Genomic DNA, 47,159 nt, shown 5'->3' on the forward strand with positions numbered 1-47,159 from the left:
GGCGTCGTTGGTGCCGTCGTCGTTCCCGCCGTTGCCGCCTGGCGCCGGCCGCGCCGTTGCCGCCGGTCCCGCCGGCGCCGCCGTGGCCGAACAACCCGGCGGCCCCGCCGTTTCCGCCCTTTCCTCCGTTCGAGGTCGCGGTTGCGGCCGCGCCGGATCCGCCGTTGCCGCCGTTGCCCCAGAGGATGCCACCGTCGCCGCCGTTCTGGCCGGTCCCCGGCAGGCCGTCGGTGCCGTTGCCGATCAGCGGGCGCCCCAGCAGGAGTTGGGTGGGTGTGTTGATCGCGTTGAGGAGGTCTTGCTGCACGACCTGCCACGGGTTGGCCGTGGCCGCGGCGTTGGCCGCTTCGGCGCTGGCGTAGGCGCCCGCGCCGGCGTTCAAAGCCTGGACGAATTGCTCATGGAAGGTTGCCGCCTGGGCGCTGACGGCCTGGTAGTCCAGGGCATGCGCGCCGAAGAACGCGGCCACCGCCGCCGATACCTCGTCGTCCGCGGCCGCCAGCATCTGGGTCGTCTGGGCCGCCGCGGCCGAGTTGGCCTGATGGAGTGTGGATCCGATACCCGCCAAATCCGTGGCGGCCGTTGAAACCACGTCGGGGACGGCGAACACGAAAGACATTCCTTACCTCCGGCAACGCCCCCGTCGACTGGGCAGAATCGTAGCGTGCCCGTCAAGTGCACAGGGGCGATTTCATTGGGCTATGGCGCTTCTCACCCGTCGGCGCCGGGCACACCCAGCAGGAGCCCCCCGCCGCCGCCGATCCCGCCGTTGATGGCAAGCTGCCCAGTTCCGCCAGCGCCGCCGTTGCCGATCAACTGGGCGTCGCCGCCGTTGCCACCGACTGCTCCGGGGAGGGTGGTGCCGAACCCGGCGTCGCCACCCCGACCGCCGCCTCCGGTAATGCCCGCGTTGCCGCCGCGGCCGCCGAAACCGCCTCTGCCGAGCCCTTGGCCGCCGTCCCCGCCGTCCCCACCATGGCCGTAAAGCCCGATCGCATTGCCGCCCGCACCGCCGACTCCACCATTGCCGTACGCGGATTGTCCGCCCGCGCCGCCGTGACCGCCATGGCCGAACAGACTGCCGCCGGTGCCGCCGTTGCCGCCGATACCACCATCCGCAAACGCGGTTGTCATGGTGGCGGAACCGCCGGCGCCGCCGGCGCCGCCATTGCCGATCATCCCGGCCGAGCCGCCGTTGCCGCCGGCGTAGGAGCCCGCGCCCAACGAGGGATTGCCTTCGGTCCCGTTACCGCCGGCGCCGCCGTTGCCGCTGAACATTCCGCCTGCCCCGCCATTGCCACCACTGTTGCCGCGGGTGGCGACTCCGGCGTCGCCGCCACGGCCGCCGTCGCCGTGCAGAAGCCCGCCATGACCGCCCTGGCCGCCGGCACCGGCTATGGCGTTCGCCGCGTCGTTGACCTGACCGGAACCACCCGCGCCGCCGGCGCCTCCGCTGCCGAACAATCCGACGGCGTCGCCACCTTTACCGCCGGCGCCGCCGAGGGTCGAGGCGAGGGCGTATCCGCCCGTGCCGCCGGGTCCGCCGTTGCCCATCAACAGGCCCCCGCTGCCGCCGGCGCCGCCTGGCCCGGCGGACTGGAAGCCGACGGCGGGCCCGCCCGCGCCGCCGGCGCCGCCATTGCCGAACAACCCGGCGGGACCGCCGTTGCCGCCGGGGCCGCCCGGACCAAAGCCGGTCGCGGGTTTGCCGGACCCGCCGTTACCGCCGTTACCCAACAGCAGCCCGCCTGCGCCGCCGTTCTGCCCGGTACCCGCCGCCCCATTGGCGCCGTTGCCGATCAGCGGGCGGCCCATCAGCAGCTCGGTGGGCGTGTTGATCGCATTGAGCAGGTCCTGCTGCAGAACCTGCCAGGGGTTGGCCGCAGCGGCGGCGTTGGCCGCCTCCGCGCCGGCATAGGCGCCCGCTCCCGCGTTCAGCGCCTGGACGAATTGGTCGTGAAACGCCGTCACCTGTGCGCTGAGCGTCTGATAGCCCCGGCCGTGAGCAGCAAAGAATTCCGCCACCGCCGCCGACACCTCGTCGGCGCCGGCCGCGGCCAGCTCGGTGGTCTGGGCCGCCGCGGCCGAGTTGGCCTGGCTAAGCGTGGAACCGATGCTCGCCAAATCCGTTGCGGCGGCTGATACCACGTCCGGCGCGGCGAACACAAACGACATCGAATACCTCCCGACGAGCGCTCCGACAGGGCGCCGTCCGGCGCGGGTATTGGTGGAGCCGTGTAGTTAGCAACCAGATGCTACGTGGTGCGGACAGCAAATGTCGCGTTATGGCCGGCGAAGCCGGCGCCCTACTCGGCGATCTTGTTGCGGATGACGAACTCCCGTGCCTTGATGAGGAATTCGAGCTGCTCGCCCACCTGGTGCAGGGGGTCGGTGCTGCGCGTCGAGCGGGACAGCACGACGGCACCTTCCAGGGCCGAGATCGACATCACCGCCAGGGACGAAGCGTCGGCGTCGTCGAAGCCGTCGTTGACGAACGCCCGCGTCAACGCGGTGCACCAGCGTCCCAGGATGGCGCCGGCCTCGGCGGACAGCTTGGGGTCGCCGTCGTCCGAGCCGATCGCCGCGGCGACCACGGGGCAGCCGGCGCTGAAGTCGCCCTCGGAGAGGAGCCGCTCCCAGAATTCGACGAACTCGCGCAGCAGGGCCCTGGCGCCCCAGCCCGCGGCGTCGTCGATCATCGCGGTGATGGAGTCGCCGGAGAACTGCAGCGCCTCGGTCAGGATCTGATTGCGCCCGTCGGGAAAGTGGTAGTACACCGAGCCGCGTGGTGCGCCGCTGCGGGCCAGCACCTCATCGATGGTCACCCCGGCGGCGCCACGCTCGCGCATCACCTGGGCGGCGCTGAGCAGCATCTTCTTGCGGGTGTCGCAGCGTTTGGTCGGCGTGGATTCCGCCTTGGCGTCGGTCGTAGTCGGCACTGTCGTACCTCCCATGGCAAGCGTCATGCAGCGTGCGAGTGCCGCGGCACCGGCCAGTGCATGTTACGCGGGCTGAACCGGAACGTCCGCCGCTTGAAGTCGGGCATCTCGCGCGTGAACTGGTAGCCGGCGACGTTGACTTCGATGATCCACATTGTTTTCTCCCGGCCTGAGTGCGGCCCTAGATTATGCTGAGAAGCATATAAGACATCGGTCGAGTAAGCAACTTTTATTCCCTAAGTAAATTAAACAGCTCGGTAAACGTGGAAATCGTTGTTTTCGGCGCCTCTGGCCAGCGTCAACGCCATGGGCCCGATTCTATGTTCTATTGCATAATCCTTAGCGCTGCGCTTCACTGGGCCGATGGCACTACCGAACCTCGACACCGTGTCCCTCGAGCGCGACGGGCACGTCCTGCTGATCGGCCTGAACCGGCCGGAGAAGCGCAACGCATTCGACCGGGCGATGCTGGCGGACCTGTCGCGCGCCTACGGTGTGCTGGAATCCGACGACTCGCTATGGGCCGGGGTGCTGTTCGCGCACGGCGACCACTTCACCGCCGGGCTGGATCTGGTCGACGTCGGGCCCGGCATCGCGGCGGGGGAGTTGGCGTTTCCCGACGACGGCCGCGACCCCTGGCGGCTCGACGGCGCCTGGACCACGCCGGTCGTCGCCGTCGCGCACGGCTGGTGCATGACGCTGGGCATCGAGTTGCTGCTGGCCGCCGACATCCGGGTCGCGGCGGAAGGGATCCGGTTCACCCAGCTCGAGGTGCAGCGCGGCATCTATCCCTTTGGGGGAGCGACGATCCGGCTGCCCCGCGACGCCGGGTGGGGCAACGCGATGCGCTGGTTGCTGACAGGCGACGAGTTCGACGCCGCCGAGGCGCACCGCATCGGGCTGGTCCAGGAGGTTGCCGACGACGCGGCCGCGGCACTGGCCCGCGGGCGCGAGATCGCGCGCACCATCGCCGAGCGGGCCGCGCCGCTGGGGGTGCGCGCCACGCTGGCGTCGGCGCACCTTGCGCGCGCCGAAGGTGAGGCGGCCGCCGTCGAGCGGCTGCGGCCCGCGGTGGCCGCGCTGTTCGCCAGCGCGGACGCCGCCGAGGGCGTGCAGTCGTTCATCGAGCGACGGCAGGCGCGGTTCTCGGGGCGGTAGCGCGGGCCCGAGCGCGTCGCGAAACCGCCGGGGCAGGCGTGTCTACGCTGAGAAGATGCCCAGCGAGCCGACGGTCGGCGTCCCCGAGAACGCGGGCGAGCCGTCACGCGTGGAGCGGATCCTCAACGCCGCCCTGAAGACGTTTGCCGCCCGCGGCACCGAAGCCACCTCGCTGCGCACGATCGCCGCGGCCGCGGGCGTTTCACTCGGGCTGGTCCAGCATCACTTCACCACCAAAGCCAACCTCATCCAGGCCGTCGACGACCACGTGACGACCGTGCTGACGGCCTCGCTGACCACCCCGGCGGCCGCGCCGGCCGACGACCCCGTCGCCGACATCGCCGACCGGGTGACCTCGCTACTCGTCGACCACGCCGACCTCGTCGACTATCTGTGTCGCGCGCTCGTCGACGCCACTCCGACGGGGACGCGCGTCTTCGACACCCTGGTGACGGTCGCCGGCGGGCACTGGGAGCAGCTCCAAGCCCAAGGCCTGGCCAAGCCCGGCCTCGACCCGACCTGGATGACGCTCAACCCCCTGGTACTGGTGCTGGGCATGTTCATCCTGCGCACGCAACTGAGCCGGCACCTGCCCGAACCGCTAACCAGCCCAACCCAAATCGAGCGGTGGCGGCACGCCACCGAGCAAATCATCGCCGACGGCCAATTACAAAGGCCCCCAGCCGAACCCGCGAACGAGTAGCCACCGCCGAACGTGAAGTCACGGCGAAAAAACGGCGGAATTCTCGCCGTGAGTTCACGCTCGGCGCAAGGGCTTTACGCGTCGACGGTGTAACCCATCGGCATCAGCACGCTCTTCTGCTGGGTGAAGTGCTCGACGCCCTCCGGGCCGTTCTCGCGACCGATGCCGGAGTTCTTGTAGCCGCCGAACGGGCAGCACGGGTCGAAGGCGTACCAGTTGATCGCGTACGTGCCCGTGCGGATCTTCTCCGAGATCTCGATGCCCCGCGGCACGTTGGTGGTCCACACGCTGCCGGCCAGGCCGTACTCCGAGTCGTTGGCGATCTTGATCGCGTCCTCCTCGGTGTCGTAGGGGATGATGGCCAGCACCGGCCCGAAGATCTCCTCCTGGGCGATCGTCATCTTGTTGTCGACGTCCGCGAAAACCGTTGGCTGCACGAAGAATCCGTTGTCGAGGCCCTCGGGGCGGCCGCCCCCGCACACCAGCCGGGCGCCCTCCTCGATGCCCTTGGCGATGTAGCCCTCGACGCGGGCGCGCTGCTTCTCCGAGATCAGCGACCCGATCTGGGCGCCCGGGTCCGACGGTGGCCCCACCGGCAGCGACTGCACGAAAGTGCTTACCGCGTCGACGATCTCGTCGTAGCGCGAGCGCGGCGCCAGGATGCGGGTCTGACCGACGCAGGCCTGCCCGGTGTTCATGATCCCGGAGAACACCATCATCGGGACCGCGGCGGCCAGGTCGACGTCCTCGAGGACGATGGCCGCCGACTTCCCGCCGAGCTCGAGGGTGCACGGCTTGAGCATTTCCGCGGCGCGCCGGCCGATCTCCTTGCCGACCCCCGAGCTGCCGGTGAAGGTGAACAGGTCGACGTCGCGGTTGGACGTGAGCGCCTGGCCCGTCTCGATGCCGCCGGGCACCACCGACAGAACCCCCTCGGGCAGGCCGGCGTCGGCGAACACCTCGGCCAAAGCGTTTGCGGTCAAAGGTGTTTCGGCGGCGGGCTTGAGCACGACGGTGCAGCCGGCCAGCAGCGCCGGGCCCAGCTTGTTGACCGCCAGGAACAGCGGGACGTTCCACGCCACGATCGCGCCCACCACGCCGATGGGTTCACGGTGCACGATCGTCTGCCCGTAGGAGCCGTTGCGGATCTCGCGCCACTTGACCTGGTCGACGGCGGGGCCGGCGAAGAAGTTCATCGCCCCCATCGTGCCCATCCAGTGCATCGTCTCGATGGTCATCGGCGGCTGACCCGTCTCGTCGGCGAGCAGCTTGGCGAACTGGTCCTTGCGTTCTTCGAGCAGCTGGTTCGCCTTCGCGATGACGGCCGCGCGCTCCTTCGGGGGCGTCGTCGGCCACGGGCCGTTGTCGAACGCGGCGCGGGCCGCGGCGACCGCCGCGTCGACGTCGGCCGCCGCCGCGTGCGGCACCTTCCCGACGTACTCACCGGTGGCCGGACAGTGCACCTCGATGACTTCTGAGGTCGACGGCTCCGTCCACTTGCCGCCGATGAAAAGTTTGTCGTATTCGGTCTTCACGTCGGGCATATTCCGCGGCTCCTCCTCATCGCTCCGCTCTGCATCGTCGCAGCGGGCATGGCCGCCACCCTACCCAAGCCGACGCAAAACGAGAACATGTTTCATTAGTGGGGTGCGAGCACCAGCACGAGATTGCTGACCAGGAACTCGCGCAGCACCGGCACCGACGTCAGCCGCCACGCCCATCGCGGGTGGTAGCGCGGAAATGCGGCCACCGCGGCGCCGGTGCTGGCGGCCCAGCTCAGGCCGTCGGCGGCCGACACCGCGAACAACGACGACCCGTAGTTGTTTTTGGCCGGATGACCGTGCTTGCGGGCGTAGCGGGCGGCTGCCCGGGCGCCGCCGAGGTAGTGCCACAGGCCCGTCTCGTGGCCGCCGAACGGGCCCAGCCACACGGTGTACGACAGCACGGCCAGCCCGCCCGGCTTGGTCACCCGCAGCATCTCGGCGCCCAGCTGCCAGGGCCGCGGCACGTGTTCGGCGACGTTGGAGGAAAGGCAGATGTCGACGGAGTCGTCGGCGAAGGGCAGCGCCATGCCCGACGCCCGCACGAACGAGCCGGTCGCCGAAGCCAAAGCCGGTCCGGCCGCGTGCATCTCGCCCGGGTCGGGTTCCACACCGATGTAGCGGACGCCGGCGTCGGCGAATGCCGCCGCGAAGTAGCCCGGGCCGCCGCCGACGTCGAGCAGCGTGCGGCCGGCCGGGGGCTCGCCGTGGGTCCCGGTCCAGAGTTCGGTGATCATCGCCGCGGTATCGGCGGCCAGGGCGCGATAGAACCGGGCGGGGTCGGACCGCTCGTGGCGGAACTCCGACAGCAGACGCAGCGAGCGGGACAGGGTTGCCCGCCGCGCCAAGAGGTCGGTGACGGCCACCGGCCAACCCTACGGCGGGGCCGGCTAGACCTGCTGGTCGTGCCGTTGCAGATAGGGAGCCAAGCCGAATTTCTCGACGAGCAGCAGGAAATCCCCGCCCGAGACCGAAAACTCGGGCGGCTCGTTCACGCGTTGACGCACGTCGCGCGGCCACGAAAACCGCATGTCCAGGCCCCCGATGGTGTCGCGGCAGCCGATGGTCAGCGGCGGCGCACCGGGGACGCCGAGGACCAGGACGGGCGTCGTGGACAGCGACGAGGCCATGCCCCGCTCGAACATGCTGCCCAATATCTGGTCGGCCGATCCGAACCCCAGACCGCCGTATCGGAATTGGTAGGTCTCCGGCGTCGCCGTCACCTGCGCCACCTGCACGGAGGCGTGCAGCGCATTGGTGTTCGGGTCGACCACCCGGATCGAATCCGCGTCGACGTCGATGGCCAGGCGAGGGTGGTTGGCCGAGTTCAGGAGTTGTTGTTTCCGCCGGACGGCGAACGGCCCCATCTGCTGGATCGCCAACGGGCTGGGGAAGAGGAGGCAACGAACCGGTCCTGCCGGTGAGTTCGCACCCGACCCGGCCTGAGCAGCCTGGCGACCGGACATGGCGAGGATCTCACCGAAGTCCGAGTCCGACACCCAGGCGTCGATGTCCAGCGGCAGGCCGTAGCCGGCGTCGGGCGCTTCGAGTCGTGTTCCGGCGGCAACGCGATAATCCCGCCCGCCGAGGATGAATCGCCGTCCCCCACAGTGCAGATGCAGCGTCGTGCCCATCGTCATGCCGCCCGATATCCCCCACACGCCCAGCTGCGCGTCGGCGAACGGATAAACGTCGCCGGGCCGCTTGCTGACCGTCAGGGCATCGCGCGTGACGTCGATGAAGATCTTCCCGTGGCCCGACCGTTGCGACCACCAGTACCAGCCGCCGACGCCGCCGATGAGCAGGACGACAAAGCCGTATCGGACGACCATGTCCATGAGCCGCGCGAGATCCCGTGAACCGCCCGGCCCCTGCATGGCCCACGCCTGCGCCGCCATGTACAGGCCGCCGAGGACGGCGGTAAACGCGAGGATCCCGACAACCATGATCAGGTAAGACTTGCCGGGGCTTTTCTGCCATGCCGGCGTTGTTATCGAGGCCATCTTCGAGCCCCAAAACGGGGGATTGGCCACAAACCTGCGCGACGCACCCGATTCATTGCCGATGCTCATCCCGAAACGATCCCACCAGTGGATCCGACTGCAAAGCGGGAATTTTGCTGGGGCGCCGGTCGAAGGATTCCGACCACTGTCGTCACATCCATCGCTGCGCAACGGGTGCCCCCGGCCGGCAGAGGCCACTGTGACGGATGCGACCGGAATCGGCGCAGGGGCGGGCCACGCTACGCTGACCAGTAATGTCTGCTCTCCGTTCCGTCCTGCTGCTGTGCTGGCGCGACACCGGGCACCCGCAGGGCGGCGGCAGCGAAGCCTATTTGCAGCGCGTCGGCGCGCAGCTGGCCGCGTCGGGGATCGCCGTCACGCTGCGCACCGCCCGCTATCCGGGCGCGCCGCGCCGCGAAGTGGTCGACGGCGTGCGGATCGACCGGGCCGGCGGCCGGTACTCCGTCTACGTGTGGGCGTTGCTGGCGATGGCCGCGGCGCGCATCGGCCTCGGACCGCTGCGGCGCGTGCGCCCCGACGCGGTCGTCGACACCCAGAACGGCCTGCCCTTCCTCGCCCGGCTGGTGTACGGCCGGCGGGTGGTGGTGCTGGTGCACCACTGCCATCGCGAGCAGTGGCCGGTGGCCGGGCCGGTGCTCGGCCGGATCGGCTGGTTCGTCGAGTCGAGGCTGTCGCCCCGGCTGAACCGGCGCAATCAGTACGTGACGGTGTCGCTGCCGTCGGCCCGCGACCTGGTCGCGCTCGGCGTGGACAACGAGCGGATCGCCGTGGTGCGCAACGGCCTCGACGAGGCCCCGGCGCAATCGCTGTGCGGCCCGCGCTCGGCCGCGCCGAGGGTGGTGGTGCTGTCGCGGCTGGTGCCGCACAAGCGCATCGAAGACGCGCTCGAAGCCGTCGCGGCGCTGCGGCCCCGCATACCGGGGCTGCACCTGGACATCGTCGGCGACGGCTGGTGGCGGCGGCGGCTCGTCGACCACGTCGGCCGCCTCGGCATGTCCGGCGCGGTGACGTTCCACGGCCACGTCGACGACGTGACCAAACACCATGTCCTGCAGAGCTCCTGGGTGCACGTGCTGCCGTCGCGCAAGGAGGGGTGGGGCCTGGCGGTCGTCGAGGCGGCGCAGCACGCGGTGCCCACCGTCGGCTACCGCTCCTCGGGTGGGCTGTCCGACTCGATCGTCGACGGGGTGACCGGGCTCCTGGTGGACAGCCACGAGGAGCTGGTGGACAGCCTCGAACGGCTGCTCTGCGACCCGGTGCTGCGCGACCAACTGGGCGCCAAGGCGCAGGCCCGCAGCGGCGAATTCTCCTGGACGCAAAGCGCCGACGCGATCGCCGTCGTGCTCCGGGCCGTCCGGGCCGGCGAGTACGTCAGCGGCGTCGTCTAAGCGCGCCCAGCGCCGCGCCCACCGCGCCCCCGGCCAGCATCGCCAGCCACGCCAGGTGTGCCACCAGCGTCGCGGTGCGCCGGCCGGGGGAGACCCGGGCGGTGTCGCCGCCGATCCGGTACAGGGCGAACTCGTCGTCGCGGTAGACCGGCGTCAGCGCGTCCAGGGTGCGCGACGCGGCGCCCATGTCGCCGGCGCTGTCCGATTCGACGACCAGCCAGCCGACGCCGGCCGTCGCCAACGCGGCCGGGTCGGGCCCCGAGAGCAGCAGGTCCTGCACGGCGCGGGCGTGGTCGCCCTCCCCGGGGATGACGACGCCCGAGATGGCCAGGTCGCCGGTGCTCAACACGTCGGCGCGCAGCCAGCGGGGCAGCGGGTCGAGCACCGGCGCCGGCCCGGACCACGAGAAGCGCCGCATGGTGCCCGCGGGCAGCACCGCCACCGTCCGGGGATCGGCGTTGATCGCCGTCGCCACCGCGGCCCACCCCCGCGGGTAGCGCACCGGCGCGACCGCGCCCCACACGCCCCACGCCAGGTCCGGCAGCACCAGGATCAGCGCGAGGCAACACATCAACGCCGTCACCGACGGCCGCAACCACCGCCGCAGCGTCACCACGGCGCCCGCGCCCGCCAGCGCGTAGCCCGGCACCGCCAGCGCCACCCACTTCTGCCCGTCGCGCAGCACCCCGAACGCGGGCGCGGCGTCCACCAGCGCCCGCAACGCGTGCAGACCCGGGCCCGTCGCCAACACGGCCGGCGCCAGCACGGACAGCGCCGCCAGCGCCAGCACCGGCACCGCCGCGCGCCGTCGCGCCACCACCGGCAACCCGGCCGCCACCACCGCCAGCAGCACCACGGCGGACGAAAGCGCGAAAAGCGTTGTCCGCGAGGCCGGTACGGCCTCGCCGTTCCAGATCCCGCCGAGGCTGGCCAGGCTGGCCAGCGTGCCCAGGCCGGGCTCGGCCCGCGGCGCGAACGCGTTCACCCCGAGCGCGTTCGCCGCGGAGTGCGCCTTCAGCGACGAGCCGAGCGCGGCCGCCGTCAGCCAGGGCGCCGCCGCCACCAGCGCGGCACCCGAGGCCGCCGCGCAGCACAGCCAGCGCGGCCGGCCCGCGCCAGGGCACGCGACGCAGACCAGCGCCACCGCCGCGGCCAGCAACAGGCCCGTCGGGGTCAGCCCGGCCAGCGCCATCCAGAACGCCAGGCCGAACCAGGCAGACCAGCCGCCAGCCGCCCGCAGCCGCAGCATCGCCGTCGCCACCCACGGCAGGCAGCCGTACGCGACCAGCAGGCTCCAGTGGCCCTGCAGAAGCCGTTCGGCGACATAGGGATTCCAGATCGCCAGCGTGGCGGCGACGAACTCGCCCGGCGCCCCCGCGTCGGGCAGCACGGTCGCGGCCAGCCGCGCCGCGCCCCACCCGGCTAGCCACAGGCCCGCCACCAGCAGCGCCTTGACCACGACGCCGCCGTCGACCAGATGCGAGGCCAGCGCCACCGCGAAATCCTGTGGCGTCGCCCGCGGCGCCGCCGTCAACCCCAGGGCGGTGTCGGACACATACGACCAGGGCGTCGACACCGCGTCGCGCAACAGCAGGTACCCGGGCGCCAGCAGCGGCGCGGCCACCAGGAGCGCCAGCAACAGCGCGTACCCCGGCCGGGTCCAGCGCACGTCGGGGAACTAGGCCCGTTCGGGGGGACCCGGCGACTCCGGCGGTCCCGCGTCGGGTGGCCCCGGCTCGGGCGGCTCGTCCGAGCCCGGCGTCGGTGCGTCCGCGGCGGGGCCCGGATTCTCGCCCCCGGCGGGGCGCTGGGTGGGCAGCTTCTCGGTCTCGGCCTCGGCGCCGGGCACGGGTTCTTCCGGGCCGCGGCCGAAGAGTTCCTCGTCGGACCGGTCAAGGCCCGGGTCGGTCAGCGCGCTCTCGGTCCGCAGGCTGAAGGAGGCCAGAACGCCGCCGCCGATCAGCGCGATCAGCCCCACCGCGGTGAACGTGATGGGCAGCACCCGCGACCACAGCGCCAGCCGGTCCCGCTCGTCGCGGGCCGTGTTGACCTGGGCTTCGATGGTGTCCTCGTTCGAGGTGACCTTGTAATCGGCCAGCGTCAGCTCCGGCTTGAGCGGGTCACGGGCGAAGTAGTGGTTGGCGTGCTCGGTCTGCTTGACGATGGTCCCCGACACCGGGTCCACCCAGAAGGTCCGCTGCGCCGCGTAGAAGCGGGTCATGGTGATCTGCTCGGCGGGATCGCCGCCCTGGACGCCCCACATCGACGCCGGGGCGGTGAACTTGGAGTCCGTCGTCTGGTCGGCGTAGAGCGTCGGGTAGGCCACCGGGGCCACCAGCTTGCCCTCGGCGTTGTAGCCGACGTTCTGGGTGAACTTGTAGGTGGTCAGCCCGTTGACGTCTTCCTGGCTGTCGTAGTTGACGTCGAACGGCTTCTGCGCGATCGGATCGAAATAGGGATACGTCTTCTTCTCGGTGTGGAACGGGAACCGGTAGGACAGCCCCTCGTGGCGGAGCGGCATCGCGGTGGGCGGGCTCTCGTCGTTGACGGTGCGCGGCTTTTGCACGGAGCCGCCGGGGTGGGTGTCGTCGGAGACGGCCATCGCGGTCTTGCGGTTGAGGGTGACCGTGTCGACGATGGCCAGCAGCAGGCCGCTGTCCTTTTGCTTGTCGGTGCGCCGGACCGAGGTGCCGACCTGCAGGGTGACGACGTCGGCGTTGGCGGGGGATTCGACGCTGACCTGCTGCTGGGATGCCAGCGGCACGTTCTGGTTGACCACGAGGTGGTCGGTGGACAGCGACGCGGCGTCGAGCGCGGTCCCGTTGCCGTCGCTGATCAACGTGGCGTCGATGTTCAGCGGGATCTTGGCGATCCTGCTGCTGGTGTACGTCGAGAGCAGCAGCGCCGCGATCAGCAGCGCAGCCCCGAGTCCGATGATCGCGCATGCGGCAAAACGCAACATGACTGCGCGGTTCATGCGCGCTGCTCCTCCTAGTGGATCCTCGTGGTCCGTGCTGGCCCCAGTCAGCGTGGCAAACCCGTTCGACCCTAACAGCAGAATTTAAGGCCCCGGCTTACGTACCCGATTCGTCGGACGACAACCGACGGGCACACTTGTGGGCGTGACGGACGGCCAACAGGTGGGCGGAGTCCGCAGCTTCCTGCCCGCCGTGGAGGGGATGCGCGCCTGCGCGGCCATGGGCGTCGTCGTCACGCACGTCGCGTTCCAGACGGGGCACTCCAGCGGCGCCGCCGGCCGGCTGTTCGGCCGCTTCGACCTCGCCGTCGCGGTGTTCTTCGCGTTGTCCGGGTTCCTGTTGTGGCGCGGGCACGCGGCGGCGGCGCGGGGATTGGCGCCGCCACGCACCGGCCACTACTTGCGCTCGCGGGCCGTCCGCATCATGCCGGCGTATCTCGTGGCGGTCGTGGTGATCCTGACCCTGCTGCCCGACGCGGATCACGCCAGCCCGACGGTGTGGCTGGCCAACCTGACGCTCACCCAGATCTACGTGCCGCTCACGCTGACCGGTGGCCTGACGCAGATGTGGAGCCTTTCCGTCGAGGTCAGCTTCTATCTGGCGCTGCCCGTCCTGGCGTTGCTGGCCCGCCGCCTCCCGGTCGGCGCGCGGGTGCCCGCGATCGCCGCGCTGGCGGCCCTCAGCTGGGCGTGGGGCTGGGTGCCCATCCAGCCCGGCGCCGGCACCAATCCGCTGAACTGGCCGCCGGCCTTCTTCTCCTGGTTCGCCGCGGGCATGCTGCTGGCGGAATGGGTGCACAGCGGAATCGGTGTGCCGCACCGGTTTGCGCGGCACCGGATCGTGATGGCCGTCGTCGCGCTGCTGGCCTACCTGCTGGCGGCCTCGCCGCTGGCCGGCCCCGAGGGCCTGGTGCCCGGAACCGCCGCGCAGTTCGCGGTGAAGACGGCGGCGGGCTCCGTGGTGGCGTTCGCGTTGGTCGCGCCGTTGGTGCTGGACCGGGTCGACACGCCGCACCGGGTGCTGGGCAGCACGGCCATGGTGACGTTGGGCCGCTGGTCCTACGGCCTGTTCATCTGGCACCTGGCCGCGCTGGCGATGGTGTTCCCGGTGCTCGGGACGTTCCCGTTCACCGGCCGGATGCCCTCGGTGCTGGCGTTGACCCTGATCTTCGGTTGGGCGATCGCCGCCGTCAGCTACGCGCTGGTCGAATCCCCGTGCCGGGAAGCCTTGCGCCGCTGGGAGAAACGCCACGAGCCGGCGCCTCAGGTCACCGACGCCGAGGCCGACGCGATCGCCCCCTGACTCAGCGATCCATCCACTGTTCCAGCGCATCGGCGGACGGCAGGCAGAGGGCCCGCTCGATCTTGTCGAACAGGTCGGTCCCGTAGTCGACGGTGGATCGGACGAAGTTGCCCAGCGCCTCGAGGTGGATGCCGTCGGTCAGCAGGTAAGCGTTCTCGGCGACGATGGCCAGCCGGGTCGGCTGGGCGGTCTCGCGCACAAACGCCTTGGGCCAGTGGGTGTCGCGATTCCAGTCGTTGACCAGTTCCATCAGGCGCGGGCGTTCGGTCGCAAGGTAATACACGGCCGGGCTGATCGAGATCTCCAAAACGTCGCGCCGCAGTCCGTTGATCCGCAGGTTCACGTGCAGCTTGCCGCGCTCGTGGCTCGACAACAGCATCATGAATTCCTCGCCGTCACTGCTGCGGAAAAACCGCAGCTGACGCGATCGCAGATAACGTTCGATCAGCTCCGTGCTCAACGGCTCGATCTGCATGGCCCCTCTCCCGGACAACGGTCATCGACGCACCCATGGTGGGGCGCAGCGCTTGGAAGATTCTTGGAGCCGTCAGGCGGGCTCGGCGGCCTGCAGGCGCGCGATGACCTCGGCGCGCACCGCCGACCGGCGCGCCTTGCCGGCGTCGTCGCGCAGGGGAGCGCCGACGAACTCGACCGTATAAGGCACCTTGTACGACGAGATGCGTTCGCGCAGAAAATCTTTCACGCCGTCGGCGTCCAGCGCGGACCCGTCGGCCGCGTGCACCAGGGCGTACGGCACCTGGCCCAAGTCGTCGTGCGGCACGCCGACGACGAGGCAGGACAGCACCTCGGGGTGGGCCGACAGCGCGTTCTCGATCTCGGCGGGGTAGACGTTGCGGCCCCCGACGGTGAACATGTCGACCCGGCGATCCGACAGGTACAGGAACCCGTCGTCGTCGAAGTAGCCCAGATCGCCCAGCGAGTCCCAGCCGTCCTGGGACTTCGGCGTGACGCCGACGTAGCGGTAGGTCGGCGCGCTGCCGGGCGCGGGGCGCATGTAGATCTCGCCCACCACGCCGGGCGGGCACGGGTTGCCGTCGTCGTCGAGCACCTTCATCTCGCCGGCCACCACGACGCCGACCGAGCCGCGATGGGTCAGCCACTGGCCGCCGCTGATGAACGTGAGCGCCTGTAATTCGGTGCCGCCGTACAGTTCCCAGACGACTTCCGGGCCCAGCAGGTCGATCCAGGCCTGCTTGATGGCCGGCGGGCAGGGCGCCCCCATGTGCCAGAACCGCCGCAGCGACGACAGGTCGTAAGCGCCCGGGTCGGCGAGGTAGACCGGCAGCGCCCGCTGCATGATCGTCGGCACCGTGGTCAAAAAGGTGACCCGATGGTCGGTGATCAGCCGCAGGAATCCCTGCGGTTCGAACCGGCTCATCAGCACCAGGTGGTGGCGCATCAGCAAGGCGATCGTGGCGGTGGTGAAGCCGGTGTTGTGGGACAACGGGATCGGCACCAGGGTGGTGTCGCCCTCCTGCGCGCCGAGCGGGTAGCCGACGGCGGCCGGGATCCGGCTGTCGCCGCCGGACTCGATGAGCTTGGGCCGCCCGGTGCTGCCGCCGGAGCCCATCGCCTTCCACACCGGCGAAACGGCCTCCGGCAGCGCGGCGTCGGCCAGCGCCGCGTCGGGGACGAAACCGGCTGGCACGCTTGGTATTTCGGTGCTGTCGCGGCCCACCAGCAGCGCGGGCGGCCGCAGCTCGAGCAGGCCCTGCAGCTCGGCGTCCGGCAGCCGCGCCGAGAGCGGTTGCGGCACCGCGCCCAGCTTCCAGCAGGCCACCGCGGCCTGGATCCACTCGATCGAGTTGGGCAGCACGATCGTCACGTAGTCGCCGACGCCGACGCCGCGCTCGGCGTACGCGCGGGCCAACCGGTTCGTCGAGGCGTCGAGCTCGCCGCGGGTGATGGTCCGCCCGTCACACGTGACGGCGGGCTCGTCGGGAGCCAGCCGGGCGGCCTGCGAAATCTGGGTGCCGATCGGGGGAACCGGCTGGGTCACGAGTAGGCGCCCTGCCTCTCGAAGATGCGGCGCGGGTTGTCCACCAGCATGGTGTGCAGCTGCTCGTCGGTGACGCCGCGCTCCTTGAGGGCGGGGATGACGTCGTTGTGGATGTGCAGGTAGTGCCAATTGGGCGCGGCCACCGGCAGCAGCTCCTCGGGCAGCGCGTCGAAGTAGCAGTTGGCGTCGTGCGACAGCACCATCTTGTCGGCGTGGCCGCGCTCGCACATCCGCGCCACCGTGTTCACCCGGTCCTCGAACGGCAGGTACACGTCGATGCCGAACCGGTCCATCCCGATATAGGAGCCGTTGCCGATCAGTTCCTCGAGGTAGTCGAGGTCGGTGCTGTCGCCGGAATGCCCGATCACCACCCGGCTCAGGTCCACACCCTCCTCTTCGAAGATGCGCTGCTGCTCCAGCCCGCGCTTCGTCCCCGCGTGCGTGTGGGTGGAGATCGGCACCCCCGTGCGCTTGTGGGCCTGGGCGACCGCGCGCAGTACCCGGTCGACGCCGGGGGTCACGCCGGGCTCGTCGGTGGCGCATTTGAGGATGCCGGCCTTGATGCCGGTGTCGGCGATGCCCTCCTCGATGTCGCGGACGAACATGTCGGTCATGATCTCCGGACCGTCCATCGCGGTGCCCGGACCCAGGTAGTGGAACCGGAACGGCACGTCGTTGTAGGTGTAAAGGCCGGTCGCCACAACGATATTCAGCTCGGTGGCCGCGGCGACGCGCGCGATGCGCGGGATGTAGCGGCCCAGCCCGATCACTGTGAGGTCGACGATGGTGTCCACCCCGCGCGACTTCAGCTCGTTGAGCCGGTTGACCGCATCGGCCACCCGCTGGTCCTCGTCGCCCCACGCTTCGGGGTAGTTCAGGGCGATCTCGGTGGTCATGATGAACACGTGCTCGTGCATGAGCGTCACGCCGAGGTCGGCGGTATCGATGGCGCCGCGCGCGGTATTGAGTTCTGGCACGCGTCTGACTCTAGGTCGACTCGGCGGTAAAACGACAGGCCGTTTTGTCGGGTGCGTTCCCGCACCGGCGCCATTGCAGTACCGTCACCCTCGTCTTGATCGCGACCCGCGGGAGTAATGCCATGTTGCTCAATCCCAACCACCTGCAACGCCGCTACCCGGACCGCCGCTCGGGGGAGATCATGGCCGCGACGGTGGACTTCTTCGAGTCCCGCGGCAAGGCGCGGCTGAAGTCCGACGACCACAACCGCGTCTGGTACTCCGATTTTCTGGACCACATCGGGCGCGAGCGCATCTTCGCCTCGCTGCTCACACCCTCGGAATACGGGGCGGCCGATTGCCGGTGGGACACCTACCGGATCAGCGAATTCGCCGAGATCGTGGGCTTTTACGGGCTGAGCTACTGGTATCCCTTCCAGGTCACCGCCCTGGGCCTGGGCCCAATCTGGATGAGCGACAACGAGGACGCCAAGCGCAAGGCCGCCGCCCAGTTGGAGGCCGGCGAGGTGTTCGCGTTCGGGCTGTCCGAGCGGACCCACGGAGCCGACGTCTACCAGACCGACATGATCCTGACACCGTCCGAGCACGGCTGGACCGCCAGCGGCGAGAAGTACTACATCGGCAACGCCAACGTGGCGCGCATGGTCTCCACCTTCGGCAAGATCGCCGGGACGGACGAGTATGTGTTCTTCGCCGCCGACTCCCAGCACGACCGCTACGAGCTCATCAAGAACGTGGTGAACTCGCAGAACTTCGTCGCCAACTACGCGCTGCGCGACTACCCCGTCACCGACGCCGACCTGTTGCACCGCGGCCCCGACGCCTTCCACGCCGCCCTCAACACCGTCAACGTCTGCAAGTACAACCTGGGCTGGGGCGCCATCGGCATGTGCACCCACGCCATGTACGAGGCGGTCACCCACGCGTCCAACCGCGTCCTGTACGGGACCGTCGTCACCGACTTCACCCACGTGCGGCGGCTGCTCACCGACGCCTACCTGCGGCTGGTTGCGATGAAGCTGGTCGCCACCCGCGCCTGCGACTACATGCGCAGCGCGTCGGCGGCCGACCGCCGCTACCTGCTCTACAGCCCGCTCACCAAGGCGAAGATCACCAGCGAGGGCGAGCGCGTCATCACCGCCATGTGGGACGTCATCGCCGCCAAAGGCGTTGAGAAGGACACCTTTTTCGAGGCCGTCACCCGCGAGATCGGCCTGTTGCCGCGCCTGGAGGGCACGGTCCACATCAACATCGGCTTGCTCGCGAAGTTCATGCCCAACTTCCTGTTCGCCCCGAGCGCCGAGTTGCCCGCGATCTCCCGCCGCGACGACGCCGTCGACGACACGTTCCTGTTCGCCCAGGGGCCGACGGGGGGCCTGGGCAAGGTGCGCTTCCACGACTGGCGCACGCCGTTCGACGCGTTCCGGCATCTGCCCAACGTCGCGCTGCTGCGCGAGCAGGTCGACGTGCTCGCCGAGATGCTGGCCAGCGCCACACCGGATGCGGTGCAGCAGAAGGACATTGACTTCGCCTTCGGGGTGGGCCAACTGTTCGCCACGGTTCCCTACGCGCAGCTCATCCTCGAGGAAGCCCCGCTGTCCGGAGTCGACGAGGCCCTGATCGACGAGATCTTTGCCGTGCTGGTGCGCGACTTCAACGGCTACGCGGTGGAACTCGGCGACAAGCCCGCGACGACGGACGCGCAGGCCCGGTTCGCGATGCGGATGATCCGCCGCCCGGCGCACGACCCCGCGCGCTACGACCAGATATGGAAGGAACACGTCCTGCCGCTCAGCGGCGCGTACCAGATGCGGCCGTGACGTCCCCGGCCCCGCCGAGCGTGCGGCTGGCCGCACATTCTTGCCCGAGCGTGCGGCTGGCCGCACGGTGGACAAGGCTCGCCCCCCCTTGACTGTGAGCTAGCTCACCGTAGAATGACCAGTGGTCATCGACGCTAGGAGGCCGAAATGCCGACGGTGACATGGGCGCGCGTGGACCCCGCCCGCCGCGCGGCGGTGATCGAGGCCGCGGAGTCCGAGTTCGGCGCGCATGGCTTTTCCCGGGGCAGCCTGAACGTCATCGCCCGCCGGGCCGGCGTCGCCAAGGGCAGCCTGTTCCAGTACTTCGCGGACAAGCGTGACCTCTACGCCTACGTCGCCGACGTCGCCAGCCAACGGGTGCGCGCCTACATGGAGGACCGCATCCGCGAGCTGAACCCGAGCCGGCCGTTCTTCGAATTTTTGACCGACTGGCTCGACGCGTGGGTCGCCTACTTCGCCGACCACCCTCATGAGCGCGCGCTGCACGCCGCGGCCACTCTCGAAGTCGACACCGAGGCCCGGGTCAGCGTGCAGAACGTCATTCACCGCCACTACCTGCAAGTGATGCGGCCACTGGTCCGCGACGCGCAGCGGCGCGGTGACCTGCGCGCCGATTCGGACACCGACGCGCTGTTGTCGTTGCTGCTCTTGATCTTTCCGCACCTGGCGTTGGCGCCCTACATGCGCGGGCTGGACCCGGTTCTCGGGCTCGACGAGCCCACGCCGGAGCAGCCCGGGCTGGCCGTGCGCCGGCTGGTCGCGGTCCTGGCGGCGGCGTTCTCGGCGAGCGCGGCCGTCACACCCGAACCGAAACGATCCGAGGAGGTCACATGACACGCACGCATTCGGGCTCGATGGTCAAAGGGGGGCTCAACTGGGACAGCCTGCCGTTGCGGCTCTTTGCCGGCGGCAACGCGAAGTTCTGGAATCCCGCCGACATCGACTTCTCCCGTGACCGCGCGGACTGGGAGCGGCTGACCGACGACGAGCGCCACTACGCCACCAGGCTGTGCGCCGAGTTCATCGCCGGCGAGGAAGCGGTAACCGAGGATATTCAGCCGTTCATGGCCGCGATGCGCGCCGAGGGCCGGCTCGGCGACGAGATGTACCTGACCCAGTTCGCGTTCGAGGAAGCCAAGCACGTGCAGGTGTTCCGCATGTGGCTCGACGCCGTCGGCATCAGCGACGACCTGCACGAGTACCTCGACGACATCCCCACGTACCGAACGATTTTCTACGAGGAGTTGCCGGCCTGCCTCAATGCCCTGTCGACCGATCCGTCACCCGCGGCACAGGTCCGGGCGTCGGTCACCTACAACCACATGGTCGAGGGCATGCTGGCGCTGACCGGGTACTTCGGCTGGCACAAGATCTGCCTGGAGCGCGGCATCCTGCCCGGCATGCAGGAGTTGGTCCGGCGCATCGGCGACGACGAGCGGCGCCACATGGCATGGGGCACGTTCACCTGCCGGCGCCACGTCGCCGCCGACGACGCCAACTGGGACGTCTTCGAAACGCGCATGAACGAGCTGATGCCGCTCGGGCTGCGCCTGATCGAAGAGGGCTTCTCGCTGTACGACCCGATGCCCTTCGGCCTTTCGGTGGAGGAGTTCATGGGCTACGCCGCCGACAAGGGCATGCGGCGGTTCGGCACCATCAACAGCGCGCGCGGTCGCCCCGTCGCCGAGATCGACCTCGACTACTCACCGGTGCAGTTGGAGGACACCTTCGCCGACGAGGACGAGAGGGCGCTGGCCGGGGCATCGGCCTGAAGCCTTCGGCGGCTACCCGACCCAGACCGTCTTGGCGTTGCAGAAGGCGCGGATGCCCAGGCCCGCGAGTTCGCGCCCGTAGCCGGATCGCTTGACCCCGCCGAAGCCGAGTTCGGGGTAGGACACCGTCATCCCGTTGATGAAGACCTGTCCGGCCTCGATGTCCTCGACGAAGCGCTGTTGCTCGGCCTCGTCGTTGGTCCACGCGTTGGACCCCAGCCCAAAGGTGGTCGCGTTGGCAATCTCGATCGCTTCGTCGATATCGGCGGCCCGGTACATCGAGGCGACCGGGCCGAACACCTCTTCGGTGTAAAGGGCCATGTCCTTGGTGATGTCGGTGACCACCGTCGGCGGGTAGAACCAGCCCGGCTGGTCGGGGGTCTTGCCGCCGAGCCGGACCTTGGCACCCGCGCCGACGGCGTCGTCGACCTGCTTGGCGATCTCGTCGCGGCCGGACTCGGTGGCCAGCGGGCCCACGTCGGTGTCCGGGTCGGTCGGGTCGCCGACCTTCAGGGCCGCCATCCGCTCGACGAACTTGTCGACGAACGCGTCGTAGATGTCGGTGTGGACGATGAACCGCTTCGCGGCGATACAGGATTGGCCGTTGTTCTGCACCCGGGCGGTAACCGCGGTCTTGACCGCCGCGTCGAGGTCGACCGACGGCATCACGATGAACGGGTCGCTGCCGCCGAGCTCCATCACGGTGGGCTTGATCTCGTCGCCGGCGATGGCGGCGACGGACTGGCCGGCCGGTTCGCTGCCGGTCAGGGTGGCCGCGGCGACCCGCGGGTCACGCAGGATGCGTTCGACGGCGCTGGACGAGACGAGCAGCGTCTGGAAGCACCCGTCGGGGAAGCCGCCGCGGGCGATGACGTCGGCCAGGTACAGCGCCGATTGCGGCACGTTGGAGGCGTGCTTGAGGAGACCGACGTTGCCGGCCATCAGCGCCGGCGCGGCGAAGCGCACGGCCTGCCACAGCGGGAAGTTCCACGGCATGACGGCCAGCACCACCCCGAGCGGCTGCCACCGGGTGTAGGCCCGCTTCGCGCCCACCGCCTTTGCGTCGGCCGGCTCGTCGGCCAGCAGTTGCTCGGCGTTCTCGGCGTAGTAGCGAAAACCCTTGGCGCACTTGAGCGCTTCGGCCTTGGCCGACTTCAGGGTCTTGCCCATCTCCAGGGTCATCATGGCCCCGACCTCGTCGGCTTCCTTCTCGAGAAGATCGGCGGTGGCGTTTGCCCACTCCGCGCGCTGGGCAAAGGTGGTGTTATGGCGGTAGTCCTTGAACCGGGCGTAAGCGCGCGCGATGGCGGCGTCGACTTCCTCGTCGGTCGCGGGGGTGAAGGTTTTTACTGTCTCGCCGGTAGCCGGGTTGATCGTGGCGATGGGCACGCTGAGATCCTTCGCTTCGGAGTTGGTAAGAGGTCCAACAACCAGCCTGCCACTATCGTTCCCCTCAGGGAGGTGCCGGGATGAGTAAAGCCGCGGAGCTGATGGTGAAGTGCCTGGAGAACGAGGGCGTTTCCGTGGTCTTCGGGGTGCCCGGCGAGGAGAACATCCGCTTCGTGCAGGCGCTGGCCTCCTCGAGCATCCGGTACGTGCTCACCCGGCACGAGCAGGCGGCGTCGTTCATGGCGGAGATGTACGGGCGTGTCACCGGCCGGGCGGCGGTGGTGTCGGCGACCCTCGGCCCCGGCGCGATCAACATGCAACTCGGCGTCGCGGACGCCACCACCAACAGCACCCCGATGGTGGCGATCTCCGCCCAGGTGGGCCAGGACCGCGAGTACAAGGAGTCGCACCAGTACGTCGACCTGGTGTCGATGTTCGCCCCGATCACGCGGTGGGCCGCGGGCATCCCGACCCCGCGCGCCATCCCCGAGATGGTCCGCAAGGCGTTCAAGGTCGCCGAGGCCGAGCGCCCGGCCGCGGTCTACCTGGCCGTGCCGGAGCACATCGATGAGGACGAAACGGACTACGACCTGAACCCGTTGCCCCGCAACGTCGTTCGCCCCGACGCCCCGGCGCCCCGCCAGGTGGAACGGGCCGTGGAGATCCTGCGAAAGGCGAAGCGGCCGGTGGTGCTGGCCGGGCACGGCGCCGCGCGCGCCGACGCGACCAAGGCCCTGGTCCGGTTCTCCGAGGAGTTCGGCATCCAGGTGGCCAACACCTTCCACGGCAAGGGCGTGATGCCCGACGACCACCCCAACAGCATCGGGACGCTGGGGTTCATGCGGCACGACTACGTCAACTTCGGCTTCGACAACGCCGACGCGGTCATCGCCGTCGGCTACGAGCTGCAGGAGTTCGATCCCGTGCGGATCAACCCGAAGGCCGACAAGAGGATCATCCACGTCCATCGGTTCCCGGCCGAGGTCGATGCGCACTACTCGGTCGACGTCGGGATCATCGGCGACATCAGCGATTCGCTGAACGCGCTCACCGACGCGCTGGCCGGTCATCATTTCGAGCACGCCGCCGAGGTCCCCGGGTGTGGCCTGCTCGCCGAGGAATTTGCTCGCGGACAACAGGATTCGCGCTACCCGTTGGCGCCGGCGCGGGTGGTCGCCGACACCCGCGCGGCGCTGGGCCGCAGCGACGTGGTCCTCGTCGACACCGGCGCCACCAAGATGTGGATGGCCCGGCTCTACCCGACCTACGAGCGGAACACCTGCCTGATCTCGAACGGCCTGTCGACCATGAGCTTTGCGCTACCGGGCGCCCTCGGCGTCAAGCTGGCGCGGCCCGACTCCAAGGTGCTGGCCGTTGCCGGCGACGGCGCCTTCCTGATGAACTCCCAGGAAATCGAGACCGCGGTGCGCGAGCGGATTCCGCTCGTGGTGCTGATCTGGGAGGACGGCGGTTACGGCCTCATCGAGTGGAAGATGGATCTCGAGCTCGGCGAGCACTACTACGTCAAGTTCGGCAACCCCGACATCGTGAAGTACGCGGAAAGCTTCGGCGCCAAGGGATATCGGATCACCAGCGCCGCGGAACTGTTGCCGACCTTGAAGGCCGCGCTGGCCGACGACGGGGTGTCGCTGATCTCCTGCCCCGTCGACTACTCCGAGAACCTGCGCCTGACCGACCGGCTTGGTGAGCTGGACGAGACGCTGTAGTCGCCTGGCGCCGACAGACTCTTGTCGTCGTGTGATGTCTCAGGACGTCGGTGACAGTTCTGCATCAGGACTTCGGTGACGGTTGGTGTGTCAGGACTTTGGTGACGGTTTCTCGGGGTTGGGGCGGCGGGGGCCGCGGGGTCGGCCGTTGCCGACGTATCTGATGCCGGGTGCGGGTCGGGTGTGCTCGACGAGGACTTCGCCTTGCAGGTCGGTGACGATGATTTTTTCTGCGGCGCGGACGACGAGGACCTGTTGAAAAGCGCGCTGCACATCGACCATGTAGGTGACCTTGTCCAGTCCGATTGTCCCCGCCGTGGTTACCGTTCGAACATGGGTGTCGGTGGGCAGATCGGTGGGTGGCTGGGCTCGCGGGAACTGGTAGCGGCCGGGTAGTGGCTCACGATAGGCCGGCCGGTCGAGTTTCGGGCGGGGCGGATCCGCTTTGGGGATCGCTTCCCACGCGGCCAGCGGCGTGATGCGTCCGGGCAGGCCTTGGTGGGGGCGTTCGGTGTTGTAGATGTGGTCGAAGGCGTCGACTTGGGCTTGGAGTTCGGCCAGCGTCTCGGCGATCGGCTGCTTGTCGAGGTAGCGGAACAGGGTCTGGTGGAAGCGTTCGTTCTTGCCCTGGGTGGTCGGCTTGTAGGGCTTGCCGGTAATCGCCTCGACGCCCAGGGCCGTGACGTGGTCGACGAGTCGGCCGATGTAGCCGCGCCGCGAAGGGTTCAACGCCAGCCCGTTGTCGGACAAGAGGCGTTGGGGCACGCCGTGGGCGGCGATGGCCTTGTCCACCACCGTGATTGCGTCCTTGGCGGTCTCGCTGGAGGCGACGTGGGACGCGACCGCGTAGCGGGAGTGGTCGTCGATGAGCTGGAAGAACGGTTGTCGCGGTGTTCTGAGACCGAGGATTGGGCGATAGACACCATGGAGGCGGTTGCGGCCGAGATTACGGCGGCGTTGCGGATCAGCCAGGGGCTGGCGGCCAGCCGCCTGGTTCTGGCCCAGGGTGCCGTCGCGCTGGACACCGATACCCGCGGCGTGGATATCCAATGGTCGGAAACGCCACCGCCGATTCGTTTTCCAGAACCTGGTGTTCGCCAGGGCCGAGAGCCGGTATGCGGTTTCGGCGTTCTCGCCGTTGGGTGTGGTCAGCCTCGACTTGACCCCCTGACGCCGACTAGAACACGGATGGGCATCTCCCAGGGCTGACGGCACGGGACTGCGGAATCTGCTGGCTACAGATTGGCCGGAACCCCATGGCCCCCGCCGTCCAGCAAATCTCGGCACGGGGGTTATGTCGGGGGGCAACGGTAGACTTTCAGCAATTGCGCCCACGAGACACCAAGGAGGACCCTCCGCGCCAATGAGCAGTTTCGTTCGCTTCGGCGACGAGGAGATCGACCTTTCAGCCGTCAGCCCCGCACAGATGGCCGCTTTATGGAGGCTGTACGAGGATCGCCGGTCATATCGGAACGGCCGTCGTATGCCGTTGCGATGTGTCAAGCCGCACGGTGGTCGCATGTATTTGAAGGTCCGCGGTAATCAACTGTGGGTAGCCCATTATCCCGGCGAGGGTGATCCCTCCTGCAGCATGCGGGTTCAACCCGAGAGTGTCACCCATCAGCGGATGAGGGAGTACAGCGCCCGCGCCGTCGAAACCGCTGGGCACACTGCAACACCCGAATACGTTGCCGGTCGTACCCGCCTTGATCTTCTTGTTCAAGGGCCGCAGACCTATGGCGTTGAGATCCAGGTGTCGCCGCTGACGGTACGGGAAGCTAAGCGACGCACGACGTTATCGCATCGCGCAGGTGCGACGCCGCTGTGGCTTCCCAATACATACGCCCCATGGGAGGACAAGGTGCCGACCCTGCGACCGACCACTCGCTCCAACAGTGGCGGGATCGACTGGGAAGAAACACTTCCCAAAGCCATGACCGTCGCGACCCCTAGCATCCGGCGGATAGTCGCTGGGGCATGTACACCTACCGGCCCATTCGATCATTGCCTAAATAAGCCCGGTGGCTTCTGCTATGACTGGCATCCGGACTACGAACTCGTCATCGGCGTCACCCTCGACGATGCCCTCGTCGGGACCGCCGAAGGGTTCTATGTCTTTCACCAAACCTTGCGGGGACACCCGCTCATAGTTGAGGCTGAAGGCCTTCGCGTCTTTCGCGATCTGACCGGGCACGACGGGGCATTCAATCCCGGCATCAAGGTCAATCCGCCGCAACCGGCGGAGGAGCCGCGCGAATGCATCGCTACCCGGCCGTTAGTTGATCCGGCGTCGGAGGTAACGCCTGACCCGTGCGAATTGCCACCTGTGCGCTGGATCAATTGCCGGAAATGCAAACAACAAACAGCCGTCATCGGTGACGAAGATCGCGACATCTGCCGCCGGTGCGAAATTCACCCCCCCAAGCGCGACATGGACGTTGCTGACTCGCAGCTCATTGGTGGCGCCGGCTAACCCCAATCGGGACCATCATGCTGCCGAGCAGCAGACGCATCGACCGACGGTGGCGTGGCGTGACCCGCGCCCCAAACCCCCAGCGTTGCCCTCTACGGCACGCTGGTGCCCGCGCATGGGCTGTTGCGAGGCGGGCTCATTGGGGCCGATGACCAACGCCAAGGAGGCATACCCCAGTGACTTGCCTGGCCACCGCCGCGTGCTCACATCAGTTCCCCGCCGGACCCGGCCAAAACCTTTCGTGCGAGCGTAGCGCTGACCAAGTATGGTGCCCAAGTTGCTGTTGGGGCCGGTGTTGCATTCCATCGAGACTAGGCGGCGACACGCCGAGAATGGCGGCCGTTGCTTACCGGGCATCGTCTGCGGGCGGCGGTAGCGTTTGGTCTGTGATGTGACGAAACCCCGACCGGGGGTTCGGCCCGCCAGTCGGGGTTCACGTCAATCGCATTTGGTCGATGCAAGGTTGACGGTAGCACCAGACACTCAGGCTCCGCAGAAGGAGCCCGACGGCGAGTCGGGCGATTCGACCGCATCCGGGATCGAAGGAAATGTGTCTGTTGTTCGAAGGAATCGGTATGACGAGACCTGGCACCGATTGCGTGATTGGACCGGCGGCCAGGCGAAGTCCGAGATGCTCGCATGGCAAGTGATCGACGCCGATGGCTACACGCGCATTGATCCGGCCCATCCGCATGGAGGCCCCGACGGCGGCGGGGATGCCAAATGTGAGCGGGATGGCGAAATCTGGGTGATGGCCGCCTACTTTCCCGTGGGCCAAAAAACCCCCGCCACGATCAAGCGGAAGCTTGAGAAGGACATCAAGGGCGCGAAACAGCGTGGTGCCGTTGGCATCGCGTTCGTCACCAACCAGGAGATCACCCTGGCGGCTCGCGAGGCCTGGGAACAACTGGACCCAGAATTGAAAGTCGATATCTTCCACCTGCTACGGGTCACTGAGATGCTCAACAAGCCGGAGTACGCGCAGACCCGCGAAGAGTTCCTCGACATTGTCGCCGGCCCGCCACCGATGCTCATCGACGCGTCGGTGGTCGGCACCGCCCATGCCTTCGATGATGACGCCGAAGTGTTCGAGCGCTACGTGTCCATCGAGGAAGACCGGATCCGAAAGCGGTCCGACGCCGGGCACGCACGCGTTCGCGCAGAACGGGAGAAGCGAGAACGGGAAGCTGCCGCGAGGCCATGGGACGCTGCTCTCGGGATGCGCAACGTGCTCGCCGACAGCGGGATCTTCGATTCCATCGCAAGCCAGTACGGGCCAACGAAATTCCTGCCAAAGATCCCCGGCATGAGCGAGCCGCCGCCGCCACCGGAGCCGCTGACCGAGGAGCAGATCGCCACCGAGGTCGCGGAGTATCGGGCGGCCCTGGCAGCTCGATGGCCGTCCTGCATGGACTACCTGGCTGGCATCGCCTGGGCCGGGCTTCGGTTCCGAATTAAGAATCTGGCGAAGAGCTTCCTGAACGACGTGCAGGTCATTCTGACCTTCCACGACGCGCGAGGGGTCGCCTGGGCGGATCGCGACGACTTCGAACTGCTCAAGGTGCAGGACCCGAGCTACGAGCCGGACAGGAACCCGATGTACTACCCCTTGCCAGTGCCCCGATTGGCTCCTCCCGCCGACTACCCGATCGAGTGGCGGCACGACGACGACGGAGACCTGCAAGTCACGATCACCCTGCGTCAGTTGCGCCCACACCCTGAATGGCGCAGCGATGAATACGGCGACGAGATCGTCCTCATGGTCGACCCCGAGCGCGAGATGAGCGATGTGACGGTCACCTACACGGCGACGGCCCAGGGCTACGGGGACGTGTTCGAGGGCGCCCCGATCGTGATCCCCGTGGAGAAGGTCGAGATGCTCGATGTGCTCCGCGAGGTCATCGACGCCACCAGGGAAGCCTCGTAATGGCGCCGAACGATTCCGGTGTCCCTGAATTACTGGGCGAATCGCCGCGATGCGGACTAGCCCCGCCGGGCTTCGGCTACCGGTGGTGACCGCCCTGGCAGGCGGCACCAAAGACCCGCGGTCATCGTCAGGCCATGAAGGCGCGGATGATCTCCGCAACCATTTTGCCGATGTCCACCAGGCCCCGGGTAGAGCCGGTGCGGTGAACGACGTATCCGGCAACCATCAGTACCGCGATGACGGTAATGGCGAACCACATGGGAGCGTCCATAGTTTCTGGATGCCTTTCCCTTTGCGGCGTGGGAACCATTCACAGGTGTCGACCACACCGATGCCACGCCTTGGGGTATGCGTGTGGCTACCTATTCGCCCTGGGAAGCATGTCCGCGACAGGGTCGGACTGCCTATGAGATAACTCACAGAAGAATGGCAATGGGTTTTGAGGCCTGAGCACCCTTCTGACGTGGATGGACGAGCGAGTCTCTAGACGGCACTTTCCATAATCGGTGCCACCATTTGATCAAGACGTTTATGGGCTGGACCGAAAAGCAACTCGCCGATGGCACCCTGATCCTGACCTCCCCGGCGGGCCAAACCTACGTAACGACCCCGGGCAGCGCGCTGCTGTTCCCCAGCTTGTGTTATTCGGTGGGCGGCATGCCCACCCCGGAAGCCGACCCACCGCCCGTCGACTACTGCGCCGAGCGGACCGCGATGATGCCCAAACGCCGGCGCACCCGCGCCCAAGACCGCGCCTACCGGGTCGCCACCGAACGCCGCCACAACCGCGACGCCCGCACCGCCCGCCGGACCGAGGCCTGGAGCTACACCCTGCCCGCCCCACCCGCCGACGGCGACGACGAACCACCGCCCTTCTGAAGTCGCTAAGCTCCCCAGGGGGACTTCGCTTTTCCGAGCGTCATGGGCCGGACATAGGTGCCCACCAGCTCGCGATGCCACCACGCCCGATCTTGGCGCAGCTCGGCGAACGTCGTGAACCGGTACTCGTAGAGCCGCGCGCGCACGTACCGCGGCGGCGAGTCCGGGAAGGGGTTGCGCCGCAACAGGCGCAGCGTCGGCCGGTCGTTGCGCAGCAGCCGCTCCATGAACGGCTTCAGCCACGGCTGGGCGTAACCCGGCGAGATGGCGGCGAACCACATCAGCCAGTCCAGGCGCAGGTGGTACGGCGCCCACTGGCGGGGCAGCCGGCCCACGGCCCCAGGTTTGCCCTTGAATTCGTACTCCTTCCACGCCGTGTGCTGGGTGGGCCCCTCCTCGTCGGTGCCTTCGATCACCACCTCGCGTCGCACCCGGCCGATGCTGCCGAACGCGCCATAAGTGTTCACCAGGTGAAAGGGGTTGAAGGACATATTCATTCGCTGGCGCGAGGACAGCATGTTGCGCACCGGCCAGTAGGTCAAGAACAGCACGGCGCCGGCGAACGCGATCACCAGGCCGGCGAACCACAGCGGCGGAGCCGGCCAGGCGGGGTGCGCGGGCACGGAAAACAGCACCCTGAAAGCGGAGTCGTCAACAGCGCTGAACGCCAACATGATCGTCACCCAGTTGAGCCACGCGAAGTTGCCCGACGCCACCAGCCAAAGCTGGGTGACGAGGACGATCGCGCCGGCCACGCTGGCCACCGGCTGCGGCGCGAACAACCCGAACGGCACGATCAGCTGGGCGAAATGGTTGCCGGCGACCTCGACGCGGTGCAGCGGCCGGGGCAGGTGGTGGAAGAACCAGCTCAACGGTCCCGGCATCGGCTGGGTCTCGTGGTGGTAGTACAGGCACGTCAGGTCGCGCCAGCACGGGTCGCCGCGCATCTTGATCAGCCCGGCGCCGAACTCGACCCGAAACAGCAGCAGCCGCGCCATCCACAGCGTCAGCACCGGCGGCGCCACCCGGTCGTTGCCGAGGAAGATCATCAGAAACCCCGCCTCCAGCAGCAACGACTCCCAGCCGAACCCGTACCAGGTCTGGCCGACGTTGACGATCGACAGGTAGAGCACCCACAGCGCCAGCCACGCCAGCATCGCGGCCCACACCGGCGCCAGGTCGGCCGCTCCGGCGACGACGGCCGCCGCCAGCGCCGCGCCCAGCCAGGCCACCCCCGCGAACAGCCGATCGGAATAGCGCAGGTGGAAAAGGCTGGGCGCGCGCCAAAACGTCTGCCTGGCCAAAAAGCGCGGCACCGGCAGCATGCCGTGCGCGCCGATGAGCGCGCGGAATTGCAGCGCCGCCGTGAGGAACGCGATCAGGTAGATGGCCGCGACGCCCCGCTGCAGGACCATCCGGCCCAGCCAGTATTCGGGTGCCGAGAACCAACCCATGGTCGTCACGTATTACCAGTCAAGCAGGAGCAAAACCGCTAGCCAACGGCCGAAAGTCATTCGTCGCGCGGCCGCGGCTCCCGGCCCGGCATCGCCACCACCGACGAGGCCAACACCGCCAGCGAAATCAGCGCCAGCAGTTGCACGTTCGCCGCGTGCCCGGCGTAACCGTCGACCGAGCGCCACGGATGCCGCGACAGCGCCGCCCCGGCCAGGATCAGCCCGCTCGCGCTCAGCGCCACGGTCAGGGCGCTGCCCCAGCGGCGGCGCCGCACGGCATATCGCAGACCCAGCGCAAGACCGGCGACGGCCAACCCGGCCGCGCCTGCGATCGCCGTCCCGGCGGCCAGCACACCGACCGCCGCCCAGGTCCCCGGCGCCCACGGCCGGGCGGGCGGGTCGTCGCTGCGCCCGCGCCGGGTGCGCCAGAAGGCGAGAGCGGCCAGCAGCGGCAGCAGCGCCAGCCCCACCGCCAGGCCGGTTCGGTACAGCGAATTGGAGGCGAAGCTCAGCGTGATGGTTCCGGGATCCCCCGCCGGCACCACCCAGCCCTGCTGCCACCCGTTGACCGCGACCGGCGTCAACCGCGCCCCGGCGGCGGTGCGCGCCACCCAGCCGGGGTTGATGCTCTCTGGGATCACCAGCAGCCGCTCGGTGGGCGAAGCGGGGGCCCGCACCTCGCGGCGGCTCGGACCCCACGCCCCAGTGTGAGCGGGAACTAATGTGGCGCTGGGTATTTCGGCGGCGGCCGGGGTCGACAGCCGGGCCCCGTCCACGACGAACTGGGCGCCGGGGCTGATCAACAGCTCCTGCTGACCGGTCGGCAGCGCGATTGGCGCGGTTTCGCAGGGCTGCGCCGCGACCGGTGCGCCGTCCAGCAACGCGCCGGCGGTGGTGCGGATCGAGGTGTGCACGAACCGGCCCGCGACCGCGATGACCGGCCCCTGATCGCAGCCGACGGTGATCTCCCGCGACCGGTTGCGGGCGGCGTCGGCGGGCGCGATCGGGTTGCCGTCGGCGCCCAGCGCCGCGACCTCGGCCAGGCCCGGCGGCTTGAGCTGGTCGAAGCCCAGGGCGTTGCGGTCGATCACGTCTTTCCAGTCGAGCAGGCTGATGCCGACGGTGTCGGTCACCCGCGGCGTGAGCGAAAGTGTTTGCGGCTCACCCGGTTTGAGCTCGCGGACCTGCGGACCGTCACCCAGGTTGACGGCCACCAGCGTCGGGTGCGCCGGCAGCGTCGACGAGCTTGGCGCCACGCGCAGCCCGGTGACCTCGGTGGCCCGCGGCAGGGTGAGGGTCAGCGTCGGCGGGGACCTGTGCTGCACCACCCGCTGCGGCGCGGTCCACGCGGTGGCGGGGTCGCCGTCGGTCGCCGCGAACGCGGACCCCAGGATGTCCACCACGTCCGAATCGCCCTGGGCCCGAGTGGTATTCGGCTCGGCGACCAGGTCGGCCAGCTTGGGCCCTTGCCGTGGCCGCACCCACAGCGTCGGCGTCACCGACACCGGTTCCGCGACGGTCAGGGTGCGGCTGAAGTTGACCGGCTCTTCGGGAGCCAGCGCCATCGACGCTGCGCAGCGCACGCCGCCGGGCGCCGCCGCGCAGCCTGGCCGGCCGAGCAGTTCCGATCCCAGGTCCCACGCCGCCACGGCCGCGCCCGGCGGCGGCCCGGGCACCCGCACGGTGTGCCGCAGGCTGACCGGGTGCGCGAACCCGGACGCGTCGTACTGGGTGATGGACAGGTCGGTGATGCCGAACTGCACGCCGGGGGAGCCGTCGTCGGTGCCGGCGGCGGTGACCTGCACCCACGGCGTTTCGCCGTACGGCAGCGCCACCGCGAGCGGCTTGCCGGGCTCGTCGAACCGCAGCGTGGTGCTGCCGTTGGCCGTCTCGATCAGGACGCGGCGGACCTGGGCGCCGACGGCGGTGGCGCTCGGCGTGATGGTGAGCGCCCCGTTGGTCACCGGGTGGTCGAAGTCCACCCGCAGCCACTGCCCGACGGCGGCCTGCAGCGCGTTGGACACCCACGCGGTGCCCGAGTCGCCGTCGATCGCCGCGGCGGGCGAGGTCGCCGGTGCAACGTCGGGCATGGCGGTGGAGTCGGACGACGAGCTCGACACGGTGATGCGGCCGCTGTTCCAGGCCCCGAACACCGGGTCGGCGCCCGGGACCGGATAGTCGGGCACGCGATTGAAGGTGTGCCGGGCGTCACCGGCCGCCCGGACGGCCGACGAGTGCTGGTCGACGCGGCCGTAGTCGGTCTCGCGGGCCACCGGCGTGTCGGTGACCGTCACGAGGGGCGCGGGCAGGCCGGCGGCGCGGGCGTCGGCGCCCATCAGCACCGGGCCCAGCGGCGGCTGGCCCAGCAGCCGTCGCCGCTCGTCCAGGCGCAGCAGCACCTCCGGCCCGCCGGCGACCCGGGCCAACTGGTCGGCGTCGACGAAGTAGGGCGCGCCGGGATCACCGGCAACGGCCACCCGGAAGATCTCGACCGCCGGGTAGCGCGGCCGCAGGCCGCCGTCGGCGACGAAGCCCGCCAGCGTGCCGGGCCCGACGGGAGCGCCGAACTGCGCCACCTTCTGCAGCCCCGGCGAGCCCTCGACGGCGCGGTGCACCAGGATGGGGCGCGCCGAGCGCGACGTCTCCGGATCCAGGTCGTTGCGCAGCACGACGTACGAAATGCCTTGCCGGGCAAGGGTATCGGCCAGGCCGACCGAGGGCTGCCCGGCGGCGAACAGGCGTTGCACCGAATCCAGCGCCCGGATGGTCTGCGGCGGGGTCAACGGAATGGAGTCGCGCACCCCCCACGGGCTGCTGCCGAGCACCTGCAGCGGCTCGTCGTGGGTGGTCCCCCACGACTGGGTGGCGAACGGCGTCCCCGGGACCACCAGCACCCGCCCGGAAACCGGTGTGCCAGAAGCGTTGTGTTCGTCGAGCCAGGCGGCCGCCTGATGCCAGTAGGCCGGGATCGCCCCGAAGGTGCCCGGCGGGGCGAGCCGCCCGGTCCACGCCAGCGAGGTGCTGACCATCAGCGCGGTCAGGACCACGGCCGCCACGGCGGTCCGCTTGTCGCGCTCGGGGTGCGCGAAGGCGCGCAGCCACGCCGCGCGCGGCGCGCTGCCCGGCAGCGCCACCCGGCCCAGCAGCTGCGCGACGCCCAGCGCCACCGGGATGCGGATCACCGGCCCCAGCTTGTGCACGTTGCGCAGTGGCGCGCCGGCCGCGTCCATGAACGACTGCACCTCGTGGGCGAACGGCGACCCCAGCCCGCCGCTGTAGCCGACGGCCATCAAGACCACGGCGACCAGCAGCATCGTCACCAGCCGCCCCCGCGCCGGCATCCCCGGGCTCGCCAGCCCGGCCAGCCCGGCCGCCGCGACCAGGCAGGTGGCCAGCACGGCCGCCGACCCGGTGACCAGGGGCGCACCCGCGGTGGCTGTCGGCGCCACGAAGGGGGTCCAGCTGTCGGTGCCGCGCAGGATTTCGGTCAGCGACGACCACTGCGTCGTCACGCCGGAGGATTCGATGAAGTCCAGGAACGGGGGGCTGACGTGGCGCAGGCAGACCAGCGCCACCACCCACCACAGCGTGGCCAACAACAGGGCGAGCGCCCACCACGCCGTGTAGCGCCACCACAACCGGTTCGGCCGGTGGCACGCCCACCAGATCACCGCGGGCAGGCAACCGGCCAGCGTCGCGATGGCGTTGACCGCGCCCATCAGCGCGACCGCCAGCCCGGCCTGCAAGGCCAACGCCCGCACCGACCGGTCGCCGGCCGCCCGCAGGGCCAGGATCGTCGGCAACAGTACCCACGGCGCCAGCATCATCGGCAACGTCTCCGACGAGATCGAGCCCAGCGTGGTCAACACCCGCGGCGACAGCGCGAACGCCGCCGCGCCGATCAGCCGCGACGTCGGGCTGCCGATGCCCAGCGCCTCGGCCACCCGCAGCAGCCCCCAGAACCCGACCGTGAGCAGCAGCGCCCACCACAGCCGCTGGGTCACCCAGCCCGGCACCCCGAGCGCGTGGCCCACCAGAAAGAAGGTGCCGTGCGGAAACAGGTAGCCGTAGGCCTGGTTCTGCGCCTGGCCGAACGGCAGCTCGCTGTTCCACAGGTTGGTCGCGCGGGCCAGGAAGCGCAGCGGGTTGGCGGTGAGGTCGAGCTTGGTGTCGGGGGAGACCTGCCCGGGCGACTGCGCGAACGTCAGCGCCAGCGCGACGGCGCCCACCAACAGCAACCACCGGCGGGAGAGCGGCGCGGCTGGGGCCGGCGCCGCCGGCTCGCCCAGCGTCGGCCCTGCGGCGCGGCTAGCTACGGTTGCCGTACTCGACCCGGTTGAGCACTGACGACTGCGGATCGCCCCCGGGGAGTGGCGGCTTCGTGTCCTGCTGCACCATCAAGGTGATCCCGAAGATCGCGGCCGCGCCCAGCAACAGACCAACCACGACGCTCGCGGCGGCGGGCGCGATGATCCGGTTCATGAAACGGCTCCTGGAGTTTCTCGGGGACTAGCGCCAACCTAGCAGAACGGCGCTCGCCGGCCGGGCCGGCGAAGTCACGGCCACGGAATGCAGTGACCACGCCAACAGCGGGAGCCGTAACTCACCAGGTACGGCCCGGCGGGGTGCTGCGGTGCGGTCTGCGCCGGCATCGCCTTGTGGTCTTCGACCTCGAGAGTGACGCCGACGGTCGCCGCGGCGCCGATCATCAGCCCTGCCGCGATGCTTGCCGCCGCCGCCCGCGAAAACCCGGCCATCGCTGGCTCCCCTCCCTGCCAGTCAAAAGCTCGTTGTCAACCTACCGCCGGCGCCCCCTGGCGGCCCGGACGAAACGCCCGCCGTGACAACATGGCCCGATGCCCTTCCCCCGCACCCTGGCCGCGCTCGTCGTCGCAGCCGCGATGGTCGCCGGCTGCGGCCACCACGGCGCGCGTCCCCCGTCGGCCTCGTCCAGCAAGCCGGCCGCCGCCCCCGCGCCCCCCGTGTGCGCCGATCCGACGGCCGTCCCGGCCGCGCTGTCGACCCGCGACAAGCTGGCGCAACTGCTGATGGTGGGCGTGCGGAACGCCGACGAAGCCCGAACCGTCGTCAACGAGTCCCACGTCGGCGGGATCATCATCGGCGGCTGGACGGACCTCTCGATTTTCAAGGGCGGGCTCGCCGAGGTCGCCCACAACGCGGGGCCCCTCCCGCTCGCGGTCGGCGTCGACGAGGAAGGCGGCCGGGTCTCGCGGCTGAAGTCGCTGATCGGGGTGGCCCCGTCGCCCCGGCACCTGGCGCAGACCCAGACGCCCCAGCAGGTCCACGACCTCGAAGTGGAGCGCGGCAAGAAGATGCGCGACCTGGGCATCACCGTCGACTTCGCCCCGGTGGTGGACGTCACCGATGCCCCGGACGGCGTGATCGGTGACCGCTCGTTCGGCGCGGACCCGAACACCGTCACCGCCTACGCCGGGGCCTACGCGCAGGGCCTGCGCGACGCCGGGCTGCTGCCGGTGCTCAAGCACTTCCCCGGCCACGGACACGGCTCGGGCGATTCGCACAAGGGCGGCGTCGTCACGCCGCCGCTGAGCGACCTACAGACCAGCGACCTCGTGCCCTATCGGACGCTGGTGACCCAGCTCCCGGTCGCGGTCATGATCGGCCACCTGCAAGTCCCCGGGCTGACCGGCGACGACCCCGCCAGCCTGAGCCGGGCCGCGGTGCAATTGCTGCGCGACGGCACCGGCTACGGCGCCCCGCCCTTCAACGGCCCGGTGTTCAGCGACGACCTGTCCAGCATGGCCGCGATCTCCGACCGGTACGGCGTGTCCGAGGCGGTGCTGCGCGCGCTGCAGGCGGGCACCGACATCGCGCTGTGGGTCAGCATCGAAGAGGCGCCCGCCGTCCTGGACCGGCTGGAAAAGGCGGTGGCCGCGGGCGAGCTGCCGATGCCGGCGGTCGACGCGTCGCTGGTGCGGGTGGCGACGATGAAGGGCGTCAATCGAACATGTACCCACTAATGCGCCGCATCCTCGTTACCCTGTAGTCAGATTGGCGGGCCCTGAGGGGCGTGAAAGGGCACAGCGATGGCGGGTGGTACCAAGCGATTACCGCGCGCTGTGCGCGAACAGCAGATGCTCGACGCCGCCGTGCAGATGTTCTCCGTCAACGGCTATCACGAGACGTCGATGGACGCGATCGCCGCCGAGGCGCAGATCTCCAAGCCGATGCTGTACCTGTACTACGGCTCCAAGGAGGACCTGTTCGGCGCCTGCCTGGACCGCGAGCTGGGCCGGTTCGTCGACGCGGTGCGCGCCGACATCAACTTCGACCAAAGCCCAAAGGACCTGCTGCGCAACGCCATCGGGTCGTTCATGCGCTACATCGACGCCAACCGCGCGTCCTGGATCGTGATGTACACCCAGGCCATCAGCTCGCAGGCGTTCGCGCACACCGTGCGCGAGGGACGCGAGCAGATCATCGAATTGGTGGCCGAGCTGATGCGGGCGGGCAGCCGCACCCCGCGCTCGGACGCCGAGTATCAGATGATGGCGGTGGCGCTGGTCGGCGGCGGCGAGGCCATGGCCAACCGGCTGTCCACCGGCGACATCGGCGTCGACGAGGCGGCCGAGCTGATGATCGACCTGTTCTGGCACGGCCTGCGGGGCACGCCAGAGGACCGGGAAGCCGCCGCGGCGGGCTAGCTAGCCCTACATTCGTGGGGTGGCCTCATCGGCGGCGCCCCGCCGCAACCTCGACTTCTTTTGCGCCGTAGTCATCGTCGGGTTGCTGGCCGGCGTCGCCGGGCTGGCGACGACGGAGGTGCTGCGGTTCGTCGAGCACGTCACCTACCACTACAGTTTCGGCACGCTGCTCACCGGGATCACCGGCAGCAGCCCGGTCCGCCGGGCGCTGGGGCCGGTGATCGGCGGCGCGCTGGCGGGGCTGGGCTGGTGGATCCTGCGGCGCCGCACCCCGGTGCCGCCGCTGGCCCAGACCATCGCGCGCCGCGAGCCGATCCCGCGGCTGGCGTGGAGCGTCGACGCCGTGCTGCAGGTGCTGCTGGTCGGCTCCGGCGCCTCCCTGGGCCGCGAGGGCGCGCCACGCCAATTCGCCGCGGCCCTAGGCGATTTCGCCACCGCGTGGCTGAGGCGGCTGTCCAGCCACGACCGCGAGGTCCTGTTGGCCTGCGCGGCCGGGGCGGGCCTGGGCGCCGTCTACGCCGTCCCGTTGGCCGGCGCGCTGTTCGCCGTGCGGATCATGCTCAACACCTGGCACCCGCGCGCGGTCGGCGCGGCGTTCCTCACGTCCAGCCTGGCCGTCGCGATCTGCTCGGCCGAAACCCACGATCAGCCGAGCCTGGCCTGGCCCAGCGCCGAATCGTCGTATCTGCTGACCGCACACGGGCTTATCCTGGCGCCGGTCACCCTGGCCGTGGGGCTGGCGTTCAAGTGGCTGATGGCGGCGGCGCGGCCGGCCCGGGTGATGCGATCGTGGGCGCTGATCCCGGCGCTGGCCGGCGCCGGCCTGGTGATGGGCATCTGCTCGCACTGGTGGCCGGAGCTGCCCGGCAACGGCCGCAGCATCCTGACCGTCAGCCTCGCCAGCCGCATGACCCTGTCGGCGGCCCTGGTCATCCTGGTGCTGAAACCGCTGCTGACGGCGCTGTTCCTGCGCGCCGGCGGAGCGGGCGGAATGCTGACGCCCTCGCTGGCCACCGGCGCGGCCGCGGGATCGGCCCTGGTGCTCGCCGTCAATTGGGCCGCCGGGACCCACCTGCACACGCCGGCGGTCTCGCTGGCCGGGGCGGCCGGGGTGCTCGCGGTGACCCAGGGCTCGCCGATCTGGGCGGCGATCTTCGTCTGGGAGCTGGCCCACCCGCCGCTGTGGCTGTTCGGGGTGTTCCTGCTGACCGCCTGCGGCGCATACGGATTGAAGGTCCTCGCGGTCGGCCGCAGGCCGGCCCGAACGGGCTAGAGCGCGCGGACGCTGCCGGTCAGGTAGGGGTATCCCTTCGCGATGTTGCGCAGCGAAAGGTCCCAGCCGCCGTCGTCGCCCTGGTCGATGTACAGCCCCGCGGTGCCGGGCAGCACCAGTGGCTTGCCGAACCGCACCGAGTACTGCGCCTCGTCGGGAATTCGGGCCTCGATGTTGGCCAGAACCGCTGCGGCGCTGAACATCCCGTGCGCGATGACGCTCGGGAACCCGAACAGCTTGGCCGCGATGGGGTTGGTGTGGATGGGGTTGTGGTCGCCGCCGCCGGCGGCGTAGCGGCGGATCTGGCCGGGGCTGACGCGCAGCACGGTGCTCGGCGGGGGCAGTTTCGGCTGCTTCTGCGGCGGCGGTTTGGGTTCGTCGGACAGGCTGGTGCGCTGCTGGTGCAGGAAGGTGGTCACCTGGTGCCACGCGAGGTCGTTACCGACGCTGACGTCGGTGACCAGGTCCACCAGCAGGCCCTTGCGGTGTTCGCGCAGGTTCTCGGCGTGCACGCGCACGCCGACTGTGTCGGTCACCGCGATCGGGCGGTACTGCGTGATGCGGTTCTCGGTGTGCACCGATCCCATTGCGGCAAAAGGAAAGTCGAAGCCGGTGACCAGTGACATCATGGCGGGAAAGGTCAACGCGAACGGGTAGGTCAGCGGCACGTGGTTGTCGTAGCGCAGGCCGGTGACGTCCGCGTACTCGGCCACGTTCGCCTGGTCGATGGGCAGTTCCTCGACGGTCACCGTGCGGCTGGGCAGCTGGTCGGAGCGGGGCAGCAGGGGCAGCGCCCCGGCCGCGGCGCGCAGCATGTTTCGCAAACCGCTGGGCTGGTTCATCATGCCCCCAACATCGCCTGGCCGCAGACGCGAATGACGTTGCCGGTCACCGCGTTTGACGCCGGGCTGGCGAAGTAGGCGATCGTCTCGGCGACGTCGACTGGCTGCCCGCCCTGCAGCAGCGAGTTCATCCGGCGGCCGACCTCGCGGGTGGCCAGCGGGATGGCGGCGGTCATCTGGGTTTCGATGAATCCCGGCGCGACCGCGTTGATCGTGATGCCCTTCTCGTAGAGTCCCGGCGCCAGCGCCTGGGTCAGGCCGATCATGCCGGCCTTGGTGGTGGCGTAGTTGGTCTGCCCGCGGTTGCCCGCGATGCCGGCCATCGACGACAGGCCGATCACCCGGCCCCCCGCGCCGATGCTGCCGTTGCCGACCAGGCCCTCGGTGAGCCGTTGCGGGGCAAGCAGATTGACCGCGAGCACGGCGTCCCAGCGCGCTTCGTCCATGTTCACCAGCAGCTTGTCGCGGGTGATGCCGGCGTTGTTGACCAGGACGTCGGCGTGCCCGGCGTAGTGGTCGTTCAGGTGCTCGGTGATCTTGTCGACGGCGTCGTCGGCGGTGACGTCCAGCCACAACGGGGTGCCCCCGACCCGGCTGGCGGTCTCGGCCAGGGCCTCGGCGGCCGACTCCACGTCGATGGCGACGACGCGGGCGCCGTCGCGGGCGAACACCTCGGCGATGCAGGCGCCGATGCCGCGGGCGGCACCGGTCACGATGGCCACCTTGCCGTCCAGCGGCCGTTCCCAGTCGGCCGGCGGGGTGGAGTCGGCCTCGCCGACGTAGAAGACCTGGCCGTCGACGTAGGCGGACTTGCCGGACAGGATGAACCGCATCGTGGATTCCAGGCCGGTGGCGGCGGGTTTCGCGTGTGGCGACAGGTACACCAGCTGCGCGGTGGACCCGTTGCGCAGCTCCTTGCCCAGCGAGCGGGTGAAGCCCTCCAGCGCGCGCTGCGCGATGCGCTCGTCGGTGCCGGCGGCGGCGTCGGGCGTGGTGCCGACGACCACGACGCGCGCGTTGTGGCCCAGGTTGCGCAGGACGGGGGTGAAGAACTCGTAGAGGCCCTTCAGCCCGGCCGGCGTCGTGATCCCGGTGGCGTCGAACACCAGCCCGGCGAACTTGTCGGCCCAGCGGCCGCCCAGGTTGGCGCCCACCACGTCGTAGTCGGAGTCCAGGGCGGCGCGCAGCGGCTCGACCACCCTGCCCTCCCCGCCGATCAGCAGCGACCCCGCCAGCGGCGGTTCGCCGGGCCGGTACCGGCGCAGCGTCTCGGGCTGCGGGATGCCGAGTTGCTTAGCCAGAAACGATCCGGGGCCGGAGTTGACCACCTGCGAGAACAGATCGGACGAGCCTTTGGGAGCCACTGAGCTACCTTCCATCTTCATTCGGGTTCGTTCGGGCGGGTCATCCGCCAACCGTATCCAGACGAACTTACTTCAGAGTAAGAACAGTGGGTACTATGGCGAACAACGGCCGGTTCAAAAGTGATGTACCCGGAGATGCACGGAGAGAAAAGTGGCCCCAGCGAGTTCTAAGACCAGGCGACCAGTCGCGGTACTGGGCGGCAATCGGATCCCGTTCGCGCGATCGGACGGCGCGTACGCCGACGCCTCCAACCAGGACATGTTCACCGCGGCCCTGGACGGGCTGGTGGACCGGTTCGGGCTGGCCGGCGAGCGGCTGGGCGTCGTCGTCGGCGGCGCCGTGCTCAAGCACAGCCGCGACTTCAACCTGACCCGCGAATGCGTGCTGGGCTCCGAGCTGTCGTCGTACACGCCCGCGTTCGACGTCCAGCAGGCGTGCGGGACGGGGCTGCAGGCCGCGATCGCCGCGGCCGACGGCGTCGCCTCCGGCCGCTACGAGGTGGCCGCGGCCGGTGGGGTGGACACCACCTCCGACCCGCCGATCGGCCTGGGCGACAACCTGCGCCGCCAGCTGCTCAAGCTGCGCAGGTCCAAGTCGAACCTGCAACGGCTCAAGCTGGTGGGCACGCTGCCCGCCACGCTGGGGATCGAGATTCCGGCCAACAGCGAGCCGCGCACCGGCCTGTCGATGGGCGAGCACGCCGCCATCACCGCCAAGCAGATGGGCATCAAACGCGTCGATCAGGACGCGCTGGCCGTCGCCAGCCACCGCAACATGGCCGCCGCCTACGACCGGGGCTTCTTCGACGACCTCGTCACGCCGTTCCTGGGCCTGTACCGGGACGACAACCTGCGGGCCAACGCCAGCACCGAAAAGCTGGCGACCCTGCGCCCCGTCTTCGGGGTGAAGAACGGCGACGCGACGATGACGGCCGGCAATTCCACCCCGCTGACCGACGGCGCATCGGTCGCGCTGCTGGCCAGCGAGGAATGGGCGGCCGCCCACTCGTTGACGCCGCTGGCCTACCTGGTGGACGCCGAGACCGCCGCCGTGGACTACGTCAACGGGCGCGACGGGCTGCTGATGGCGCCGACGTACGCGGTGCCCCGCCTGCTGGCGCGAAACGGACTTAGCCTGCAGGACTTCGATTTCTACGAGATCCACGAGGCGTTCGCGTCGGTGGTGCTGGCGCACCTGCAGGCGTGGGAATCCGAGGAGTACTGCAAGGAGCGGCTGGGGCTCGACGCCGCGCTCGGGTCCATCGATCGATCCAAGCTCAACGTCAACGGGTCGTCGTTGGCCGCCGGCCATCCCTTCGCGGCCACCGGCGGGCGGATCCTGGCGCAGGCCGCCAAGCAGCTGGCCGAGAAGAAAGCCGAGCAGAAGGGCGGGGGCACCCTTCGGGCGCTGGTCTCCATCTGCGCCGCCGGTGGCCAGGGCGTGGCCGCGATCCTGGAGGTCTGACCGCCCGCCTCAAACATCGGGCAGGAATGAAATCGGTCACAGTCGGTTACGAACCCGGGCACCTGGGTATCCCACCGTCCGGATAGCCCCGTGTTGTGGTCTGACCCCCCGACCCCGACGGCAATACGGGGCGTCCCCTAATCGACCGCCGGTCAGCGACGGGGGGGCGAAAAGGGCCGCCGCTGGAGTGAGGGGATCCAGCGGCGGTCTTTTTTGCTTGCAAACAAAAACCCCGCCTCCGGCCGGAAGCGGGGTTTTCGCAGAGACTCAGGCCTAGAACGCAGCCTCGTCGAGCTCCATGATCTCGTTGTCCAGCGTCTCGATGACCTCGCGGGTGCTGGCCAGCAGGGGCAGGAAGTTCTTCGCGAAGAACGATGCCACCGCGATCTTGCCCTCGTAGAAGGACCGCTCGGCGCCGCTGGCGCCGGCGTCCAGCGCCGCCACCGCGACCGCGGCCTGACGCTGCAGCAACCAGCCGATGACCAGGTCGCCGACGCTCATCAGGAAGCGCACCGAACCCAGGCCCACCTTGTAGAGGCTGGTGACGTCCTCCTGCGCGGCCATCAGGTAGCCGGTCAGGGTGGCCGCCATGGCCTGCACGTCGGTCAGCGCCTTGCCGAGCAGCTCGCGCTCGGTCTTGAGCCGGCCGTTGCCCGACTCGCTGTCGACGAACTTCTGGATCTCCCCCGACACGTGGGCCAGGGCCACACCCTTGTCGCGGACGATCTTGCGGAAGAAGAAGTCCTGCGCCTGGATGGCCGTGGTGCCCTCGTAGAGCGAGTCGATCTTGGCGTCACGGATGTACTGCTCGATCGGGTAGTCCTGCAGGAAGCCGGACCCACCGAAGGTCTGCAGGCTCTCGGTGAGCTTGGCGTACGCCTGCTCGGAGCCCACACCCTTGACCACCGGCAGCATCAGGTCGTTGACCTTGACCGCCAGCTCGGCGTCCACACCGTGCAGCGCCTCGGCGACCGCCGCGTCCTGGTAGGTCGCGGTGAACAGGTACAGCGCGCGCAGACCCTCGGCGTAGGCCTTCTGGGTCATCAGCGAGCGGCGCACGTCGGGGTGGTGCGTGATGGTCACCCGCGGCGCGGTCTTGTCGGTCATCTGGGTCATGTCGGCACCCTGCACCCGGGACTTGGCGTACTCCAACGCGTTCAGATAGCCGGTGGACAGGGTGGCGATCGCCTTGGTGCCGACCATCATGCGGGCCTGCTCGATGACCTCGAACATCTGCGCGATGCCGTTGTGCACCTCGCCGACCAGCCAGCCCTTGGCGGGCACGCCGTGCTGGCCGAGCGAGAGCTCACAGGTCGCCGAGACCTTGAGGCCCATCTTGTGCTCGACGTTGGTGACGAACACGCCGTTGCGCTCGCCCAGCTCGCCGGTCTCGAAGTCGAACAGGAACTTGGGCACGAAGAACAGCGACAACCCCTTGGTGCCCGGGCCGGCGCCCTCGGGGCGGGCCAGCACCAGGTGGAAGATGTTCTCGAACAGGTCGCCGGAGTCACCCGAGGTGATGAAGCGCTTCACACCGTCGATGTGCCAGGAGCCGTCCTCCTGCTGGACCGCCTTGGTGCGCCCGGCGCCCACGTCCGAACCGGCGTCCGGCTCGGTCAGCACCATGGTCGAGCCCCAGCCGCGCTCGGCGGCCAGCACGGCCCACTTCTTCTGCTCCTCGGTGCCGAGGTGGTACAGGATATTGGCGAACCCGGCGCCGCCGCCGTACATCCACACGGCGGGGTTGGCGCCCAGGATGTGCTCGTGCAGCGCCCACAGCAGCGCCTTGGGCATCGGCATGCCGCCGAGCGCCTCGTCGATGCCGGCCTTGTCCCAGCCAGCCTCGGTGACGGCGCGGACGGACTCCTTGAAGGACTCCGGCAGCGTCACCGAATGGGTCTCGGGGTCGAAAACCGGCGGGTTGCGGTCGCCCTCGACGAACGACTCCGCGACCGGTCCCTCGGCCAGGCGGCTGATCTCGGACAGCATTTCCTGGGCGGTGTCGACGTCGAGGTCGCTGTACTCGCCCTGGCCCAATGCTTTGTCAACGCCGAAGACTTCGAACAGGTTGAATACCTGGTCACGGACGTTGCTCTTGTAGTGGCTCACTACGTTCCTCCTCGTTGAGAATGCCACTTGTGGTTGGGTACTAGGTCTAAGTTACCCACCAGTAACTGCCCTAAAATATAGCCGTTATTGTCGGCGACGCAAGCGAGTGTGAGCTAGATTCCACCGTCTAACTAACCAACCGGTTGGGCAGTCCTTCTTTTCGCGCCCTACCTGCGGAGATGATGTAGCCATGACGGACGTGAGGCGCGTCACAGCGCTGCCCGTGGTGGACCTTGGGGCCGCCCCGGAAGCCCTGCGGGAGGGCCTCCGCGAGGCCGCCCACGAGGTCGGGTTCTTCTATCTGGTCGGCCACGAGGTGCCCGACGACCTCGCCGCACGGGTGCTCGACGCGGCGCGCCGGTTGTTCCAGCTGCCGGAGGCCGACAAGGACGCGATCGCGATGGTGCGCAGCCCGCATTTCCGCGGCTACACCCGCCTGGGCGGCGAGCTGACGCGGGGCCGGGTGGACTGGCGCGAGCAGATCGACCTCGGACCCGAACGCCCCCCGATCGGTGGCCCCGGCAGGCCGGACTACCTGTGGCTGCAGGGCCCGAACCAGTGGCCGGAGGCGCTGCCCGAACTGCCCGGGATCATCGCCGAGTGGGATGCCGCGCTGTCCGCGGTGGCCCGCACCCTGCTGCGCCACTGGGCGGCCTCGCTGGGCAACCCGCCGGATGCGTTCGACGCCGCCTTCGCCGACGCGCCCGCGACGCTGATCAAGATCATCCGTTACCCCGCCCGCGCGGCCAGTCCCCAGGGCGTGGGGGCGCACCGCGACGCCGGGGTGCTGACCCTGCTGCTGGCGGAGCCGGGCAGCCGCGGCCTGCAGGTGCGACCGGCCAGGGGCAACCCCGGCTGGATCGACGTGCCGCCGGTGGACGGGGCATTCATCGTCAACATCGGCGAGCTGCTCGAGGTGGCGACGGGCGGTTACCTGCGTGCCACCGAGCACCGGGTGCACCTGGGCGGCCCCGCCGAGGAGCGCATTTCGGTGCCGTACTTCTTCAACCCGCGACTGGACGCGCGGATCCCGGTGCTGGAGCTGCCCGAGGAATTGAGCGCACTCGCCGCCACCAGGGACGACCCGTCGGACCCGATCTTCTCGGTCTATGGCCGCAACGCGTGGAAGAGCAGGCTGCGGGCGCATCCGGATGTGGCTTCAGCCCACGGTTATTCGGCAGGTAGGGTCGGGGACGAGAATTCCGTTCTCGGCGCAAGGGGCGAATGACCGCGGTGAACTCGAACAAGAACCTGACACCGTCCACACTTCGTGAGGCCTTCGGCCACTTTCCGTCCGGCGTGGTGGCCATCGCCGCGGAAGTCGAGGGGATCCGAGAAGGCTTGGCCGCCAGCACCTTCGTCCCCGTCTCGCTCGAGCCGCCGCTGGTGTCGTTCTGCGTGCAGAACACCTCGACGACATGGCCCAAGCTCAAGGGCGTACCGATGCTGGGCATCAGCGTGCTCGGCGAGGTCCATGACGAGGCCGCGCGTGCCCTGGCCGCCAAGACCGGGGACCGCTTCGCCGGGCTGGAGACGGTGTCGCGTACCAGCGGCGCCGTCTTCATCAAGGGCACCGGGCTGTGGCTGGAGAGCGCGATCGAGCAGCTGATCCCGGCGGGCGACCACACCATCGTCGTGCTGCGGGTCAACGAGGTGACGGTCGACGCCGACGTCGCGCCCATCGTGTTCCACCGCAGCACGTTCCGCCGCCTCGGCGCCTAGCGGGCTCGGCGCCTAGGCCGCGGCCACTCACATCGAAACTGCGCTCAGCGCTACCGAATGAGCGAATTCGGCGCTCTGAGCGCAGGCTCGGCGCAGTGAACCGTGGCCCGGCTACGGGCGGCGACTGAGCTCCTCCCGATAGCCGGCAACGCGTCGCTCGATTTCGGCGGCATCTTCGTGCCTGCCTTCTTTGTGCGCGAGTTCGGCGCGGACCGAGAGCTCGCGGATCGCGGTGCGGATCTCGTTGACGCTGGTGGTTTCTCGCATGGGTGTCGGGTACCCGATCCGCGGTCCGCGTACCGCCGATCGCGATCGGTGCGGCGAATGCCGCGCCAGCGGCCCGGGGGAGTGCTAGCTTTCGCTGTATCGCGGCTGTTTGCTGCTGGGCGGGGGCTGAGCGGGGGGCCACGTGAAGTGGAGGTGCCCAAATGTCGTATCTACTCACTGTGCCCGACGAGTTGGCCGCCGCGGCAACGGATTTGGCCGGAATCGGGTCCTCGATCAGTGCGGCGAATTTGTCCGCGGCGCCCCTGACCACCGCGATCGAGGCCGCCGCCGCCGACGAGGTGTCAGCGGCCATCGCGGGGTTGTTCGGGGCGCACGCCCAGGCCTATCAGCAGCAGGGCGCCCTGGCGGCGCTGTTTCATCAGCAGTTCGTCCGCTCGTTGACCGCGGGCGCGGGCGCTTACGCGGCCACCGAAGCCGCCAGCGCCTCCCCGCTGCAGGTCCTCGAGCAAGAGGTGCTGGGTGTCATCAACACACCCTTCCTGACGCTCACGGGGCGCCCGTTGATCGGCAACGGCGCCAACGGCGCGCCGGGGACCGGGCAAAACGGCGGGGCCGGCGGCTGGCTGATCGGCAACGGCGGAAACGGCGGATCCGGCGCGCCGCCCTCAGGCCCCGCCATCAACGGCGGCACCGGCGGTAACGGCGGGGCGGCCGGGCTGTTGTGGGGCCACCCCGGCAGCGGCGGCGCCGGCGGGCCGACTGCCGTCATCACCGGGACCGGCGGCACCGGCGGGGCGGGCGGGGGGGGGGGGGGGGGGGGGGGGCCGGGGGGGGGGGGGGGGGGGGGGGGGGGGGGGGGGGGGGGGGGGCGGGGCCGGGGGGGGGTCCTGGGGGGCCGGCGGGGGGGGCGGGGGGGGGGGGGGGGGGGGGGGGGGGGGGGCGGGGGGGGGGGGGGGGAACGCCGGGGCGACCTGCAGCGCGACCGGCGGTGGCGGCGCC

General features: G+C 69.6%; 36 protein-coding genes and 7 pseudogenes. 19 read left to right on the forward strand and 24 right to left on the reverse strand.

Annotation, left to right across the window (positions count from 1 at the left end):
• The 5 genes and pseudogenes from A9X00_RS31740 to A9X00_RS32325 form a co-directional block, all read right to left on the reverse strand.
• Nucleotides 1-283, reverse strand: a pseudogene (locus A9X00_RS31740) (PGRS repeat-containing protein); the annotation flags it as partial.
• 114 nt (nucleotides 284-397) lie between these two features.
• Nucleotides 398-619: pseudogene (locus tag A9X00_RS31745) on the reverse strand (PE family protein); the annotation flags it as partial.
• Nucleotides 620-711: 92 nt separating this feature from the next.
• Nucleotides 712-2,175, reverse strand: coding sequence for a PE family protein (locus A9X00_RS08300; RefSeq protein ID WP_067151745.1), 1,464 nt, complete (start codon nucleotides 2,173-2,175; stop codon nucleotides 712-714).
• 131 nt (nucleotides 2,176-2,306) lie between these two features.
• Nucleotides 2,307-2,873, reverse strand: a complete 567-nt coding sequence (locus A9X00_RS08305) for a TetR/AcrR family transcriptional regulator (RefSeq protein ID WP_067151858.1) — start codon at nucleotides 2,871-2,873, stop codon at nucleotides 2,307-2,309.
• Nucleotides 2,874-2,962: 89 nt separating this feature from the next.
• The gene (locus A9X00_RS32325; protein ID WP_255342532.1) at nucleotides 2,963-3,094 is read right to left on the reverse strand and encodes a hypothetical protein; all 132 of its coding nucleotides are present in this window, start codon (nucleotides 3,092-3,094) and stop codon (nucleotides 2,963-2,965) included.
• Between the two features lie 208 nt (nucleotides 3,095-3,302).
• On the opposite strand from A9X00_RS32325, the gene A9X00_RS08310 reads away from it, so the two are divergent.
• Together A9X00_RS08310 and A9X00_RS08315 are read left to right on the forward strand one after the other, a co-directional pair.
• A complete protein-coding gene (locus tag A9X00_RS08310) occupies nucleotides 3,303-4,097 on the forward strand; it encodes a crotonase/enoyl-CoA hydratase family protein (RefSeq protein ID WP_067151750.1) in 795 nt (264 codons plus the stop codon).
• A 55-nt stretch (nucleotides 4,098-4,152) separates the two neighbouring features.
• Nucleotides 4,153-4,800, forward strand: a complete 648-nt coding sequence (locus tag A9X00_RS08315; RefSeq protein ID WP_067151753.1) for a TetR/AcrR family transcriptional regulator — start codon at nucleotides 4,153-4,155, stop codon at nucleotides 4,798-4,800.
• Between the two features lie 74 nt (nucleotides 4,801-4,874).
• Here A9X00_RS08315 and A9X00_RS08320 read toward each other — a convergent pair whose 3' ends face one another.
• The 3 genes from A9X00_RS08320 to A9X00_RS08330 all read right to left on the reverse strand — a co-directional run bounded on the left by A9X00_RS08320 (nucleotide 4,875) and on the right by A9X00_RS08330 (nucleotide 8,413).
• Nucleotides 4,875-6,344: an aldehyde dehydrogenase gene (locus tag A9X00_RS08320; RefSeq protein WP_067151756.1), complete on the reverse strand. Its 1,470-nt coding sequence runs from the start codon at nucleotides 6,342-6,344 to the stop codon at nucleotides 4,875-4,877.
• 95 nt (nucleotides 6,345-6,439) lie between these two features.
• Nucleotides 6,440-7,207 carry a class I SAM-dependent methyltransferase gene (locus tag A9X00_RS08325; protein WP_067151759.1) on the reverse strand — a complete coding sequence of 256 codons (768 nt, stop codon included), beginning with the start codon at nucleotides 7,205-7,207 and terminating at the stop codon, nucleotides 6,440-6,442.
• Between the two features lie 24 nt (nucleotides 7,208-7,231).
• Nucleotides 7,232-8,413 carry a hypothetical protein gene (locus A9X00_RS08330; protein WP_067151762.1) on the reverse strand — a complete coding sequence of 394 codons (1,182 nt, stop codon included), beginning with the start codon at nucleotides 8,411-8,413 and terminating at the stop codon, nucleotides 7,232-7,234.
• 185 nt (nucleotides 8,414-8,598) lie between these two features.
• Between A9X00_RS08330 and A9X00_RS08335 the strand changes: the two genes are divergently transcribed.
• Complete coding sequence (locus tag A9X00_RS08335; protein ID WP_067151765.1) at nucleotides 8,599-9,753, forward strand: glycosyltransferase family 4 protein; 1,155 nt, start codon at nucleotides 8,599-8,601, stop codon at nucleotides 9,751-9,753.
• On the opposite strand, the gene A9X00_RS08340 is transcribed toward A9X00_RS08335, so the two are convergent.
• Entirely contained in the window at nucleotides 9,737-11,422 is a 1,686-nt protein-coding gene (locus tag A9X00_RS08340) for a hypothetical protein (RefSeq protein ID WP_067151768.1), read from the reverse strand. The two genes, A9X00_RS08335 and A9X00_RS08340, sit on opposite strands and share 17 nt — an antisense overlap.
• A 9-nt stretch (nucleotides 11,423-11,431) precedes the next feature.
• The gene (locus A9X00_RS08345) at nucleotides 11,432-12,730 is read right to left on the reverse strand and encodes a DUF3068 domain-containing protein (RefSeq protein WP_067151771.1); all 1,299 of its coding nucleotides are present in this window, start codon (nucleotides 12,728-12,730) and stop codon (nucleotides 11,432-11,434) included.
• 108 nt (nucleotides 12,731-12,838) lie between these two features.
• On the opposite strand from A9X00_RS08345, the pseudogene A9X00_RS08350 reads away from it, so the two are divergent.
• A pseudogene (locus A9X00_RS08350) lies at nucleotides 12,839-14,033 on the forward strand (acyltransferase family protein).
• 1 nt (nucleotide 14,034) lies between these two features.
• Here A9X00_RS08350 and A9X00_RS08355 read toward each other — a convergent pair.
• From A9X00_RS08355 to A9X00_RS08365, 3 genes are all read right to left on the reverse strand, one after another.
• Complete coding sequence (locus A9X00_RS08355; RefSeq protein ID WP_067151777.1) at nucleotides 14,035-14,508, reverse strand: YbjN domain-containing protein; 474 nt, start codon at nucleotides 14,506-14,508, stop codon at nucleotides 14,035-14,037.
• Between the two features lie 72 nt (nucleotides 14,509-14,580).
• Nucleotides 14,581-16,053 carry an AMP-binding protein gene (locus A9X00_RS08360; protein WP_067151780.1) on the reverse strand — a complete coding sequence of 491 codons (1,473 nt, stop codon included), beginning with the start codon at nucleotides 16,051-16,053 and terminating at the stop codon, nucleotides 14,581-14,583.
• Nucleotides 16,050-17,030: a phosphotriesterase gene (locus tag A9X00_RS08365; protein ID WP_067151783.1), complete on the reverse strand. Its 981-nt coding sequence runs from the start codon at nucleotides 17,028-17,030 to the stop codon at nucleotides 16,050-16,052. Before A9X00_RS08365 ends, A9X00_RS08360 begins: the two co-directional genes overlap by 4 nt.
• A 122-nt stretch (nucleotides 17,031-17,152) precedes the next feature.
• Here A9X00_RS08365 and A9X00_RS08370 point away from each other — a divergent pair, with 122 nt between their 5' ends.
• The 3 genes from A9X00_RS08370 (at nucleotide 17,153) to A9X00_RS08380 (ending at nucleotide 20,622) form a co-directional block, all read left to right on the forward strand.
• Nucleotides 17,153-18,850 (forward strand): acyl-CoA dehydrogenase family protein, encoded by a 1,698-nt coding sequence (locus tag A9X00_RS08370; protein ID WP_067151786.1) that lies wholly within the window; start codon nucleotides 17,153-17,155, stop codon nucleotides 18,848-18,850.
• Nucleotides 18,851-18,997: 147 nt separating this feature from the next.
• Nucleotides 18,998-19,684: a TetR/AcrR family transcriptional regulator gene (locus tag A9X00_RS08375; protein WP_067151789.1), complete on the forward strand. Its 687-nt coding sequence runs from the start codon at nucleotides 18,998-19,000 to the stop codon at nucleotides 19,682-19,684.
• The gene (locus tag A9X00_RS08380; protein WP_067151792.1) at nucleotides 19,681-20,622 is read left to right on the forward strand and encodes a R2-like ligand-binding oxidase; all 942 of its coding nucleotides are present in this window, start codon (nucleotides 19,681-19,683) and stop codon (nucleotides 20,620-20,622) included. The genes A9X00_RS08375 and A9X00_RS08380 overlap by 4 nt, the downstream gene beginning before the upstream one ends.
• Nucleotides 20,623-20,634: 12 nt before the next feature.
• On the opposite strand, the gene A9X00_RS08385 is transcribed toward A9X00_RS08380, so the two are convergent.
• Nucleotides 20,635-22,011 (reverse strand): NADP-dependent succinic semialdehyde dehydrogenase, encoded by a 1,377-nt coding sequence (locus A9X00_RS08385; protein WP_067151795.1) that lies wholly within the window; start codon nucleotides 22,009-22,011, stop codon nucleotides 20,635-20,637.
• Between the two features lie 80 nt (nucleotides 22,012-22,091).
• On the opposite strand from A9X00_RS08385, the gene A9X00_RS08390 reads away from it, so the two are divergent.
• A complete protein-coding gene (locus tag A9X00_RS08390; RefSeq protein ID WP_067151798.1) occupies nucleotides 22,092-23,738 on the forward strand; it encodes an acetolactate synthase large subunit in 1,647 nt (548 codons plus the stop codon).
• A gap of 90 nt (nucleotides 23,739-23,828) precedes the next feature.
• Here A9X00_RS08390 and A9X00_RS08395 read toward each other — a convergent pair.
• Nucleotides 23,829-24,614: pseudogene (locus A9X00_RS08395) on the reverse strand (integrase core domain-containing protein); the annotation flags it as partial.
• A 3-nt stretch (nucleotides 24,615-24,617) separates the two neighbouring features.
• Here A9X00_RS08395 and A9X00_RS31750 point away from each other — a divergent pair.
• The 3 genes and pseudogenes from A9X00_RS31750 to A9X00_RS08405 form a co-directional block, all read left to right on the forward strand.
• Nucleotides 24,618-24,743 (forward strand): annotated as a pseudogene (locus A9X00_RS31750) (DUF222 domain-containing protein); the annotation flags it as partial.
• 358 nt (nucleotides 24,744-25,101) lie between these two features.
• Entirely contained in the window at nucleotides 25,102-26,211 is a 1,110-nt protein-coding gene (locus A9X00_RS30650) for a hypothetical protein (protein WP_156771994.1), read from the forward strand.
• A 463-nt stretch (nucleotides 26,212-26,674) separates the two neighbouring features.
• The gene (locus A9X00_RS08405; RefSeq protein WP_156771995.1) at nucleotides 26,675-28,138 is read left to right on the forward strand and encodes a hypothetical protein; all 1,464 of its coding nucleotides are present in this window, start codon (nucleotides 26,675-26,677) and stop codon (nucleotides 28,136-28,138) included.
• A 127-nt stretch (nucleotides 28,139-28,265) separates the two neighbouring features.
• On the opposite strand, the gene A9X00_RS32330 is transcribed toward A9X00_RS08405, so the two are convergent.
• On the reverse strand, nucleotides 28,266-28,397 hold the full coding sequence (locus tag A9X00_RS32330; RefSeq protein ID WP_255363060.1) for a hypothetical protein: 132 nt from the start codon (nucleotides 28,395-28,397) through the stop codon (nucleotides 28,266-28,268).
• Nucleotides 28,398-28,642: 245 nt separating this feature from the next.
• Here A9X00_RS32330 and A9X00_RS08410 point away from each other — a divergent pair.
• Nucleotides 28,643-29,017, forward strand: a pseudogene (locus A9X00_RS08410) (hypothetical protein); the annotation flags it as partial.
• 5 nt (nucleotides 29,018-29,022) lie between these two features.
• On the opposite strand, the gene A9X00_RS08415 reads toward A9X00_RS08410, so the two are convergent.
• From A9X00_RS08415 to A9X00_RS08430, 4 genes are all read right to left on the reverse strand, one after another.
• Complete coding sequence (locus A9X00_RS08415) at nucleotides 29,023-30,471, reverse strand: lipase maturation factor family protein (RefSeq protein WP_067151810.1); 1,449 nt, start codon at nucleotides 30,469-30,471, stop codon at nucleotides 29,023-29,025.
• 56 nt (nucleotides 30,472-30,527) lie between these two features.
• Nucleotides 30,528-34,760 (reverse strand): alpha-(1->3)-arabinofuranosyltransferase, encoded by a 4,233-nt coding sequence (locus A9X00_RS08420; protein ID WP_156771996.1) that lies wholly within the window; start codon nucleotides 34,758-34,760, stop codon nucleotides 30,528-30,530.
• Between the two features lie 19 nt (nucleotides 34,761-34,779).
• Nucleotides 34,780-34,953, reverse strand: a complete 174-nt coding sequence (locus tag A9X00_RS08425) for a DUF2613 domain-containing protein (RefSeq protein ID WP_065443914.1) — start codon at nucleotides 34,951-34,953, stop codon at nucleotides 34,780-34,782.
• A gap of 74 nt (nucleotides 34,954-35,027) precedes the next feature.
• The gene (locus tag A9X00_RS08430) at nucleotides 35,028-35,228 is read right to left on the reverse strand and encodes a DUF2613 family protein (protein WP_067151816.1); all 201 of its coding nucleotides are present in this window, start codon (nucleotides 35,226-35,228) and stop codon (nucleotides 35,028-35,030) included.
• 99 nt (nucleotides 35,229-35,327) lie between these two features.
• On the opposite strand from A9X00_RS08430, the gene A9X00_RS08435 reads away from it, so the two are divergent.
• The 3 genes from A9X00_RS08435 (at nucleotide 35,328) to A9X00_RS08445 (ending at nucleotide 38,430) form a co-directional block, all read left to right on the forward strand.
• Nucleotides 35,328-36,473 (forward strand): glycoside hydrolase family 3 N-terminal domain-containing protein, encoded by a 1,146-nt coding sequence (locus tag A9X00_RS08435; protein ID WP_067151819.1) that lies wholly within the window; start codon nucleotides 35,328-35,330, stop codon nucleotides 36,471-36,473.
• A 66-nt stretch (nucleotides 36,474-36,539) separates the two neighbouring features.
• Nucleotides 36,540-37,157: a TetR/AcrR family transcriptional regulator gene (locus tag A9X00_RS08440; RefSeq protein WP_067151822.1), complete on the forward strand. Its 618-nt coding sequence runs from the start codon at nucleotides 36,540-36,542 to the stop codon at nucleotides 37,155-37,157.
• A gap of 19 nt (nucleotides 37,158-37,176) precedes the next feature.
• Entirely contained in the window at nucleotides 37,177-38,430 is a 1,254-nt protein-coding gene (locus tag A9X00_RS08445; RefSeq protein WP_067151825.1) for a chloride channel protein, read from the forward strand.
• Here A9X00_RS08445 and A9X00_RS08450 read toward each other — a convergent pair.
• Nucleotides 38,427-39,272 (reverse strand): MaoC/PaaZ C-terminal domain-containing protein, encoded by an 846-nt coding sequence (locus A9X00_RS08450; RefSeq protein ID WP_067151828.1) that lies wholly within the window; start codon nucleotides 39,270-39,272, stop codon nucleotides 38,427-38,429. The genes A9X00_RS08445 and A9X00_RS08450 overlap by 4 nt on opposite strands.
• Nucleotides 39,272-40,636 (reverse strand): 3-oxoacyl-ACP reductase, encoded by a 1,365-nt coding sequence (locus A9X00_RS08455; protein WP_067151831.1) that lies wholly within the window; start codon nucleotides 40,634-40,636, stop codon nucleotides 39,272-39,274. Before A9X00_RS08455 ends, A9X00_RS08450 begins: the two co-directional genes overlap by 1 nt.
• Nucleotides 40,637-40,787: 151 nt before the next feature.
• Between A9X00_RS08455 and A9X00_RS08460 the strand changes: the two genes are divergently transcribed.
• Nucleotides 40,788-42,101, forward strand: a complete 1,314-nt coding sequence (locus A9X00_RS08460) for an acetyl-CoA C-acetyltransferase (RefSeq protein WP_067151849.1) — start codon at nucleotides 40,788-40,790, stop codon at nucleotides 42,099-42,101.
• Nucleotides 42,102-42,374: 273 nt separating this feature from the next.
• On the opposite strand, the gene A9X00_RS08465 is transcribed toward A9X00_RS08460, so the two are convergent.
• On the reverse strand, nucleotides 42,375-44,210 hold the full coding sequence (locus A9X00_RS08465) for an acyl-CoA dehydrogenase (protein WP_067151852.1): 1,836 nt from the start codon (nucleotides 44,208-44,210) through the stop codon (nucleotides 42,375-42,377).
• Between the two features lie 190 nt (nucleotides 44,211-44,400).
• Here A9X00_RS08465 and A9X00_RS08470 point away from each other — a divergent pair, with 190 nt between their 5' ends.
• Nucleotides 44,401-45,438 (forward strand): isopenicillin N synthase family oxygenase, encoded by a 1,038-nt coding sequence (locus tag A9X00_RS08470; protein WP_067151855.1) that lies wholly within the window; start codon nucleotides 44,401-44,403, stop codon nucleotides 45,436-45,438.
• Between the two features lie 5 nt (nucleotides 45,439-45,443).
• Nucleotides 45,444-45,932, forward strand: coding sequence for a flavin reductase family protein (locus tag A9X00_RS08475; RefSeq protein WP_067151861.1), 489 nt, complete (start codon nucleotides 45,444-45,446; stop codon nucleotides 45,930-45,932).
• A 111-nt stretch (nucleotides 45,933-46,043) separates the two neighbouring features.
• Here the strand turns inward: A9X00_RS08475 and A9X00_RS31230 are convergent, their stop codons facing one another.
• A complete protein-coding gene (locus A9X00_RS31230) occupies nucleotides 46,044-46,199 on the reverse strand; it encodes a hypothetical protein (protein ID WP_197515104.1) in 156 nt (51 codons plus the stop codon).
• Between the two features lie 161 nt (nucleotides 46,200-46,360).
• Here A9X00_RS31230 and A9X00_RS32335 point away from each other — a divergent pair.
• Nucleotides 46,361-47,159, forward strand: a pseudogene (locus tag A9X00_RS32335) (PE family protein); the annotation flags it as partial.

The organism is Mycobacterium sp. 1245805.9, assembly GCF_001672915.1.
GTDB lineage: Bacteria > Actinomycetota > Actinomycetes > Mycobacteriales > Mycobacteriaceae > Mycobacterium.

Excerpts from the sequence above, each read along its gene's own strand:
- A9X00_RS08370 (WP_067151786.1), top strand. The coding sequence starts at position 17,153 with ATGTTGCTCAATCCCAACCACCTGCAACGCCGCTACCCGGACCGCCGC.
- A9X00_RS08450 (WP_067151828.1), bottom strand. The coding sequence starts at position 39,272 with ATGAACCAGCCCAGCGGTTTGCGAAACATGCTGCGCGCCGCGGCCGGG.
- A9X00_RS08320 (WP_067151756.1), bottom strand. The coding sequence starts at position 6,344 with ATGCCCGACGTGAAGACCGAATACGACAAACTTTTCATCGGCGGCAAG.
- A9X00_RS30650 (WP_156771994.1), top strand. The coding sequence starts at position 25,102 with ATGAGCAGTTTCGTTCGCTTCGGCGACGAGGAGATCGACCTTTCAGCC.
- A9X00_RS08470 (WP_067151855.1), top strand. The coding sequence starts at position 44,401 with ATGACGGACGTGAGGCGCGTCACAGCGCTGCCCGTGGTGGACCTTGGG.
- A9X00_RS08435 (WP_067151819.1), top strand. The coding sequence starts at position 35,328 with ATGCCCTTCCCCCGCACCCTGGCCGCGCTCGTCGTCGCAGCCGCGATG.
- A9X00_RS32325 (WP_255342532.1), bottom strand. The coding sequence starts at position 3,094 with ATGTGGATCATCGAAGTCAACGTCGCCGGCTACCAGTTCACGCGCGAG.
- A9X00_RS08430 (WP_067151816.1), bottom strand. The coding sequence starts at position 35,228 with ATGGCCGGGTTTTCGCGGGCGGCGGCGGCAAGCATCGCGGCAGGGCTG.
- A9X00_RS08425 (WP_065443914.1), bottom strand. The coding sequence starts at position 34,953 with ATGAACCGGATCATCGCGCCCGCCGCCGCGAGCGTCGTGGTTGGTCTG.
- A9X00_RS08440 (WP_067151822.1), top strand. The coding sequence starts at position 36,540 with ATGGCGGGTGGTACCAAGCGATTACCGCGCGCTGTGCGCGAACAGCAG.
- A9X00_RS08415 (WP_067151810.1), bottom strand. The coding sequence starts at position 30,471 with ATGGGTTGGTTCTCGGCACCCGAATACTGGCTGGGCCGGATGGTCCTG.
- A9X00_RS08330 (WP_067151762.1), bottom strand. The coding sequence starts at position 8,413 with ATGAGCATCGGCAATGAATCGGGTGCGTCGCGCAGGTTTGTGGCCAAT.
- A9X00_RS08300 (WP_067151745.1), bottom strand. The coding sequence starts at position 2,175 with ATGTCGTTTGTGTTCGCCGCGCCGGACGTGGTATCAGCCGCCGCAACG.
- A9X00_RS08375 (WP_067151789.1), top strand. The coding sequence starts at position 18,998 with ATGCCGACGGTGACATGGGCGCGCGTGGACCCCGCCCGCCGCGCGGCG.
- A9X00_RS08390 (WP_067151798.1), top strand. The coding sequence starts at position 22,092 with ATGAGTAAAGCCGCGGAGCTGATGGTGAAGTGCCTGGAGAACGAGGGC.
- A9X00_RS31230 (WP_197515104.1), bottom strand. The coding sequence starts at position 46,199 with ATGCGAGAAACCACCAGCGTCAACGAGATCCGCACCGCGATCCGCGAG.
- A9X00_RS08315 (WP_067151753.1), top strand. The coding sequence starts at position 4,153 with ATGCCCAGCGAGCCGACGGTCGGCGTCCCCGAGAACGCGGGCGAGCCG.
- A9X00_RS08380 (WP_067151792.1), top strand. The coding sequence starts at position 19,681 with ATGACACGCACGCATTCGGGCTCGATGGTCAAAGGGGGGCTCAACTGG.
- A9X00_RS08335 (WP_067151765.1), top strand. The coding sequence starts at position 8,599 with ATGTCTGCTCTCCGTTCCGTCCTGCTGCTGTGCTGGCGCGACACCGGG.
- A9X00_RS32330 (WP_255363060.1), bottom strand. The coding sequence starts at position 28,397 with ATGTGGTTCGCCATTACCGTCATCGCGGTACTGATGGTTGCCGGATAC.
- A9X00_RS08355 (WP_067151777.1), bottom strand. The coding sequence starts at position 14,508 with ATGCAGATCGAGCCGTTGAGCACGGAGCTGATCGAACGTTATCTGCGA.
- A9X00_RS08305 (WP_067151858.1), bottom strand. The coding sequence starts at position 2,873 with ATGCTGCTCAGCGCCGCCCAGGTGATGCGCGAGCGTGGCGCCGCCGGG.
- A9X00_RS08345 (WP_067151771.1), bottom strand. The coding sequence starts at position 12,730 with ATGAACCGCGCAGTCATGTTGCGTTTTGCCGCATGCGCGATCATCGGA.
- A9X00_RS08310 (WP_067151750.1), top strand. The coding sequence starts at position 3,303 with ATGGCACTACCGAACCTCGACACCGTGTCCCTCGAGCGCGACGGGCAC.